Here is a 55761-nt window from a genome sequence, read left to right on the forward strand (position 1 = left end):
ACTCTCTGACGTGAAATGTCGAAATGCCCGCCCAGGGCCTAAACTCCGGAAACTCTCCGATGGAGGCGGTCTCCAGCTATGGGTACAGCCTACCGGCTCGCGCCTGTGGCGCCTTGCCTATCGCTTCGATGGCAAACAGAAGCTCCTGGCTCTCGGAAGCTATCCGCTTCTCTCCCTGGCGGAGGCTCGACAGGCACGAGATGAGGCGAAGCGGCTGCTAATGAAGGGTATAGACCCCGTACGTGAGAAGCAGGAGAAGAATGCTGACACGCGCGATAGCTTCCGCGTCATCGCAGACGAATTCATCGCTAAGCTCAAGAAAGAGGGGCGCGCGGAAAGGACCATCACTAAGAACAAGTGGCTGCTCTCTTTCGCCTATCCGACGTTGGGCGACCGGTCGATCAAGGAAATTGATGCGCCATCCGTTCTCGATGTGTTGCGGGAAGTGGAAGTTCGTGGCCGACACGAATCGGCCCGTCGGCTTCGATCAACAATCGGGAGTGTATTTCGCTACGCGATTGCCACCGCTCGCGCCAATGCTGATCCAACCTTGGCGCTCAGGGACGCTCTTGTTAGGCCAACGGTAACACCGCGAGCTGCAGTTACCGACCCGAAAGAGTTCGGTGCTCTTTTGCGCGCGATTGATTCGTACGATGGGCAGCCAGGCACCCAAATTGCGTTGAATTTGATGGCGCTCTTGTTTCCCCGCCCCGGAGAGTTGCGCGCCGCTGACTGGTCGGAATTCGACTTCGACAAAGCAGTCTGGACGATCCCAGCCGCTCGAGCAAAAATGCGGCGACCGCATAGTGTTCCTTTGTCGATCCAGGCGCTCAACCTCCTCAAGCGGCTCCGCGAGGTTTCTGGACACGGTTTGCTTCTGTTTCCCAGTGTCCGCGCGATCACACGCCCGATTTCCGACAACACCCTCAATGCCGCCCTGCGCCGTCTTGGCTATCGCAAAAACGAGGCCACTGCGCATGGTTTTCGGGCGACAGCGTCGAGCTTGCTCAATGAGAGCGGCAAGTGGCATCCCGATGCTATCGAACGTCAACTTGCGCACGTCGAGGGCAACAATATCAGGCGGGCTTATGCCCGCGGCGAACATTGGGACGAACGCGTGAAGATGATGCAATGGTGGGCCGACCATTTGGATACCCTGAAGCTGTCCCGTGTTGACTTACATGAGACTGATAGGATTTTTATCGCGGCTAACAACCAACGCCGTACCGCCGCGTTCCCGCGACGATTACAGCATCGCTGAATGCGTCGTCGCCTCACCAGCTTGTATGAACGGATTGCAGTTGAGGGTGTAGTTGCGTGAAGTACTATGTCTACGAGAACCCGAGGCTCGGTCGCGGGCGTGTCCACAGGGCAGACTGTGGTTTTTGCCAAAACAAGGAAGCCACCTTGCCGGCGAGTCCCAGCAGAAATGGCACATGGCACGGTCCGTTCAATCGCTGCGATGCTTTCGCGAAAATCAAAGTGCTTGGCGTTACCGACATCAAGGCTTGCTCGGCATGCGACCCTTGATCTGACCTAGCTTTGTTTCGAGCGCCAGCTACGGTTTCTTCGGTTCTTGAGCAGGGAATTTTGCGTCAGAAGCAGCCCTGATATTCGGCGGCGTAAAGGGTCGAATGGAGCCCTCCCAGACGTTCGTCGATCCACAAACCTTGAACGGACGACCGAGCACTGCCTTGAAACACTTCTTCCGCCTGCGTTCTGGGTTCTCATGTGACTCGTGCGACGGCTTTTGATAGGTGCCGCCCGTCGAAACATTCTCTGTCATTTGGGCAACGACAAGACCTGGCAGATCGGAATTGATGCCAATGATCAGGCTGGCGGCGATGATGGAGCCCGCTATCACCTGATAGGGCGAAGCCGCCGCCTGGAGTTCAGGCGGATTGTAGATGCCGCTGGTGTCGCGCTGATTGACCAAGTCGAGCTTGCGCTGCTGGTTGTTCCGGTCGCGCTCCGGGTCGAGAACCAAACATTTGGCGTCCGCAGCGGGCTGTCCGGTTGCCGGAGCGGACGGGCTCGCAGCGGTCGTGGTCGTGCTGCTGTTGGCTAGCTGGAGAAAGACGTCAGCTTCACGCGCTTCAATCGCCTGCTGGGCACGGCGCTGCTGTTCGGCTTCCTCTGCCTGATCCTCATTGTTCGGACCCGGCGCCAAAACCCCAATTGCCGCTGGCGTTCCAGGATCGGCCGGCCGAGATCGCCAGACGCTTCCTCGATGCAGTGAGCGATGGCGGGTGGCGGTCACAACTCCTTCGCGTGCTCTTTTGGCGCCAAATCAAGCGCTTGGCTCAGAGGCACCGCCTTGGAGAATAGGAAGCCCTGAGCGGTTCTGCAGCCAAGCTTGTGCAGAGTTTGCCGATCTGCCTCTGTTTCGACGCCCTCGGCCATGACCTCGATCCGGAGCGTCCTACCAAGATCGATGACCGTTTTGACAAGCAGCCGGTCCTCTCGGGACTTGGCTAAGCCGCGAATGAAGCCCTGGTCTATTTTCACCTTGCGTATCCGACTGTCCTTGAGCGATGCCAAGGTGGAAAAGCCGGTGCCGAAGTCATCGAGCGCGATGGAAATGCCGGCATGTGAAAGCCGTCCGAGCTTTTCATCCACTCTGTCCGGGTCCACCGGGGATTCCTCGGTAATCTCGATTTCGAACATCGTTGCAGGGAGGCCTTTTGCCGCCAGACCCTCCAGAATCATGTCATCGATGTCACCGGCTTCCAGTTCGCGCGGTGAAACATTCATCGCCACACGAACATCACGACGGTCAGCTTTCACCAAGCCGTCGATAAGCGCGCGCAACAGTCGGCGAATACCGTTTGGGTCAGCAGCTGAAGCATTCCGGTTTGGCGTGCGGCTGTCATGATTTCGGGTGGAGAGATGGCACCATGAATCGGATGGAACCACCTTAGCAAGGCTTCAAAACCGACCACGGCCTCAGTGTCGAGTTTCACGATGGGCTGGAACCAAGGTGCCAAGCTTCTCGTCTTTATCGCTGAATGAAGGTCGCGTTCGATGGACTGGCGGCGTTGCAGTTCCCTGTCGAGTTCGGCATCGAACAGGCAAAATTCGTTCCTGCCACGACGCTTGGCTGTATAAAGGGCGATATCTGCCCGCAACAACATTTCCGTCAGCCCCGGCCTCTCAGCCAAGTATATTCCTATCGATGCCCCGACCCGGACGGACGCGACCTCAGGATAGGGGCGGGCAACTTTGGCTATGAATATTGGAGGCGAGATCACAGGCAGAAACCGAATCCCCCAGTGAGGGAAAAAATAGCACGAATTCATCGCCGCCGATGCGGGCGAGCGTTGAGCCTTCCGGTGCTTCCTCCTCTATCCGGCGGGAGATCCTGACAAGCGGCTCATCGCCGGTCCTGTGACCGTAGGTATCGTTGACGGATTTGAACCCGTCTAGATCAATCAGCATTGCAACGAAGGGGCCGTCTGCAGTCTCGAACCGACCGATAGCCGTGTTCGAGGCCACGCCTGTTGAGAAGGCCCGTCAGGTGGTCCTCCCTGGAATTGGCTCCACTTCGGCCGCGAAGAGCAGAACGGCGAAAGCAAGAACGTACCCTTCAAAGTTACCTTTCGCCAGCAAGCACCCCGCTGTGATGAGGAGCGGGGGTGTGATGAAGTTGGTCGCTGCCGCGGCATATGAACTGCCGTATGTAACAGCACCAGCTGAGATGCCTGCCAGAATAATCAGATGCAGCGGTGCGTGAGGTGTCGTGTATCCAAGCGTAAGGACGGCAAGAAAGGACCAGGCTAACCCTGCGAGAAGAGCAAGGATGCCAAACCAGCGAAGCCGCGGCGAAATCCCTGTCAGATCGTCCTGGCGTCCCGTTTCCTTTAGCTGATAACGGGCGAGGGCAAGGCGGGCGACATTTATCGCATTGATGACCAAGAACCAGATTGCGGCGGCAAAGCCGACGCCAGAAAGGGCCTGCACAGTCAAAATTAGGCCTGATAGGACAGTGCTTATCGGCATTGACACGAAGAGACCGGCCCTCACGTCAGTAAGCTGATCCTGAAGGATCCTGGCCTCCAGCGTGTCATCTTTCTTCCATCTGATGGCGGCATCGTGCTTCTGGCCGCCGCCGAGCAGCGTTTGCGACTGGCGAGCGGCTTGCGGCTGCGATCCACGTTTCGCCTCACCGCGGCGGGTGAGGCACGCCATGGCCGACATCCTGCGCGTCCGCATGTTTGCGACCGTCTGCGGCTACGAGGATGCCAACGATCTAGACGGGCTTCGCACCGACCCGGCCATCGGCGCCGTCGTCTGCACAGCGGCTTGAATCAGCTTTCCGGCTTGTCGTCCCGGTCGATGAGGATCCGCTCAGCGGCCCCGTCAAGATCCTCATATTGACCACTCCTCAACGCCCACAGAAAGCCGGACAGCCCAAGCGCGCCCAGGAGCACTGCCACCGGTATGAGGTAGACGAGCGTCGTCATGACGGCTGCACTGATGCGCGAATGCCGGAGCGCGTTGCCGAAGGAGCCCTCGTCACCTCGGTGGGTGCAAAGCCTTGCAGGCGCAGCGCATTTCCAATGACAAGCAGTGACGAAGCGGACATGGCGATCGCCGCGATCAGTGGAGTGACGTGCCCCAGAATGGCGATCGGCACGGCGACGGCGTTGTAGACGATCGCGATGGCGATGTTCTGCCGGATAAGACTTCCCGCCTTGCGCGAGACATCCAGCGCGAGAGGCACTGCCAGAAGGCTTTCGCGCAGGAAGACGAAGTCGGCCGCGTTGCGGCCAATGTCGGCGGCGGTGGCCGGAGCGATCGAGACATGCGCTGCGCTCAGCGCAGGCGTGTCGTTGAGCCCATCGCCAACCATCAGAACCTTGTGTCCGGCTTTCGCCAGCGCTTCGATGCATTCAACTTTGCCGGACGGCAGCAGGGCCGGAACAAAGCGGTCGATGTTTAGCATTTCCGCGACTTCGCCACAGGCGCCTGCTGTATCGCCCGACAGCATTTCCACCGACACCCCGGCTGCTTTCAATTCCAGCATGGCTGCCTTGGCGTCGGCACGCAGCGCATCCTCGAAATCGAAGGTCGCGACAATGATCCCGTCTCTGGTCAGAACCGTCCCGCCATAGCCATGTTTGCCTTCGCCACCGGTCCGGGCCTTCCATCCAGCCCATCCGCGTCGGCCCATCCGCCAGATACTTCCGGCGACAGTGGCTTCGATTCCAAACCCCGGATGCTCGGTGACGGCATCGAATTTGTGCTGCCCGCCAGGAGCGGCAAAACCGGCTATGGTCTTTGAAAACGGGTGACGGGAGTGCGCGGCCATGTCGGCTGCGATTGCCAGCATGGCCGCATCGATCGACGACGCATTGACCAGCCGGGGCTGTCCGAGCGTGAGCGTTCCGGTCTTGTCGAACACCGCTGTATCAATCGTCGCCAGGCGCTCCATGGCCGAACCGTCCTTGACCATGATGCCGTTCTCGAACAGGCGCCGCGCGGCGACCACCTGAACGATCGGCACGGCGAGGCCGAGCGCGCACGGGCATGTGATGATGAGAACGGCAATGGCGATGGTTATCGCCCTATGCCAGTCGCCGGTTGCCGCCATCCAGCCAAGGAACGTCGCGAAGGCGGTCAGATGAACCACCGGAGCATAGAGCGCCGAAACGCGGTCGGCGATCCGGCGATAATGGGCGCGACCACCCTCTGCGGCCTCCATCAGCCGAACCATTTCCGCCAGGAACGAATCCTTCGCGGCGGCTGTCGCCTCGATCGTCAGCGAGCCGGTAAGATTGAGGACACCGGCCTGCACGGGTCCGCCTGGCGCCACGTTTCGGGGCGTGCTCTCGCCGGAAACCAACGAGCAGTCCAGATCCGAGGTCCCCTGAATGATCTTGCCGTCGACGGGGATCCTTTCGCCGGCTGCGATCAGCAGCAGCATGCCTGGTTCGATCTCGCCAACCGGCAGGTAGTCGCGTGCACCATCGCTGCGCAGCACCATGGCGCCACGCGCCGCCAGCTGCGACAGGCCTTTCACGGCGGTCCGGGCACGCTCCCGCATGACATGATCCAGCGTGCGGCCGATCAAGAGGAAGAACAGCAGCGATACCGACGCGTCGAAATAGGCGTGATCGCCATGATTGATCGTCTCGTAGAGGCTCATGGCGTAGGCAAGCGACACCCCGACCGCGATCGGCACATCCATGTTCATGCGGCCGTGGCGCAACGCATTCCAGGCCGAGCGGAAGAAGATGCCGCCGGCGAAGGCGAGTGCAGGGATGGCGATAAGCGCCGAGACCCAGTGGAACAGGTCGCGGGTAGCGCCTTCGGCACCGGACCAGACAGAGACCGAAAGCAGCATGATGTTGCCCGCCGCGAACCCGGCAACCGCGACGGCGCGGATCAACTCCGAAAGCGTCCTGTCCTTTTCTTCAGCCTCGGGGGCGAAGAGATGCGCCTGGTAGCCGAGCCGTCCAAGCGCGGCGACGAACGGTGGAACCTCGTCGCCGCGCCAGCGGACCGAGACCCGTTTCGTCGACAGGTTGACGCGGGCGCTCTCGACGCGATCGAGCTTTCCCAACGCCGTCTCGATCGTCTGGATACAAGCTGCGCAATGAACGCTCGGCACCGAAAGATCGGTCTGCCGAAGATCATCGCCAAGCGATCGGCTGGCCAATTTGATTTCCTGGCTGGACGGTAGGACCGATGTGGTGCTGCCCATATCCAGCGCCATTTCAGCGCCCGGTGCACAACAGCTCATTGCAGCGCTCCATGGGAAATCATGACCCGCCGGACTTCCCGATAGGGCTCTGCAAGGCCGGCATCGGCGTCGACTTCGATGATCCAGACGCCCTCTTTTGGCGTGTGCTGTCCCACAAACTCCTGATCCGCAGAAGGCGCCAGGACGATGGATTTGTCTTCCGCCTCATAGGCGGGATGACGAAACAGCACCTTGACGCCATGCAAGGGAACCGGCTTGCCGGCGGGGTCTGTAAGTCTGTAGCGAACTTCGCCCGATGCGATCGTCAGTTTGCCGGTCCAGCCGAGCGCCGCCTGCGCGCGACCCTCCCCGGCCTTCTTGTTGAATTGCTGGCTCGCCACATAGGTGTTTTCGACGACAAGGCCGGTCCAGCTTGTGTTGGCGAGGGTCGCCATGGTCAGATTGACCGCGATGACCACGCCGAAAAAGGCAAGGATGATGGCCAACATGTGCCTGCCGGTGAATTCGCGGGATTTTTGCGTTCTGGCGCTCATCTGGCAGTCTCCAGTGCATTGAAGGTGGCGGTGTATTCGTCCGACTCGAATCTCGCCTTGTCCTCGACACGGAACGTGAAGGTTTGCGCTGTGCCGTGGATTTGATCCGCCGGCTGGCGCACGAAGACCTTCAGGATCTTCAGGCGGTCGGGTTCGACCGGAATGGCGAAAGAACGGCCTGCCGGGATATCGTCGCCGACCACGCTCATATCACCCCCTCGCAAGCCTTGAATCGTGACGATTATCGTCCTTGGCTGGGGGATCATGTTGAGCAGCTTGACGGTGTAGCCGTTGCGGATCGAACCGTCTGACAGCGTGACGAATTGCGGATTGCGGTCATGCAGCACGTTGACTTCGAGCCGGTCGCGCGTCAGCAGCGAATAAAGCAGGCCCAGGCCGATCAGCGACCACAAGCCCATGTAGACATAAGTGCGTGGCCGAAAGATCTTGCGAATATGGAAATGCGCCACCTTGTCGGAGAACAGCCCGTCAGCGGTCCTTACCAGCGACGGATTGACTGAACTGGAGCCGCCTGCGGTCGCCAGCATCATGTTGGCGTTGTAGTCGGAGAGCGTCGCGTAGGAGATCAGCCCGCGCTCCCTGCCGAGCTTGTCCATGACGCCGTCGCAGGCGTCGATGCAAAGCGCGCAGGTGATGCATTCGAGCTGCTGGCCGTCGCGAATGTCGATCCCCATCGGGCAGACCGCGACGCAGGCATTGCAGTCGACGCAGTCGCCGACGGACTGCCCTGCGGCTTGCACCTTCTTGGCGTGACGCGAGCGCGGTTCGCCGCGCCAGTCATTGTAGGTGACGGTGAGCGAACTTTCGTCGAGCATGGCCGCCTGGATGCGCGGCCATGGGCACATATAGGTGCAGACCTGCTCGCGCATCAGCCCGCCGAATGTGTAGGTGGTCGCCGTCAGCACGGCGATGGTGATGTAGGCGACGGGTGCCGCGGTGCCGGTGAAGAGTTCGCCAACCAGCGTCGGCGCATCGGCGAAATAGAAGATCCAGGCGCCGCCGGTCGCCGCACCGATGACCAGCCAGATGGCGTGTTTCGATACGCGCTGCACGAGCTTGCGCGCGGTCCAGGGGCCGGCATCGAGCTTCATCCGCGCGTTGCGGTCGCCCTCGATAGCCCGCTCGACGACCAGGAACAGATCGACCCATACGGTCTGCGGGCACGTATAGCCGCACCAGGCACGACCAACAGTCGACGTGATCAGGAAAAGACCGACGCCGGCCATGACCAGAAGGCCGGCCACATAGTAGAATTCCTGCGGCCAGATCTCGATGAAGAAGAAGTAGAAGCGCCGATTGGCGAGATCGAGCAGCACGGCCTGATCCGGGGCAAACGGGCCACGGTCCCATCGCAACCAGGGTGTCAGGTAGTAGATACCGAGCGTGATCGCCATCACCAGCCATTTGAACTGGCGAAAGCTGCCCGAGGCGCGCTTCGGGAAGATCTTCTTGCGCGGGGCATAAAGCGGCTGGCGGGTTTTGGCGGAGTTGACCGCTACGGCTTCGATCTGCGTTTTATCCAGCACGTGCATCTCCACTCGCGCGCAGCCGATGACATTGCGTGCAACCGGACTCGTCTGCTTTGGCTGACGTCCGGAGTGCTAGGTTGAGCAAGCTTTCCGAATGGCGGGCAGCGCCATTGGTGCAGGTCAATCCCAGCCTGCCGGGAATGTGTCGAGGCCCGGCGCGCGCCGGGCCTCGTCGCTTGGCGGGGAGGGGCCGAGAATAGGCTTCCGTTCCTATTCTCCGCCGCCAAGCGAATGGACATAGACCGCGAGCTCCTTGACCTTGGTTTCGCCAAGACGACCGATCCAGGCCGGCATGACGCCGTGCTTGGGTGCGCGGACCTGCGCGGCGATAGCTGTCTCGCCCGGTCCATAGAGCCAGATCGCGTCGGTCAGGTCGGGTGCGCCGAACTCCTTATTGCCTTTTGCGTTGTCGCCATGACAGGCCACGCAATTTTCGGCAAAGACCTTCGCGCCAGGCTCGATCAGACTGGCGTCCTGGACCTTGCCGGAGAGGCTGGCGATGTAGGCACTGACCTGAGCGATCTCGTCAGCGGTAATGATGTCACCAAAGGCCGGCATTTCCGACAGTCGCGTGTCCGGGTCAGACGCAAAACGGATGCCGTGCGTGATCGTCTGCTGGATCTGCTCGGCCTTGCCGCCCCAGAGCCAGTCGTCGTCGTTGAGGTTGGGAAAGCCCTTGGACCCTTGCGCGCCCGAGCCGTGGCACTGCACGCAATTGACCCTGAATGCCGCACCGCCGGCAGCGATGGCGAACTCGCGCAATGCATCGTCAGCAGCAATCTCGGAGATGGTTTTCGATTCCACCGCCGCGACATATTTGGCCTTGGCGGCTTCAGCGGCGGCCAGTGCTTTCTTGACGTCGTTGCGGCTCGAATAGTCGAGCACACCCTTGGACGCGGAGGTCAGCATCGGCCATGCCGGATAGGCGATGGTATAGCCGATCGCCCAGATAATGGTGATATAGAAGGTGATGACCCACCAGCGCGGGAGCGGGTTATTGAGCTCCCGGATGCCATCCCATTCGTGGCCGGTCGTTGAGATGCCCGACACTTCGTCGATGTGCTCGCCGCTCATGATCAATCGTCCTTGAGGGGAATCCGGGCGGCTTCGTCGGCTTGCCTGCGGCTGCCGGGACGAAGTGCAAAGGCAATGCATCCGATGAAGAACAGCGCCATCGCGAGCAGGCCCCAGCTGTCGGCGAATTTCCGCATCAGATTGTAGTCCATGGCCATTCTCCTCAGCGGTAGCCGGCGGCTTCGTCATAGTTTTTGAAATCGACCAGCGTGCCGAGCATCTGCAGATAGGCGACCAGGGCATCCATTTCGGTGACCTGCTGCGGGTTGCCGTCGAAGTCACCGATCTTGGCTTTGGGGTAGCGGCTTTCCAGGCCGGACGTGTCGGCATTGGGATCAGCCTGCGCCATCAGGTCGGCATTGGCCTGAGCGATCATGTCATCGGAGTAAGGGACGCCTACGCGCCTGTTAGCGATCAGATGCGTCGAGAAGTCCTTCACCTCGATCGACGTGTCCTTCAGGAACGCATAGCTCGGCATGATCGATTCCGGCACCACCGAGCGCGGATCGGCTAGATGCTGCACATGCCATGTGTTCGAGTAGCGGTCGCCGACCCGGGCGAGGTCAGGTCCTGTGCGCTTCGAACCCCATTGGAAAGGGTGATCGTACATCGACTCGGCCGCCAGGCTGTAGTGACCGTAGCGCTCGACCTCGTCGCGGAACGGCCTGATCATCTGGCTGTGGCAGAGGTAGCAGCCCTCGCGCACATAGATATTGCGCCCGGCGAGCTCCAGCGGCGAGTAAGGTCGCATGCCTTCGACCTTCTCGATCGTGTTGTCGAGATAGAAGAGCGGTGCGATCTCGACGATGCCGCCGACCGTCACCACCAGCAGGGAACCAACGAGAAGAAGCGTGGCGTTCTTCTCGATGACCGCGTGTTTGTCCATCAAGCCCATTTTCTGGCTCCTGATCGCGCACGCCGGAGGGCGGGGACGGAGCCCGGCATCGGATCCTCCTCGCGCTGGTATCCGAGGATGGTCATGGCAATGTTCCAGGCCATGATCAGGGTGCCGGACAGGTACATGGCGCCGCCGATGGCGCGCATGACATAATAGGGGTGCATGGCGGCGACGGTTTCGGCGAAGGAGTAGACCAGGAAGCCCTGCTCGTCGTACTCGCGCCACATCAGGCCCTGCATGATGCCGGAGACCCACATTGCCGCGGCGTAGACGACGATCCCGAGGGTCGCCAGCCAGAAGTGCCAGGTGACCAGCCGCAGCGAATAGAGACGTTCACGGTTCCACAGCTTCGGCACCATGAAATAGATCGCGCCGAACGAGATCATGCCTACCCAGCCGAGCGCGCCGGAATGGACATGGCCGATGGTCCAATCCGTGTAGTGCGACAGCGAATTGACCGCCTTGATCGACATCATCGGGCCTTCGAAGGTCGACATGCCGTAGAAGGCGATGGCCATCACCATCATGCGGATGATCGGATCGGTGCGCAGCTTGTCCCAGGCACCGGACAACGTCATCAGACCGTTGATCATACCGCCCCATGACGGCATCCAGAGCATGATCGAAAACGCCATGCCGAGCGTCTGCGCCCAGTCGGGCAAGGCAGTGTAATGCAGGTGATGCGGCCCGGCCCAGATGTAGAGGAAGATCAGCGCCCAGAAATGGATGATCGAAAGGCGGTAGGAATAGACCGGCCGGTTCGCCTGCTTGGGTACGAAATAATACATCATGCCGAGGAAGCCGGCGGTGAGGAAGAAGCCGACGGCGTTGTGGCCGTACCACCATTGCGTCAGGGCGTCCTGGACGCCGGAGAAGGCGGAGTAACTTTTCGAGCCCAGGAAGGAGGCAGGCATCGACAGGTTGTTGATCAGATGCAGCATCGCGATGGTCACGATGAAGGAGAGGTAAAACCAGTTGGCGACGTAGATATGCGGCTCCTTGCGCTTCAGGATCGTGCCAAGGAACAGGATGAGATAGGCGACCCAGACGATGGTCAGCCAGATGTCCACGTACCACTCAGGTTCGGCGTACTCGCGGCTCTCGGTGATGCCGAGCAGGTAACCGGTCGCGGCCATGACGATGAAGAGCTGGTAGCCCCAGAACACGAACCAGGCGAGATCGCCGCCGAACAGCCGGGCGCGGCAGGTGCGCTGCACGACGTACATGGACGTGCAAAGCAGAGCATTGCCGCCGAAAGCAAAGACGACGCCGGATGTGTGCAGCGGCCTCAGTCGGCCGAAGTTGAACCAGGGCTGGATGTTGAGATCCGGGTAGGCAAGTTGCAGCGCAATGACCACGCCGACCAGCATGCCGACGACACCCCAGAACATGGTGGCGATGGCGCCATACCGGATTGGACCATCCATGTAAGCGGATGGGTCGATCGGAGCGGCCACTTCGAAACTCGTGTTGCGGATGAGGATAGCGACAAAACCGAGCAGCACAAAAAACAGCACCCACATATGCTGCCGGAAAGGCTCATCCACCCCAAAGCCGGCGGCCACCAGCGCCACAAACGCGAAAAGGCCCAAAGCGACGATTTCTGTGCCGAATTTCATGACATTTCCCGACCTCGGATTCCGATGCGCGGACGCCAAATCCGCGGAGCATTAATTCCTCAGCCGCGGCCTGCTCGCCCTGATCCATGTCAGGGCCACACGATTTTGCTTCGGGCAGATCGAGCTCGGTGCAATCAGAAGGTGGCGATTGAACTTGGAAACGCAGCACGGGCCGCCCCGCTAATGGACAAGTCCGGCGTCCGCCGGGCCTGGCCGAGCGGAGGCGGTCCGGGCGATGTAATTAAGCGCCCATTGGGAAAAACTGCGGCTCTGCGACGCGCTGGAAAGTATTGCCGATGCCTTGCCGAGCGTCGATCGCTTCAAATGCCGTGGCACAGCCAGCGCGGTCGTTCGCTGCTTCGTGACATCCATCGGTTCGACGAGACGGTCATTTTCCCCGTGGATGAGGCGTACTTGACCTCAGCCGAGGCCAATCTTGCCTCCACCAGCCGGTTGCGCGCCGAGCATGTCGAGGATAAATGCTTCGCCGACGAGGTGGCCGAAACGCTCCTGGCGATCGGTCATGGTGATCCGATAGAGACTGCGGAAGCTTTCGGGTTCATGCTACGCGGCTTCTTCGAAGGCGTGCGGCGACACATCGCGTTCGAACGCGAGCATGTCCTGCCGCGGATCGGAATAAGCGACGTAGGCCCGGCGCTTAGGTCTCATTCCAAGGGCGGTTACCGCGCGCCTCGGCCGCCGCAGCGCTGCTCCAGCCGGCTCATGCTGTCCACGGTCACATGGCGGTTGTTCTCGATCCGGATCACGCCGTCAGCCCGCAATCGCGTCAGCTGGCGGCTCACGGTCTCGTTCGTAAGTCCGAGGAAATCAGAGATGTCGGCACGCGTCAGCGGCAGATCGAAGCACGCCGACCTGGCCGCCGGGTCAACATTGGGGTCGATATTCCGGGCGATCATGAGGAGAAAGCTCGCCACCTTTTCCGATGCGGTCTTGCGCCCCAGCGTCACCATCCATTCGCGTGCTTCGTCGAGTTCGTTCAGCGTCTGCTTGAGCAGGCGATGCTCGAGTTCCGGCGATTCCTTCATCATCCGTTCAACGGCCGCCTTCGGAAACGAACATAGCGAGACAGCTGTTGCCGCTTCCGCGTTGATCGCGCTTTTCACCTTGAAGGGCCGTCCCAGAAAATCCGGTGCGAACTGGAGACCGACGATCTGCTGGCGGCCGTCCGAAAGGCTCTTCGTGAGCTTCACCACGCCTGAAAGCACGTTTGCATAGCTGTCGACGGCCTCGGCGTCGCCGATCAGCTCGACCCCTGGCTCGATTCTGTGTCGCGACGAAGTCTTGGCGAGCCCCACCAACTCGTCTGGATCGAGCGCACCGCAGACGCCACGATGCCGTGCCTCGCAAGACAGGCAAAGGACGGGAATGCCGGAACTGTGAATGTCCTGCCGTACTGTCATTTCGTTCGCTTTACCGGTCCCAAGTGCCAGCAGGATAGCAATCGACGGCAGAGAAATCCTTGCGGCAGTTTGTCCGTGCTGAAGGTTGACCGAAATCAGGGCTTTGGCTCTTCGATGCGTCCAGAGTTCCGGCGAGGAAAACACGGTGGACCACGACATGCGACCGGAATTAGCTGCCAGACTTGGCGAGAACGTCCCGCGCTATACCAGTTATCCGACCGCGCCGCATTTCCATGCGGGCGTCGATGCTGCCGTTTACCGTGGCTGGTTGGAGGCGCTCGAAAGTGGTGACGAGATATCGCTCTATCTGCACATCCCCTATTGCGACAGACTCTGCTGGTTCTGTGCGTGCCATACCAAGCAGACGCGCCACTACGAGCCAGTGTCTGCTTATCTCCGCACGCTGCGCACGGAAATCGCGACGATTGCCAGCCTTGTCAGCGGCAAGGGTCGTGTTCGGGCGGTCCATTTCGGTGGCGGTTCGCCGACGATGCTGAAGCCCGAGGACATGGTGGCACTGGGCACGGTCTTGCGGGACAGCTTCGATTTTCTTCCGGACGCGAAAATCAGCGTCGAAATCGAACCCAACGACATGGATGAAGCACGCCTGGATGCACTCGCCGAAATCGGCATGACGCGGGCGAGACTCGGCGTGCAGGATTTCGATTCGAAAGTGCAAAAGGCGATCAACCGCGAGCAAAGCTTTTTGCAGACCAAAGCAGTCGTCGACGGAGTTCGTTCGCGCGGCGTTGAATCGATCAATCTCGATCTGCTCTACGGCCTGCCGCACCAAACCAGGGAGAGCGTCTGGTCCACAATAGCGCAGGCGCTGACCCTGGAACCGGACAGGATGGCTCTGTTCGGCTACGCTCACGTGCCCTTGTTCAAGAAAAATCAAACGATGATCGACGAGGCATGGTTGCCCGGTCCCGCGGAGCGGTTTGCTCAATCGCAACTCGCCGCGCGCGCGATCGTGGACAAGGGATATGAGGCAATCGGCCTCGACCATTTCGCAAAACCGGGCGATGCGCTGGCGCTCGCGTCCCGCGCCGGAACCTTGCGCCGGAACTTCCAGGGCTACACCGAGGATCGCTCCGAAACCTTGATTGGCCTTGGCCCATCTTCGATCAGCCAATTTCGCCAGGGCTATGCCCAGAACATGCCTTCGACCGCCGAGTATGGTCGCATGGTTGCGGATGGCGGACTGGCCGCTGTCCGCGGCATCGTGCTCTCCGACGACGATCGCGTCCGAGGCTGGATCATCGAGCGGCTGATGTGCGATTTCGCCTTCTCGGCGATCGATCTGGTGGAGCGCTTCGGCTCAGCCGGCCAGAGGCTCCTTCTTCAGTCGAGTTCCATGGCCCTAAACGATCCCCTTCGATTGCTCGAACTTGATGGCGAAAGTTTCCTGGTGCCGGCTGAACGTCGCCCCTTCGTCCGAAGCATCGCGGCCAAGTTCGACAAATATTTCGAAAGCGGAACGGCAAGGCACTCGGTGGCAATCTGAGCACCACAGACGAGCGGTCACCGTTTTCAGTCGATCGCGAACCGATTGAGATACGTTTTTGACCGTTCATGGGCGACCGTCGCATCACGGACCAGATACGAAGGTCTCTGGCCATAGGCGACGATATCGTCCGGTCGTGCCTTCCGGCGTCCCCACCTCGTCCCTAAGGCAGATTCCTACTTTCGCGTACGGAAAAGTTAAACACGCTTGCCAAACGAACGGCGATGCGCGCCATTGACCAACTCTATGCTTCGGTTAACCTGACCCTGGCTGGCGTCGCGATTTCTCCGACATGCTGGCGGCCGGCAAACTTTCCTTTCTGGCTTTGGCAAACGCTCGGTCGCCTTCCAGAAACCCGGCCAGCATGAAGGGGATGAGCTCAGCTACCGACTCAGAATCGCCGTAGGTCTGACGGTAAAGCGCCGCATAGTCCTTGAGTGCTTGGCTCAGGTCGGCGCTGACGGTGATGGTGATCTTCGAAGGTGTCCGGTCCGGAAGCTTTCCAAGTTTCAGGTTGGCCATGACTACTCCTGTTCAATCGGATACGGCCGCAGCACGAGATCCTTGTGTACGACGACGCGCAGCGGCCAACCGGGGCGGACGGTGATCGTGGGCTGAATATTGAGGTTCTTTTCGGTGATGCGCTGTCCGGCCCGACTGACGTTCTGCTGGGCGGATTCACGGATTGCCTTGACCAGATCGCTTTCGTTTTCCCCGAGGCTCAATTCCGTACCGACGCCTAGCAATGTGGCTAAGGCAACTCCCTTGATCAGCTGCCAGGTGTGGAAATCCACCTTGTCCTCAAGGCCAGCATAGCCGGCGGTGTCTGTCGCGGGCAGATTGTCGATTTCGATTGACGAGCCGTCGGGCAGCAGAATGCGTTGCCAGACCAGCAGCGCGCGCCTTTGTCCAAAGGCGACAACGCTGTCATAGGTGCCGATCAGACGTGAACCTTGCGGGATGAGCAAAGTGTTGCCAGTGACTGTGTCATGCACGGTCTCGGTGACCTGTGCGACGACGAGGCCGGGCAAGTCGGAATTGATGCCGGTGATGAGGCTCGCTGCAATCACGCTGCCGGCCATCAGCTGATACGGCGAAGCCGGCGTCTGCAGCGCATGCGGATTGTAGGTCCCGCTTGTGTTCCGCTCGCTGACAAAATCGAGCTTGCGTTGTTGATTGTTCTGGTCGCCCTCGGCCGGCGCAACTGAGGCTGAGGCCCGTGCTGCCTCGGATTGCGGAAGCGGTGCCTCAGACGGCTGCTGCACACTGTGCCCACTGCCGGCGACATCCGACTGCCGGAGTCGATTTTCGATCTGGAAAAACACTTTCGATTCGCGTGCCTCGATCGCCTGCTGGGCAAGGCGCTGCTCCTCGTCCGAAATCTCATACCCTGGCGCGATGCCGAGCTGGCGCTGACGTTCAAGGATCGGCCGGCCGAGATCACCTGGCAATGGTGGGCCGAGCACCGGCGCCTTCGGTTTGATCCCGGAGTAGTCTTTGGGGAGCGTTTCAAGTCCCTCGGCGGTTGGCTTGCGCCCGGTGTTGTAAAGCTCTTCCGCCTGCTCCTTGAAGCGCAGAGCCGGTCCCTGGAGCGCGATCATGGTGACGCCGAGCACGGCGCCCGATCCGAGTGCAGCGATCGTGATGATCACGCCGCGCTTGAACCGCACCGCACGACGGGGGAGGCCCGTAACTGCAGCTGCTCGGGATCGAGTTTCGGCGGAGCATTGGAGCGGGAAGTATCGGTCATGAACCTTTCCCCCCTCACCTGCCGGAACGCGCAAAAAGTGGGATCCGCCGCGGCAGTTGCCGGCCGTCATTCCTCGTAATGCGCACCACTTGCTGCTGCTTGGTGCCGAGCCGCAGTTCGGCCGCGGCAAAGAGGCGATCGACGATGTAATAGTTGCCGCGCATGCGGTAATTGACGAGCTGGCTGTCCCCGTCAGCACCGACGACGAAGAGCGGCGGTGCCTCGCCCTGATCGATGCGGCGCGGGAATTCGATATAGACCTTACTGCCGTCGTCGAAGGTGCGCGTCGGCCTCCATGGCGGTGTGTCGCCGGCAATCGAATAGCGGAAGCGAATATTCTCGAGCGCCACGTTCGACGCTACTGGCATGGCTGCCTCGGCCTGAGCGTTGCGCTGGCGAAGCGCGATGATCTGGTCCTCGCTGTAGGTCCAGGAAATCGCCGCCATAGCGGTCTTTTCCGTGCTTTGAAGCTGCAGGTGGTAGGTCCGCCGGTCAGTGCTGATGACCAGATTTGTGCCAAGCCCCGGTGCGAAGGGCTTCACCAGCACATGGGTTCGCTGGTTGTCGCCGGAACCACTGACGGTGTCGCCAATCACCCAACGCACTGTGTCGCCAGCCGACACGGATGAGAGTTTCTCGCCTGGCTGCAGGGCGATGTCGACGACGCGCTCGGGTGCTGCGTAAAGCTGGTAAAGCGCGCCTTCCGTGTAGGGATAGACCTGTACCGCGTTGATATAGCCATACTTGGTGGGTTGCTGTGTCGCCGCCTTGTTGGCATCCGCGACACGTTCTTCAGGGGAGCGTTTGTCCTCGACGGTTTTGCCCGGAGCGGGCTGTAGCTGGCCGGGTAGCGGCAAGGGCTTTGGAACTTCGACGATCCTGACCGGCTTTTCCGGCGCCTTCTCAATTGCCGCTGGTTTGAACTCAGCAGCGTCATAGGAAATCTCAGGTGGCGGCACCGGCTTCGATGCACAGGCGGAGAGGACGGCGGCCGACGTCGACATGATCAGCACGGCACGGAACGATGGCGTTCTATTTGTCATTGGCGGGCTCCTTCGGGGAAACGGATGTCGGCGCGGCACTGTCGAGCTCGCGCGACCAGTCGATGGCGTTGACGAAAACGCCGAGCGGGTTGTTGCGAAGCTGATCGGTATTGCTCGGCGGGCGGATCACGATGGTGAGGATCGCGGTCCAGCGCGTCGTGCTGGCCAGGCTGCCGCGCTCAAAGACCTGCTCGGTCCATTTGACCTGGAACGAGCTGTCAGAAGCCTTGACCACGCTGGTCACCTGCACCGACACGCTACGCGTGCCGATCTGACCAAAGGGGTCGTTCGACTTGGCGTATTCGTTGAGAAAGAGCGCTGCTCGATCTGTGGCAAAATCATAGGCTACCAGCCAGTTCTGCCGCACCAGCACCGGATCGGTGGAGACGGAACGAACATTCTGGATGAAACGACCGAGGTGCCATGCGATCTGGGCATCTGAGGGCTCATAGTCCCGGATTGCCGGCGCAACGGCGCGCGCCTCGCCGAAGCGATCGACCTCAACGACGTAAGGCACGACGCGGCTCTGCATCGACTGCCATACAAGTCCGCCGGAGAGTCCAGTTGCCAAAGCCAGACAGCCGAGGGCCATGAGCCGCCAGTTGCGGGCCTGTACTCGAGATGAGCCGATCCGCTCGTCCCAGAGCTGGGCGGCCTTCTGATACGGCGTAACCGGTTCGGGTGTTTTGCCGTAACGTTGAACGGGTCGCTTGAAGAGCATCTAGTCGTCCTTGTCATTGAGAGAGGGATTGGCGCTGCCTCCAGGCCTGTCGCCATCACGGACTGCTTGCATGGCGGCGTGTCGATGCGCGCGAGCGGTCTGTTCGGAACGCAAGCGCCTCGCCCATGTCGGCGCGGCATTAGCGGCCGTACTGGCTGGACCTCCGACCATTGACGCGGTCGGCGTACCGCCAGTCGCGATCCAAGCGGCTTCCCGACCGGCATCGGCGCTGCGTCCGAATGCTCCGGTGGCAGATCGCGCTGCCCGCATCGCGGCGCCGCCGGCGGCACCCGCCACACCCTGCATTCCAGCTGCCACACCGGACAGGCCAGAGTCGGGCGAAGTTGCACGCCCAATCTGCCATGCCGAGGAAGCAGCCGATCTCATGGCTGTGCCGGCCCGGATTGCCGCTAGACCGCCGCCAGTTGCCATGCGCGCACCGGCAAACGCAGCGCCTCCGGCAACGAGTGCTGAACCGGCGGCCGCCGTGGTGGTTCCGAGGGCAGCGCCCGCGCCAAGCTGCGGCGCGCCGGAAACAAGCCCTGAGGCGATCCCAGGCCCAAAGATGCCGAGCCCAAGCAGCGCCAATGCTCCTAGCACCTGAGACATGGCGGCAGCCAAGTCCGGCTCCTTGCCTTGCAGCGCGGACGCGAACTCGCCGAAGAGCGTGGAGCCGATGCCAACAATGACGGCGAGCACCATCACCTTTATGCCCGATGAGATCACGTTGCCGAGCACACGCTCAGCGAGAAACGCCGACCGGTTCCAGAGCGCGAAAGGGACCAGAGTGAAGCCCGCCAGTGTGGTGAGCTTGAACTCTAGGATGGTGATGAAGAGCTGGATCGAGAGAATGAAGAAGGCGATGATGACCAGGAACCAGGCCATGAGCAGGACGAAGATGGTGAGCGCATTGCCGAAGATTTCCGGGAAGCCAAGAAGCTGGCTTGCCTGATCGAGCAGCGGCCAAGCGCCCTCGAAACCGGTCGCGGCAATGCGGCCAGGATGCAGGAGATTGTCGGCGGACAGATTGCCGGAGGAGGCGTTGATGCCGAGACCGGCAAAGGACCGATAGATGATGTCTGCGAGGTTCTTGAAATTGTTCAGAATGAAGGCGAACACGCCGACATAGAGCACCTTGCGGATGAGCCGGCCGAAAATGTTGGGCTCGCCTCCAAGCGCCCAGGCGAGACCCGCAAGTGTGATGTCGATGCCGATCAGGGTGGTAGTGAGGAAGGCGACGTCGCTCGAGAGCAGACCGAACCCGCTGTCGATATAGCGGATGAAGGTCTCCATGAAGCGATCGATGACCCCAAGGTCGTTCATGCCGCCGCCTTTCTCGTCGTAGAGAACTGGTGATCAGTTGCCGGGATAGGCTGTACCGGTGCCCAGGAAGCGCTTCGTCGTCTGGCGGGCGGCTTCCTCGGACTGCGCCTTTCGGGCGGCATCTTCAGCCTCAGCCCGAAACTGCGTCGCGAGCAGCGTCTGAATCTGCATCTGCTGCTTGGTCGAAAGCGCGATCAGCTGATTGGTGGCCTGGCTTGCTTCAAGCGCGCCAGCCGCGCCCTGGCTGCGGTTGACGAGATCAGCAAGCAGGTCGCCGTCGCCACGGACATTCCCGACGATCTGGGATTGCACACCCATGGTCTGGCGGAACCCCTGCATGGCGCTCTGCCAACGTTCGCGCGCGGCGCTCGCTAGGTCGCTGACCTTGATCGTGGCGTCGTAGCTTTCCGGATATTGCTGGCGCCACTGGTCCTGAAGCTGGTTCAGATCGAAGCTTAGGCCACTTGCCTGATCCATCAGACCATCGATTCGTTGGAGCGAACCGGTGAGCTGGCCCACCGAAGAGAAATCCAGGCTCTGAAGGTTGCGCGCCATGTTCTGTAGCATGGTGGCCTGGTTCTGCAGCGACTGGATCTGGTTGTTGATCTGTTCCAATGCGCGCGCCGCCGAGAGCACGTTCTGCGTATAGTTCGATGGATCGAAGACGATCAGGGCATAGGCTGGCTGAACATAGTCGGCCATCGGCTTGGCGATCAGAGAGACGGTGACCAAGCTCGTGAAAAGGCGGCGTCCCATCATGATGATTGCTCCTTGTCTGGTTGAGGGAATTGCAGAAGAAGCTCGGCGGCCCAATTAAGGCCGCGCGCGCTCAGGAAGCGGGAGGCAAAGCTGCCCTGCCCGTCCTCGGACAGGACGTTGCCGATCAGGGTCTGCGTGGATGGATCGGAGGCACCACAAAACGCGAGCGTGATGGGGCCGAGCCCGAGCTCGAACAGACGGTTTCCACGGCGCGATTGCAGATAGTAGTGCCGTTTCGGCGTGGCGCGGGCGACCAATTCGATCTGCCGCTCGTTCAAACCGAAGCTCTCGTAGGCTGCTCTCGACTGCGGTTCCACGGCACGATCATTGGGAAGGAAGATGCGCTGTGGGCAGCTCTCGATGATTGCGGGCGCGATTGTAGAGCCCGCGATATCGGCAAGCGACTGCGTGGCGAAGATCACCGACACATTCTTCTTGCGCAGCACTTTCAGCCATTCGCGGATGCGGGCGGCAAACAGCGGATTGTCGAGATAGACCCACGCCTCGTCGAGCATGAGCAGTGTCGGCCGTCCGTCGAACCGCTCCTCGAGGCGATGGAACAAATAGGTGAGCACAGGCAGGAGAGCGCCCTGGCTGTGCGTCAGTTCTTCGGTCTCGAAACACTGCACATCCGACAAGGCCAGCCGATCATCATCGGCGTCGAGCAACCGGCCGAACGGGCCCTCGAGCGTGTACGGCATCAATGCGGACTTCAGCGCATTGGACTGAAGCAGGACCGAAAGGCCGGTCAGCGTGCGTTCCTGCGCCGGCGCGGTGGAAAGGCTGCTCAGTGCCGACCAGATTGCCTCCTTTACCTCAGGGGTGACGGTGACGTTCTCATGGGCAATGAGGCCTGCGATCCATTCGGCCGCCCAACTGCGGGTAGCCTGGTCGTTGATGTTGCGCAGCGGCTGGAAGGAAAGCGCCCCGTCCGCGCCGAGCGCGTGGTGCTCTCCACCCATGGCGAGTGTCGCCACGCGGGCTGAATTGCCCTTGTCGAAGACATAGACCTGCGCGCCGGCGTAGCGTCGGAACTGAAGAGCGATCAGCGCAAGCAGCACCGACTTGCCGGCGCCGGTCGGTCCAACGATCAGCATGTGGCCGACATCTTCGACATGGGTGGAAAGCCGAAACGGTGTCGACCCGCTGGTCTCGACGAAGAGAAGCGGAGGTGCCACTCGCCGGGTGACCTTGGCGAGATGCTCGTTCTCCGACGGACCGGCCCACGCCGACGACAGCGGCATCAGATGGGCAAGGTTCAGTGTATGAATGAGCGGCTGGCGAACATTGGCATAGACATGGCCGGGCAACGAGCCGAGCCATGCCTCGACCGCGTTGACGCTTTCGCGGATCGTGGTGAAGCCGAGCCCGTTGACGATGCCCTCGACCGCGCGAAGTTTCTCGGCGGCGGCTTGGCGGTCCTCGTCCCACACCGTCACGGTCGTGGTGAGATAGCCGAAGCCGACATGATCGCCGCCTAACGCCTGAAGTGCTTCGTCGGCATCGAGTGCCTTGTTGTCGGCATCGCTATCAACGAGCGGAACGGGTTCGTTGGTCACAACCTCGCGCAGGATAGCGGCGATCGATTTGCGCTTGGCAAACCATTGCCGGCGTAACCGCGTCAGCGTTTTGGTGGCGTCCGTCTTGTCGAGCGGAATGAAGCGCGCCATCCAGCGATAGGCAAAATCCCGGTGGTTGAGTGCGTCGAGAATTCCCGGCCGCGTGACGTTCGGGAATCCGAGGATAGTGAGCGTACGAAGATGCTGCTCACCCAGCATCGGCTCCAAGCCACCGGTAAGCGGCGCATCTATCAGGATGCCGTCCAGATACATGGGCGTTTCTGGTACGGTGACGGGATGGCGGCGGGTGGAGATTGTGCCGTGCAGGTAAGCCAGCGTCTCGGCATCGTCGAGCATGCGCACTTCGGGCATAAAACCCGACAGAAGATCGAGGACGCGGTCGGTCTCGTCACGGAACCTCGCTAGCTCCTGGCGCCAGTCTCGTTCGCCTTCGGAATGATGAGAGTCGACGAGCGCGCTTTCCGCCCGCGCCTGGCTGTCCGGCGGCGACATGAACAGCAAGGTCAGGTGATAGCGGCTCTCGAAGTGCTCGACCTTGCCCTCGAAGGCCGCACGCCGTTCTTCATCGACCAGCCATGACGCCGCGTCGGGAAAGCGCGAATTCGGATAGCCCAGCGCTTCGACGCGCTCGGCTTCGAAGAACAATGCCCAGCCGGAGCCAAGCCTTCTCAGCGCATTGTTTGCCCGCGCGCAGATGCCGACAAGTTCGGCTTCCGTCGCGCTTTCCAGATCGGGGCCGCGGAACTGTAAAGTCCGTTGAAAGCTGCCGTCCTTGTTGAGCACGATGCCCGGAGCGACCAGTGCGGCCCAGGGCAGATGATCGGCAAGCCGATCAGCTTTGCCGCGATATTCCGAAAGGTTCAGCATGCGAGCCACCCCTTCAGGCGAAGATGACGGACAAGCACGCCGGCGAAGTCCGGATCGCGGCGAGCGGCAAAGACCGCGAGCGTGTGGCCGGCGGTCCAGAGCGCCAGCCCGGCAATCCACTGCTGCAGGCCAAGGCCTATTGCCGCGGCCACCGTGCCATTGAGGATCGCCACCGCTCGCGGTGCGCCGCCTAACAGGATCGGCTCGGTCAATGCCCGGTTAACGGGAACCTCGAAGCCCTCGATATGCTGCTCTCCGGCGATCATCAGACGAGCGCCCCGCCGCCGAAGGAGAAGAAGGAGAGGAAGAAGCTCGACGCCGCGAAGGCGATCGACAGGCCGAAAACGATCTGGATCAGCCGGCGGAAACCGCCTGCAGTGTCGCCGAAGGCGAGCGTCAGGCCGGTGGTGATGATGATGATCACCGCGACGATCTTGGCAACCGGTCCCTGCACCGATTCCAGGATCTGCTGCAGCGGTTGTTCCCACGGCATGCCGGAGCCGGCCGCGTGAGCCTGGGCTGTAAGAAGAAACGCGAGCGCGGTGGACGAAAGAAAGCGAAGCTTCTTGCGCATGAGGTGACCTTTCAGAGCTGCTGGAGTTGCGGAAGCGTGAGCGGGGCGACGGCGTAATCGCCGTTGTGGTCGAGACCGGTGACCTCGGCCATCGCGTCGATGCGGCGCGAGGATCCGCGCCCGGCGATGAAGACGATCAGATCGATGGCATCGGCTATGAGACGGCGGGGAACGGTGACGACGGCTTCCTGGGAGAGTTGCTCGATCCGGTAGAGGGCGGAGCGCGCCGAATTGGCGTGAACCGTGGCGATGCCGCCGGGGTGGCCCGTGTTCCATGCCTTAAGCATGTCGAGCGCTTCCGCGCCCCTCACCTCGCCGACAATGATCCGGTCGGGCCGGAGCCGGAGCGTCGAGCGTACGAGATCGGCAAGTGTGACCGAACCCCGCCTTGTCCTCAGGGCGACGCAGTCCTTTGCCGCGCATTGCAGTTCGCGCGTGTCCTCGATCAGGATCACCCGCTCATCGCATTCGGCGACTTCTGCGAGCAATGCATTGGCAAGCGTCGTCTTGCCCGACGACGTGCCGCCGGCGACCAGGATATTGCGCCGCTCACGCACCGCCTTCCTCAGCGCGTCGGCCTGCAGCGGCGACATGATGCGGTCGGCGACATAGTTGGCCAGCGTGTAGAGTTTTGCGGCCGGCTTGCGGATTGCAAAGCATGGCGCCAGCACGACCGGCGGCAACAGCCCCTCGAAGCGTTCGCCCGATGGCAATTCGGCACTGACGATCGGGTTGTCGGCATGCGCCTCGGCGCGCACGTGGGAGGCGACGAGGCGGATGATGCGTTCCGCCTCGGAAGGGTGCATGTGCACACCGGTATCGACTCGGCCTTCTCCCAACCGGTCGAGCCGCAGCGCACCATCGGGATTGACCATCACTTCGATAACGGCTGGATCGGCAAGGGCCTCGGTGATCGCCGGCCCCATCGCGGTGCGCAGCATGGTACAGCGGCGATGGTCGGCTTCCGGATGAGAACTCATCCTTCTCCTCCCACGACATTCTCCTTGCCGAGCGACCGTTTCCCGGAGGCGATCTGGCGGCCGACCTGCTCGACGAATTTGTCGAAACGCTCCTGGGCAATGGCCTGCGTTGCTTTGTCCGGAACCGGCGTGTGGGCATGAAGCGTGATCGAGAAGCGGATGAAGAGCGCCAGGCTCTCCAGGATCATCTCGGCATCGCGCCCAACGTGAGCGAGGTCGCGGGAAAGACGGTCGAGCCTCACGCCGTAGCGGCGGTCGAGCTCATTCTCGCCACGCCGCTCGATGAAGGCCTCGACCGCCTTCGCCACGACCGCGGATTTGGTGGTCGATGGATCACGGCTGAGGTTTTCCAGTTTCTCGCTCAGCCCAAGCTCGAGCAGAAACTGATGACGAATGCGGTGGGGCTTCATGCGGCTTGTTCTCGACAGGCCGGCGTTGCGCCGGCGGCGGGAACAAGCATCGGCCAGACGCCCGAAATCGCTTATGGCCGTTATCTACGCTGAGATGCGCTCTGCCATTGAGCAGCCTTCAGAAGCCGGGGACGATGCCCTTGTCGTCGCCCCTGCCCTCGTTGATGCCATAGGCGCGTGCCGCGGTGGAAATCCGATCCATCACGCGCTTGTCAGCGACCGTCTCGCTATCATCGTCAGCGGGGTTGAATAGATCTTCCTGATCGGGCTTCTGGGTGACGGCGGTCTGTTCTTCGGGCAAACCGGGATGGCGCTGCTGTTGGACGCCACCCTCGGCTTCGATTGTCGCGCCGGCGCTTTCATCGTCGGCGGCAAGACGGCGGTCGACGCTGCGCACCTGCCCAGTCCAATCGTCTTGGCGCGGCGCAGGGCAGTCCCCGTAGGCGCCGTCGCGCAGCACTGGCGAAGGCAGCACTCGCTCGGTGAAATTCTGATCCTGGTAGTAGCGCAGCTTCTTAGCGCGGATCGGCGGCAACCCCGAAACCAGTACGAGTTCGTCTGTCGGTGGCAGTTGCATCACCTCGCCCGGAGTCAGGAGCGGGCGAGCGGTCTCCTGGCGGCTCACCATGACATGCGAAAGCCATGGCGCGAGCCGATGACCGGCGTAGTTGCGCATGGACCTCAGTTCCGTCGCCGTACCGAGGGCGTCTGAAATGCGTTTGGCCGTACGCTCGTCATTGGAGGAGAAGGCAATCCGCACATGGCAGTTGTCGAGTATGGCGTTGTTCTCGCCATAGGCTTTCGAGGTCTGATTCAGGGATTGCGCGATCAGATAGGCGCGGATGCCGTAACCAGCCATAAAGGCGAGTGCGGTCTCGAAGAAATCAAGGCGCCCGAGTGCCGGGAATTCGTCCAGCATCATGAGAAGCTGATGCTTTCGGCTCTTCTTTGGATCACCCTCCAGGCGCTCCGTCAGCCGCCGGCCGATCTGGTTCAGGATTAGTCGCACCAAAGGCTTGGTGCGCGAGATGTCGGATGGCGGCACGACCAGATAGAGCGATATGGGTCGCTCGGCATCCATGAGGTCAGCGATGCGCCAGTCGCAGCCCGATGTTGCAGCCGCTACCGTCGGATCTCGATAGAGCCCGAGAAACGACATGGCTGTCGAAAGAACGCCCGAACGCTCATTCTCCGACTTGTTCAGCACCTCACGTGCCGCCGAGGCCACGACGGGATGAACGTCAGGCATATCTGCCGTGCCGAGGTGGTTGGTCGTCATCATCCGCCGCAGTGTCGCGGCAAACGTGCGCTGCGGGTCCGACAGGAAGGTGGCGACGCGGGCCAGCGTCTTTTCCTGCTCGGCGTAGAGCACGTGCAGAATGGCGCCGACCAGGAGCGAGTGACTGGTCTTCTCCCAATGGTTCCGCCGCTCCAGCGCACCTTCAGGATCGACGAGGATGTCGGCAATGTTCTGGACGTCGCGGACCTCGTTCGGGCCCTTGCGCACTTCCAGCAGCGGGTTGTAGCGCGCCGACCTTGGATCGGTCGGATTGAAAAGAAGGCAGTAAGAGAACTTCGATCGCCAACCAGAGGTCAGTTGCCAGTTCTCGCCCTTGATGTCGTGAATGATAGCTGAGCCGGTCCAGGAAAGAAGAGTTGGGATAACCAGTCCGACGCCTTTGCCCGAACGTGTCGGCGCAAAGGCCATGACGTGCTCCGGCCCGTCATGACGCAGATAGCGATCCATCATCTTGCCGACGAAAACGCCAGCCGGCCGAAACAGCCCCGCCTTCTCAATTTCCTGTTTCGTGGCCCATCGTGAGGAGCCATAGGTGGTGACCAGACCGCGCTGTCGCGCGCGCCAGAGCGAACCGGCGATCGCCGCGGCACAGCCCATGAATCCTGTAGTGCCAGCAAGCATGCCGGCCTTGTCGAACACCTCAGGCGCGTAGGCGTCGAAATGGAACCACCATTCGAACAGTTTCCACGGCTTGTAGATCGGCCAGTCGGCCGCGATGAACCAGGGCGCGCCGAGCGGCGCCTGATGGCCAAGCATGTGGGCGCACCATTGTGTCGCAGCCCACACGCCAAGGAGGACGATCGCAAACACAACGGCGATCTGCCCAATTAGCAGCTTCGTGGGTGTCACTGGCTCGCTCCACTGTTCTGGACAGGTGGATCAAGCATGGCGCTGCACGGCGGAAACCGGAATGCGCCCTACGTACGATGGGGTGCGATGAACGCCCTGCTATTTAAATGGTCGTCCGTCCGGCAGTTCCGGACTGCATTTTATGCGACTTTGACCTGTAGCAGCTAAGTTAAAATGTCCGGATCTGGCAAAGTAGGAATGTCGCTTCTGCCTTGCCAATCTCCCCGCGTTCGAGAGCGCGGGAGATTGAAGATTGGGACTGGTTCTGATGAGCGAACGCGAGCTGCGGCGTATCGAGGTTCTGTCGAAGATCGTTGAGCGGCGAATGACAAGCATTGCAGCGGCAAGCCTGCTCGACGTTTCAGTTCGTCAGGTCCAGCGTCTGTTGAAGACGTTCGAGGCGGATGGCGCTGCGGCTCTCCGGCACAAGGCGCGTGGCCGACGTTCCAACAATCGCATTGTCGATGGTGTTCGCGACTTCGTGCTGGAGCTGATCCGCGAACACTACATCGACTTCGGTCCAACGCTTGCCCACGAGAAGCTGATCGAACGACATCAGCTCGCGGTCAGCAAGGAGACGCTCCGCAAGTGGATGACGGAGGCTGGAATCTGGACGTCGCGCCGTGAACGCAAGCAGCGGCTACATCAGCCGCGCGGGCGACGAGACTGCTTGGGCGAGATGGTGCAGATCGACGGCTCGCATCACTGGTGGTTCGAGACCCGTGGGCCCAAATGCGCCCTGCTCGTCTTCATCGACGATGCGACCGGCAAGCTGCTGCATCTGCGCTTTGCCGGCTCCGAGAACACGTTCGACTACTTTCACGCGGCAAAGGCGTATCTGCGGGAATGGGGCAAGCCGCTTGCGTTTTACAGCGACAAGCATGGCGTCTTCCGAACGACCCATGGTTCCGAGAAGGATAGAAGCAGCGGCCTGACACAGTTCGGCCGAGCTCTTTATGAACTCAACATCGATATCATTTGTGCCAACACCCCACAGGCCAAGGGTCGCGTCGAGCGCGCCAACCAAACGCTGCAGGACCGGCTTGTGAAGGAACTGCGCCTGCGCGACATCAGCACGATCGAAGCGGCCAATGCCTATGCGCCCGAGTTCATGGCGGACTTCAACGCACGCTTCGGCAAGGAACCGCGCAATCCGAAGGATATGCACCGCCCCCTCGCCGATCATGAGAATCTGGACGGCGCCATGTGCCGCAAGGAGGTTCGCACGCTGTCTCAGGCTTTGACGCTGCGCTACGACAAGGTGCTGTTCATTCTCGATCCGACCGATACCGCGAAGCGGCTTGCCCGCAAAAAGGTCGTCGTCTGCGACTATCCCGACGGTCGCCTCGAGGTCATGCACGACGGCATCGCCCTACCCTACAGAACCTTCGACAAGCTGCGTTCGGTTCATAGATCAGAGATTGTCGAGAACAAGCGACTTGATGCTGCCCTGGACCTGGTCGCCCAGATGCAGGCTGGGCGGGAGCTTCATCGCAGCCAGCGCGGGCCGCGGCGCACCGGACAGACGAACCACATGTTCGGCATCCCCGACGGCAGCCAGAGCAATGGCTATGTGAAGCGTGGCCGCAAGCCCGGACGGAAGGCGGACTTCACAAAGGACCCCGCGATCATCGCGCGGCGTGAACAGGCGCTCGCTAGAGGTCTCGCGGCCAAGGTCGAGAGCCAGGCCGTCAAAATCGATCTGACACTCACAGAGAGCGATAGGAATCGTATTGCGGATGTCCTCGCAGTGCTGGACGAGTTTCCAACCAACCGGAAGACTCAACCGACAACGGAAGCCGGCCTTTAGCTCGAAGAGGGCCACGCTGGTCTCAAAGGGCCGACGGAGATCTACTGGATCGCCCCCGATCGGGCAGCGCAACCCCGACCAGCTGTCGCCCGATCGGGCGCTGGCGTCGCAGCCGGCAGCCCCGTCTTGCGACATTTCTACTTTGCTAGCCAAGCGACATTCGAACTTGGTTGCAACATTGAAGCACAAATAGCGAACATCCAGCTCTGGTTTGTAGGTCTGGTGAGCGGAACCGCAGCCCCCATTTGCTGCGCAGGGACCTGCGTTTGGCTGGAAATCTGCGGCCCAAAGTTGCGGAGCATGATTACTTTCGGTTTGCGCTAGGAGAGACTCAGCCATGGATCGATCGGATTCGCAACATAGCGGTCGATTCGTGTGAGCGTTTCCCTATGATCGCTCGAATAGGCTTGATATCGAGCGATATTCACGCTACATACCGGGCAGGGTACGGAGCCGACAAAGGAGCGTTCCGATGAGTGAATTCGCCAAAACACTCCAGGGTTTTGTGGAGCAAATGCCAGACAGCCGCCAAAAGCTAGAGTTTCTGGAAGCCTTACAGGTGTGCCCGGTTATCAATCTAGAGGTCGTCCCCGAAGAGCGTGCAAATAAGAACATGAACTACCTTCGGAAACGTGCGCTTGAGTCTGGGCAGGCTTATGTGATTGCAAGGGCTGGGCGCGTCGACAATTTGCCTCAGGCAGCGTTCGTCCTATCGTCGGATACCATACTCTCGCTAATTGACTCAGTTCGCGGTGGAACAGAACGCAAAACTGCACGGCGAAGGCCCGCGAGTGCATTGCTCGCACAGCTAAAGCCGCTCGATGCAAGCGTTGTGAAGATGCGTCTTGAGCCTCGGTCTCAAGAGGAGACTGTTGGCGGACGCGGACGTGTATTTTAGTCGTCGCTCATGTCGCGCTATTTGATGAGCTCCCAGTGCGTCTTTGACGTGATCAAGAGGCGTAACCTCAATGCTGAACTTTGGTTAGAAGCCGCAGACTCGCGCGGCATCTATGCAGACGATATCTGCATCAGTGCAGTGACGCCTATGACCATCAGATGGCAACTTGAACAAGCGCTCACGGCGGCACGGGCAAAGCCCGAAGCCGCCGTGCATCCCGTGCCGGCGATCAGAGACTTCATCGACCAGGCAAACAGGCTTTTCGAAGATTTCGCGCGCGATGACCGGATCATTGCGATGGACCATCGGATCGCCGCACGCTGGGGCGATCTGCTTGATATGAGGATCACATATCGAGACCCCGACGGACGGCAATTCGAAGTGCCTAGCGCGACAAAGGTTGAGATCGCAACAGCGTTGGTTGGGAGGGGAGATTTCCCATTTGTTTACGTGGACTACCATCAGGATGGGCACGCAGACATCCCGGGGCTTACCGTAGAAAACCCTGAAGACTTCGTTCGCAAGTGAAATGGCGCAGTCCGCTCCCAATAGGTTTCAGATCTTGGCACTGAGCGGTGGAGGCTATCGAGGGCTCTTCGGCGCCGAATTTCTTGCCGCATGCGAGTCAAAGTTCAACGTTCGGTGCAACAACCGCTTTGACATCATTTCTGGAACCTCTATTGGCGCGCTCCTTGCTGCGGGCCTTTCGGCATCCGTTCCAGCGACGACATTAGCGGCGACAATCAAAGATTACGGACCGTTGATCTTCGCTCGCGGCATCACCACCAGCGTCAAACAGCTCGTGGTCGCGGCACCCTATAGCCCGGCTCCAATCCTTGAAGCCATTCGCAAGACGCTCGGTAAGCCCGTTGCCGCAACTCTGCTCAGCGACTACGACGCGCCACTCATTATAACGGCCGTCAACTACTCAACAGGCGAAACGAGCGTCTTTCGTTCCAAAGGCATTGCGGGCAAAGCGGCCAGCGCCGTGAGCATCGAAGATGCGATACTCGCAAGCGCTGCGGCACCAACCTTTTTCCCGACGAAGAAAATTGGGCCAAGCGAGTACATCGATGGTGGGCTTGTAGCGAACGCGCCAGACATGATCGCCCTCCTCGACGCGGTGAACTTCTCTCACGCGCGGATGGAGGAGATCTACCAGCTTTCGATCGGCACCGCGTCCCGTCGGCAAGGTTCCGCCGTGCATGAGAAATCCCGAGCCCCCGGATCTTTTTCATGGATAGCGCGCCGTGGGCTTATCCAAACGATCATGGCAGCCCAAGAACATTTGGTGCTGTCTCAGATGAGCAGCCTCCTTCGAAATCGATTTCTACGCATTGACGAAGAACCTGCGCAGAACCAGGTCGAAGCCATCAAATCATTGGATCTTGCATCTCCGGAAGCAACACAAACGCTTCAGCTGTTGGCGGGCAAAGCGTGGGAAGTACACAAGGCTGCGCGGCCGCTGAGGGATTTCTTCGTCCGTTAGGAGATCTCGTCGAGAAGACGTATGCGAGCGTTTCGCTCCCAGGTCTCGTAGGGCGTCGTCGGGCTCCAGAACATGTACCAAGCGTCCTGAAGCAGGCCTGAGATTTTTGGCGGATTCTGGACGTTGAAACCGACAATTCCGCACTCTCGAAACGCGGCGACGGCAGCGGATGCTAGGCCCGACAAAGCTTCGGGTGGATAGCAGAGGTCGAAGAGCGCCGTTTTCTCTGAATTCCGGTCGTTTGTGAGTTCTTGCCAAGCCCGGCCAACCGCCTCGGCATCCCGCTCACAATCAGTTTGCCGCAAAACCGCAAGGATCACGGACATCCGTGCATCGTCAGCAGGATGCGACGCGGGACGGGTGGCGGGAACGTGGAAAATGCCCTCACTTCTTCGAAAGCAGAGATGATAGTTGGTCCATCCAAACGCTGGTCCCGCGCAAAATGCGCCGAAGGCGTCACAGAGAAACTCTTCACACCAAGTTTCAATCCAGCATCTGCGCCAAAGGGCATAACGAAACGTCATGTCAGGTCCGCCACGTCGCCTTTCTCCGCGGACCGAGGCCCTGTCCAACGCGACACCCCGCTCGTTCATAACCTTTCGAAAGGCCCTAGACAGTGGATCAAGCCTAGGATTTGTAACGCCTTGGGGAGCGACCAAAGGATGACAGAGCTCATGATAGAGGTCCGGTAGGTGCAGAAAGTAGCGACCTTCGAGCAAAGGCACCCTCAAGAGATTGAATGATGGAGAAATCTCAAAATAGTCCTGCGATGTGTGGCTCACTGTTGGCGTGACGAGTGGGTAGTGAATTTCCCGACAGATGGCCGTCAGCAGTCGATTCAGATCTGCATCATCAGAGGATGTGTTCTTCAAAGCGAAAACGCCAAGGCGTTCGACATCGAAAATGCGCTTGGCCATTGCCTGATATGTGCGCGATATCGCGTCTATGTTCGGTGGCGAAGCCTCAAGACTTTTGAGCGCCTGAGCCAGAAGGATAAGCGCGTCATTCAGCTCGCCCACGCACTTGCTCTGAAGTGCTCTGAGTTCGAGCCCTCCTCCAGAGTGCGAAATCTCGATGAGGTCCCGCGCGCGCTTAATGGCGTGACCGATAGCCCCCCGCAAATACGCGGCGGCGATCACCAAGAGCCGGTCCGCGTAGAGAGAGCGGCCCGCTCATGGCTCACACGTTTAGCAATATCGGCGAGCGCGTGCAGCGCATCGTTCGGAATTGGGCGGCTTGCAACGACAATCGTCGCGAGGTGCCCGAGATCCGAGCGGGAGTTCCCTTGAGCGTCTCGAAGCAGACTATCGAGCAGCAGACCCTCATGACTGGCATTGCCACCCCTTGCCGTTGCAGCCGCCCGAAGCATTTCGGCCAGTTTTTCTGTTTTCTCAGCAACAACCGCGTCGCCTGACATCAGGATTTCATCGATCAGAAGATGAAAGGATGCAGCAAGGGATTCTGCACCACTGATCAGCGACAAAGTACTCATGCCGTTTCCAATTCAACGTTATCGCCTTCGTAGAGCATGTCATCCTCATCGTGTTCTGCGCCTTCATCTTTGAGGAAGGTGTCGCAAAGCTTCAGCGATATCGGCAAGCGGGAGCAGCTCTCCGGCCGAGTCCAAGTTAGGCAGGAAAGACGAAAAATATCATGCAGCGCGTGTTCCATCGAAAGCGTTCCCGCCGCACGAGTGACGTGCAATGGTCGAGCCGTCCCGCCGGGTAGAAGCGGCCAACCTGTTGTGCAGACGTAGCCTTCGTTTTCGGAAAGGGCCATCCATTCTCCCATGTCGGGATTGAGGATGTTTGGCATCTGACCATGCGCGTTCTGAACCTTGAAAAATCGCAGCGGCGCAGGGGAAGTCTTGCCGAGTTCGAAGACGTTCAGTTCAAAATCTTCAGCGATATGACCTTCATCGGCGAGTGTCTGACAGCCCGCTCGCAGACCAGCGATTTCGCTAGGGAAGACACGCCCGTCACGATGCACAACGATCTTCTTGGTCAACGTGGACAGATACTGCGCCTCGCTGCGCAGCATTTCGGTAAGCAGGTTTTCAACGATACCAGCCGACAGCTTCTCGTGCTTGTTGGATGTTTTTAGCCTGTGGCGAATAATGCGGCCCCCATCGGCTATGAGAACAATGCCCGCCGTCTGATGCTTGACGTCGATACCGATCACCACGTCCGCCTCGAGCCCTTTCTCGAGAACGAAGGGCCACTTCCCGTTCGGAATCAAAACTTTATTGAGCGCCGCACCTGTCAGATACCCCGAGAACCGACCCCCAAGGTCTGATTTGCGAACGTACTTTGCGTCCGTCCCGCTACCCACCCGGTGATAAGCCATGTCCGGCGTCGTTACGTGAAACACGGCAGCATTTATGCCATGGTCGCTCCGAAGCTTGTTCATCAGCAGCGCGGGGAGCTTATCCTGCATCCGCGCCTGTCCATTGTTGGCATGGAGCATGATAGCGCAGTCACCGGGCTCCAGTTCACCTGTCTGCGCGAGCTTAAGGATTGCTTTGGCCTGGTTGGCGGAGTTAACCGGCGCACTGAGATCGTTGTATGGCACAACCTTGGGTCGGTAACCTCCGGTTGGATGCAGTCTACCCACTTCGTCCTGGAAGTCCTTCACGAAGGTCGGTCCCCACGCGTTCATCACACTCTGAGGAATCACGAGTGCCTGCGGTTCGAGGGGGAGGCTTCGTAGAAGCCGGCACCTTTCTGTTCCAGAAGCCTGCGGCGGCTCTTTGCGTAGTCACGTACATCGACCCGGCTGCCATTGCGCTGGGTACCGTAGAGTCTGCGCCCGCCGCCAAAAAGAACGTCAGGCAAGTCGAAGGGACGCGTCGTAAGCTCTGCTGCGTTATCAGCAACTGTGATACGAGCATTGCCGAGTACGACATTGTCAAGAAAGCGTCTCTTAAATTGAAATGCCTTGGCCCGACGTGCACCCGGTGGCTGGATGGTCTGCCGCTGAAGGTGTGCTCCTCGCCTCGAATGCGTGTCGAGAATAGGAAAGCAGAGTTCCGCGGGAGCGGCTTTCACCTGCGCAGTTTCGGACCCGCGATAGTGCACGACTGCGCCATCGCCCTTGAGATTTATCAGGCTTTTGGGGATCGGTCGTTGGGCGTTCTTATGGAGATATTCTTTAAGGGAAATAGGCTTTCCGTCCTCAAAGGTGATGGGATCGCTGACCGATAGTCCAGCACCACTGATTCTGTATTTCGAACCATTGGTCACCCATGCGATAAAGGCAGGATGAGCCTTTCATGCGACGGATGGTGTTTTGGTCGGCATCGGCGCCGATGGATCGCGCAGAGATCAGTTTTGTCTTCGCTTCGAGTAGGACGCCGAAACCACCGCGCGGGTAAGGGACGACCCGCACGGAGACACCCTCGAAGATGTCTACACCGTCCCGAGAAGATGCGGGATCACGGTGATAGAAGGCGTCACCCGCCCTGGGTCGCCACAACTCATTGCTTCTGTAGAGTGGAGTTTGAACGATAAAATTCAGGAACCGAAGCCGGATCGGGTCAAGCTCATCGCCATCCACCGAGCAATCGACTTCGAGCGTTTCGCCAACCGCTTTCAGCGACGCGACCCATCGAACAAGGTTGTGATGTAACGCGATGTTGTTAGCTACCTCCTCGGGCACGGCCAGATTCATGACATCGCCACGTTGCAGGAGGGCAAACGGCCGCTGGTATTGCCGCGTGAGCGTCCGCTGCAAACGCGTCACGCCAGCGAAGTAGGGAGATCCGGAAACATCGGTCCCCAAGATTTCAAAGAGCCTGTAGCGAGCGGTGACGGTCTCAAGCCCGCCGAGCCGGTAGAGGTTCGTTTCAAGCATGGCGGGCAGTTTCCCAACAGATCATTCGGAATGCGCACGTGGTACAGGTTTCTGGATTCGTCGCGACATCGAATTCGTCGATGTCGAAGTCTTCATATTTTCTGCCGCCAAGCGCCTCAGACATGGCGAAGGCGGTGTTCATCATGAAAAGCTCAGCGTCCTCGAGATCAGCCTCAGTTAAGATATGTTCTCGTACATCTCCAAGAAGGAGTTGGACCTCCTTCAGGACGATCTCGTGTGGGGGTGCCTGCCACGGATCCGGAAAGCCTCGGTTGGGATTCTCCATGCGACTGAGCGCAATGGCATAGCTTGCAAGCTGATCCCTGGCGTCGTTTGCGCCATCCGCATGCACCTTCCAATCAATGATTTGGATGGGTGCGCTTCCGGTATAAACAATCAGATCGGGGAAGGCGCTACCGTCAAGATTGCCAAGGATGTTGAAGTGAAGTCGAGGCTGCGCATGGAAACTCCAGCCAGCGACCACGTTGGCTCGGAACTCATCAAAGTGATAGAGATTTGTGAGCGCCGTAACGATGTCGTCCCAGGCTGCGTCGTAATCATCCACGGTGATTTCACGACCATAAGCGTGTTCAAACAGTAGAAGAAACGCATCACCATGATGCGACTTGACCAATGTGAGGTCTTCTTCTCGGTGTGTTTCCGCGAACTGACGTTGCTTGTCGAACAACTGTTTTCCATGTTCTTTGGCTTGGCGCAAAGTCAACCGCTCGTCGAAGTCCAAGTCCGGGACGATGCGTTCGGAGATAACCGTGTCCACGATCTGGCCCCTCCAAGCCGAAAGAGTCGAAAGGCTCTTCAAGCGCCGTGCGCGCAACCGAGCTTCATCTTTCACACGCCCAGTCGGCGCCATTACGTTAGCGTAGAACCACTTGCGCTGGCACTGACGGAAAACTCGAGCCGATGAGTATGACCACCTCATGAGCGGCCTCGTTCGCGCTTTCGAATCAAACTGAGGAAGTCGAAGAGCGCCTCTTCTTCGTCCGGCGAAATGTTACCGAGTCGGGCGGCCAAGTCCAGTGACCGCGCAGACGGATCGTCCACAGCGTGGCCGGGTACCGGGTACCCGGCCAAGGCCATGAGGCGCTCGTATGCAACACCGTACCGAAGCGCTAGGGTATGAAGCACCGTCGGTGAAGGTGTTCTGATCTTTCCCGTCTCCAACTGGCTGAGATAGGCGTTTGACACATTGGTTTCCGCCTCGACGGTGCGGAGGCTGAGCCCAAGAACCTTCCTAGCCTTCGCTAGATAAGCGCCAAGATCGTTCTTATCCTTTTCCATGATCGCTAATTATCGCAAGCATGCTAAGTTTGTCAAGCACCCATTCGACACGTTGAGTTCGACCTGCGCAGATAATTACTCCGGCTCCATCGATGGACGACTCTGCGCTGGCGAAGCGCTCAGCCCAGCGCCAATTGCTTTGGCGTGTCTCGGTCAGCCATTTACTCTTTGAGTAAGAATACGAAGAGACCGGGGGATGGCCGGAAAACATGGCTTTGGACTCTTTGTATTTCCTCTATTAGCAGCGAGGATAGACGAAGGTTGCACGGCGAGTCGGATATCGGGCTCCAGATGGTGGACTACCGCAAGGAGGCTGGGGGGTGACGACAAGAAAGGAATTGCTTCAGCGGGTGGTGGAGCAAATTGGGGATTATCGCCCGGGCGAGATTCCGCCGATGAGCGAGGCCCACGTCGATAAGTGGGTTCGACAATTTCCCGAAGGGACACAAGAGCCGATCCTTGGTGAACTCGGACATGTGTTTAACAAGACATATTTCACCCGCAAGAAGGTAGTAAGTTTTCTTTCGGCGGTTGCCGGCAACAAGACGCTTACCGGCGACGATCCCAAACAATTCTGGAAATCCACTAAGATTTTACAGATCCAGACGGCGGGAAATAGCCAGAAGGATATGTTGTCGATATTTGACAACGCACTGCAGAACACTTGTGGCTTAAGGATTGCCGACTGCGGCAGCGACGCGCCAGATACCTTCCTCTACATCGATGATGTTTTGTTTTCTGGTGGGCGGATCAAGCACGATATCGTCAAATGGATCAGGGAGGCTGCCCCGCAGAAAGCGAAGCTCGCCATAGCGACGATTGCCTATCACTCGCTTGGCCAATGGCGAACAGGCAAAGACATCGCCGACGCGGCCAAGGAAGCGGGTAAAACCATCAACGTGACATGGTGGCGCGTATTCCAGGTCGAGGATCGGAAGGCCTATATGACCAACACCGACGTCCTGCGGCCTACAGTCATCCCCGCCGATCCCGCAACGCTAGCTTACGTGCAAGGCTTAAATCTGGAACCGGTTCTTCGAACGCCCGGGCAGGTCGGAGGTTTGGGGTTTTTCTCTTCTGAGAACGGTCGGGCGCTTCTCGAACAGCAATTTCTAGTGTCCGGCGTTGGAGTGCGCGCCATGTCGCCCTACCTGAACGTCTATATGCGCCCTTTGGGAAATAGCATGATGGGAACGACGGGATTCGGGTCAATGATAGTTACCTATCGCAATTGCCCTAACAACGCCCCTCTGGTGTTATGGGCGGGCAATCCATGGTATCCCTTGTTCCCGAGGAAGACGAACTAGCTCATGGCCCAAGCCGAATTTCGAAGCTATCAACGCGATCAAGTCGTCAGCTTCCGCAAGACGACTGAGGATTTCGGCGGCTTGTCGAACATGGCGCCGGGATTTCCGATCACAATGCTGGGTGAGCTAATACGGACATCCGAAGCCCTCTATCAAGCGTGTCGCTTCCCACATATGCCCGACGTCCAGCGGATGGTCATCGACGAAACCAGTCCGATGACAGCCAAGATGAAATCCAAGCCATATCGTAAGGATTCCCGGCCGGATTGGGAGGATGTTCGCGTTTCGGTGATGCGCTGGTGCCTTCGGGTGAAGCTGGCGCAGAACTGGGAGACCTTCTCAGCGCTTCTGCTGGCAACTGGCGACCGGCCTATAGTTGAGGACTCGCGCAAAGACGACTACTGGGGCGCAAAGGCAGCGGAAGACGATTATCTAGCGGGCCGCAATGTCTTGGGCAGACTTTTGATGGAGCTACGCGAGGTCGTGCGCAGTGATCCAGATCGGGTCGCTGAGGTGCTACCGCTAGACATCCCGCATTTCGTGCTCCTAGGCCGGCAAATTCCGACCTTAAAGCGTAAGCTAAGCATGGTGCCCAGTCGACCGGATCGATCAGATAGGCTCAAGGTGACTCAACCTGCGGCTGAAAAATCAGGCAAAAAGACGAAGCAGGGCGTGTTGCTTTAATAACCGGACATATGTCGCTGGCAATTTCGCACAAGGGATCACGTCCGTCCGGAAAGCTCGCGCGACACGACGATCAACCTTGGGCAGGAAATGTGCGATAGACGGTAGCTCCCCGTTGTTCGACACGAAGCTGGAAGTCGTTTCTCACCGAACGTGAACCACGGCGGTTGTTAGCTGCGCGAGTCCGGGCAAGCTCAAAGCCCGCGGCGTCCAGCCACCGAATATACCCGTCGTAGAGGACCGGTATGACCTCGTAAGTCCGCCGCCGCCCATCAGTCCCGGTCAACTCGGCGACATCGGTTTGCTGAGCTGCTCCGGCGGTATCGGCGCGAGGGAGACTTGCTTGCCAACTCAGGAAGAGTTGAGGGTCTATAAGATCTTCGGGCTCTATGTCCACGTACTCCTCATTCAGCCAGTCCTCGAATTCCTGGCGACGCGCGGCTGCAGTCTCGCGCGTCTGAGCGAGGTTCTGGGAAAGAGCAAAGGCCACAAAAGGATCGTGGGTGCCCCACCTAAGCAGTTCGCGTGCCCAGAAACCGAACCAGGGAAGACCGGTCGTGGCCTTCCAGTCCGCCAGGGAAGGCACTGCGTAAGGATCGGCGGCACCGGCCGACCATGCCTGAGCGACCACCGCCCCAATGGCAACGCCAAGCCTGAATTCGAGATTGTCGGCGACAAAGCGTTGCCACGCGCGCAGATCGTCGGGTTCGGGCTTACGCGCGTCTGGTTCGTTCATCCACCAGCTCAGCACCTCAGCCCAGCGACGCAGAAGGTCGCGGTCCGTTTCCGTCTGCCTGACACGAAATCCGAAACCTTGGTCGCCCGAGAGAAGCCCTCCGATCTCTTCGAAAATGTCGATGCGGGCCTCGGCATCGTCCCCACCGTAATTCGTGGCGTTTTCGATGACCGCTCGGATACGCGGGGCAATCGCTTCAAACCGCCGTCCGATGTAGGGCGTAAACCCGTACTGGTAGAGGCGCCGTCTTTCCTGAGCGTCAGGATAAATAGTCTCCACGATCGCCCGCCCCCTAGCGATGAATGCTTGTCTCAACCAAGCTTCCTGAATGGCCGCCACCGATGTGAACGTACGCTGCCATAGATCGACGAGGTGCGCTTCTGCTTCGGCACCTGATACCGCGGCTTCCTCAGCACGAGCCAGTTCTTCGATCGCGGTCAGGAGAACGCCATCCAGCTCGTCAAGTGAGTCTGCCAATCGCGACTCGGCATCCGTTGCGCCCTCACCTGCCTCGTCACTGATTGCCGCAGGAAGAGCCTCTTCTAACCAGGCGACAAACGCGCCGGGATTGACGCCGAGCACCCGAAAGGCACGTTCGCGAATGGCTGACAGAAGCAATGCAAGTGGACTCTCGACGTTGCCGGCGTCGCTTTCTTCGATGAGCAGTGACACGCGCAGACGCTCGTAGTCCCGCTGCAACTCCCGAAACTGGGTTCGCTGGGTCGGTATTGTGCCCGCCGCAGTCGACGAAACCTGCGTTGGCAAGGCGACGATTGTCATGCCTTCGATACCCTTCGAAGCGCCAGGCCTCCCCGCGCGTCCGGCGAGATTACGGAACTCGGCCGTCGAGAGTGGTGAAACCACCTGGGTTTGCGTTGCGTGATCCCATGAACGGCGTTTGAGCGATGTGAGGAAAATCAGATCAAACGGCAGGTTGACACCTTCGGTAAGCGTCGCCGTCGCGACCGTGATCGGGCAGATCCGGCGATCTATCATCTCGGTCATCAGCCTGCGCAAGCGCTGCGGCATCTGGCCGTGGCTGGTTGCGATACCGTAGTCGAGAAGAAAGAGCTCGAAAGAATCGGCGCCGCAATAGTCCAGGCATGCGGCGCGAGCCTCGTCGAACCGAATGCGATCCGTGCCGACGGGCTGTTCAAACGCGGGGATGTTCGCCCAACTGTCGAGTTCAAGCGCCTCCTTGAACCATCGCATTGTCTGTTCCGGTTCCTGCGCTATCGAGATCAGGATGCGCTGACCTTCCTCGACAAGATGGAGAACCGTCCAAAGCACGCTAAGGCTGTTGAAGCGATTGAGGCTGTTGCGCATTGCTGCAGGAAGTTGGGGCATCGGCTGCATCCGCAGCGGCAGGTAGACGGGCTGATCCTGACCCCGGATGTAGAGAGGTCGGCCGTTCATGATGTCGAGCAAAATGCGTCCGGTCGAGTTCGGCGCAGTCTCTAGGACGCCGATCACCTGCCGTGTGCTGCGGTATCTGACCCCCACCGGTTCGGCATTTGGTCTTCCCTCGACCCACCGCGCAACGGGCATCGCCGCACCTCCCGCGACGGCCGTCAAAGCGATCCGCACGCCATTCGGGCGCTGCACCATGACGCGAGAGACGAGGCTCTCGAGCCTGAGCGATCGGTTGCTATGCTCCGCAAAACTGACCCGTGTGTTTTCCCCGCCTTCCGGGACGACCTGATGGGCTTCGTCCAAGATGAGCAATCGCAGCCGAGCAGTGAGTATCGGACCAAGGTAGCGCATGAGCGCCTCGGCTTTTTCGACCGTAGCAATCAAGACCGTCGGCCGGTCACCGGTAAGCCAGTAATCGGTGATACCCCAGTCTGCACCACCATAGAGGCCTGTGATCGTCATGTCGTTGCCGAGCTCGGATCTCAGCTTGGCTTCGACCTCGCCGGCGAGCGCCCGCGACGGCACCAGATAGATGGCCAGCGGGGCCAGCTCATTGTCGGGATGGAGAAGCAACTCCTTTACAAGTGCCATGTTCGCCACCAGCGTTTTGCCGGAACCGGTTGGTGTACACAACGCAAACGAGGAGTCCCGCAAAAGCCGTTCAAGGCCTTGCAGCTGTGATGTCCAGAGGATTCCGCGACCCCGTCGAAATTGGTCGCGCGCGTAGGCCTCGAGCCGAGCTCTGCGATCTGGGTCCATCGCAGCAAGCTCAAGGAGCGGACGATAGATACTCGCTGCCCGATAACCCTGCGCGACAAGCTGCATGAGGGAAATGAGTAGCGAAGCATCGTCGCTGAACGTGCGGATTGCCATCTCATCCAGGGCGATGAGTTTCGCCAACGCCACCTCGAGCCGTTCATCGCGACCACGACGCAGGCTGTCGGCGATGAGGCCAAGGCTGCGGACAAGCTCGACTGTGAAGTACCAGACGACGCGATTGTCGTCGCCTAACAACTCGTCTTCCTCGGGGTTCGGCATCCCCATCCGAAACGCGGCGTCTCGCCTAGTCAGTTCAGGGTTGGCTGCCCAGAATGCCGCAGCCCGTCGGATGACGTCGTCGAAGTCCGCCCTGAGGAACGCCGCATAGAGCGCGACACCGTCGTTTTCTGTCTCGACCTGTCCGAGCAGACCTGAGGCCATGGCCGGCAATCCACCGAGTTGGTAGGCTGCGGCTGCGAGGAGCTCGATCGGCACGATACCACGGACCGGATCACTCGCACGCGTGAGCCATTCAAGAATTTCCCCCGCCCTTCGGTAACAATCGATTGCGCGCCTCGAGGTTGTCCCTTCGATCTGCCGAAAGATTTGCCCGGCATGAAGAAGTCGTCGTGCATCGGCGAGTTGCAGAGCCGTCTCCTGTTCTCCCCATTGGATCGTGGGAACGTCCCAGGTCGTTTGAAGACACCGGACGAAGGATCGGGCCTGTTGGCGAGATAGCTCGTTCTCGATGGCGATCTGACGACGTACAGCGTCAGCAATCTCCAGACGATCTGCGTCGAGCTCCGGCACTATCGCGCCTCCTGCCAAAGGGTCGAGTAAAGCCTGTCAATCAAGTCAGCGCCATCTGTCAGAATGAGCTCGACAACCTGAAGGTCGTGAGGCGAAGTGTATTCTTCGGGAGTCGTCTCCCACCCGATCAGCACATCGTTTGCCTCGCGGTTGCGCGCACCATTCCCAGCGATGAGGATAAGATTGGTGCGTGACAATGGCACAGCGTCGAGTAGCACTGCCTGGTCAATCGACAGGATCGTTGCCTGGAACCCATCCGGATCACGCAGCTCCAGGAGACGTTGGAGCTGGCGCAGTCCATGGGGAATGGGCGTATCTCGATTGACTTCGAACCAGACCCCGCGACCTGACCGAATTCGCTCGTCGGTTTCCTCGTCCTCTTCCCATGGACCATGCATCAGCGTGGCAACCGCGGATTCTGTCAGTCGTCCGCGCCATTTCGCTTCGCCAGCGATGAACCGAACGACCTCGCCCTCCTCGTTCAGGGACAGCCCTATGAAGTCGGACCCAAACCGTCCGAAGATCTCCCGCTCCCGTCCCGGATCGCGCGCGAGACTCCAAAGATAGGCCTCAACGTCTGCATGATAGCGGAACAAGAAAATGGGAATGCGCCATTGGTGTCCCCCAACGAAATTCCGCTGGAACGCTTCTGTGATCATCCCGGCCATGACTTCGCCGAATAGACCGCGTCTCGCGGTCGGGGGAGGCAACTTGGATAGCACGTATGTGCGCCCGGAGCGCCGGCGTCGGGATGGAGGTCGATCGCAATCTGGCGATGGAAATATTCCCGCGCGTCGAGATGGGCGGATTCGAAATAAGGCCGCATTGCCGCTACCAGGTCGTCGTCTGTCGCAGCCCGTTGCTCGAGCAACAGATGGCCGTAGGTACCGCGGACCGTACCATTATCAGAAAGCCATCTCCTGATCGCCTCCATCGGCGGTCTACATGTGTGCATTTCTTCCCCACCCAGGCAGCAGCTACTCGTTACTCCGTCTCGAACGTTCCGTGCCTAGACTGGAAACAAGGTGCGCACACGCGCAAACGGATTTCGGTATTCCGAAGCATATCTCGCCTTTGCGGCAATAATCTCCGGTACCGAAAGCCGGCGTTGTAAGGCATCGAATATGTCCATGCCGTCGGCAAGGATGATGCGGCGCGCCGTAAAGGCCTCGAGCGCGCCGTCGGTAAACCCCTCGAAACTCACGAACAGGCCTCTGGTCCCTTCGAGCCGCTCACTCAGTTTTCCCTGAAAGGCGTGCAGCTTCTCCGCGTCAGTCTTCGTACGGTGCCACTTCGCCTCGAGCAGATATGTGGTGCCGCCGTGTTGGAACGAACCGTCGATCTGCTCCCCGGTGAGACGGAACCCTCCCCTTGCATCCATGCGCCAGACGTTGAACAAAGCGGTGAGGAGCCGCTCGAAATGATAGCCTCGAGCCTGGGGGGCATCCGACATGGCGTGCAGCCCCAGGAGGTCGCGTTCAAGACGATCAAGCTCGGCGTGGTCGGAGTCGTTGCGGTCGGACGATGGATGCGGCCAGGGTGAGGCACCTTCGAGGTCGAAGGATGGTAATGGCGCTCCGCCCAGCCGCTCGACAATGGCGCTGAGGCGCGCGCGCGCTTTGGTGACGGTATCCGGGGCACCGCGACCGATGCGTGCGGTTTCGCGATACTCCCAAAGCGAAGTAAGCGCCCTCACGATCGCGCGCGACTGACCGACGGTGAGGAAGACACGCAGGCGCTTCCCCTTGCTGCCAGAACCTTGAGCATAGGCGTCGTCATAGATGTCGACGCCGACCTCGCGGCGGAAGAAATCGTCGAACGTCGCATTGGTGAAATCGAGGACATAGCCGGAGCCCATTCCGAACAGCTCGTCCACCACCTTCAATTCAACGGGCCTGAGCTGATCCATTTCGTTCACTCCGAGCTTGCTTCGTCCAATAGTGCTTCCTCACCATAGCCGACAGCACTTTCGCTCTCACCATCGGCCAATGCGGCCGGAATGTCGCCTGCCAACAGCTTTTCTTTCGACAACAGCCCGGCGTCTTCCAGGGCCTCAAAATCCGGCAGGTCGCGCAGCGTGTCGAGACCGAACTCCAACAGGAATTCTTTTGTCGTGACATAGGTATAGGGCGCGCCGGGCGTCGGGCTGCGCGGACCGGACGCAATCAGTTTCGCGCCGCGCAGATGACCGATGAGATCGCGGCTGATCTCCTTGCCGAAGAAGGAAGAAAGCGCGGCGCGGGTGATCGGCTGGAAGTACGCCACACACATCAGCACCAACACTTCAGATTGTGTCAGATCCACGGTTCGCTCGTTGCCGCCGACCGCGGCACGGATGGCGTCGGCATAGGCAGGCCGGGTCAGATGCTTCCAGCCGCCGGCGACGGCGACCAGATCATAGGGACGGCCGCGCAGTTCTTCGCGGATATCGTCGATCAAAAGATCGATGCTGCAACTCTTGCCGACGATCCGAGCGAGCCTTTCACGGCCAACGGGCTCACTGGCAGCGAAAATGGTTGCCTCAACCCGATGCATCCACTCACGCCACCTTGCCTCCGGCGGCAGATGATCCAGCTCCCGATCAAACAGGCGGTCAGGTGCTAGACGGTCGCCTGACCGGCTCTCCCCTCGCCTGCGCGCAGCCTCCGCCATGATCCTCACAGCCCGTAGATGCGAAAGGTCGGACGACCGGACAGTTCACGCACAGCGTCGAGTTCGACCAGCCGGTCGAACAAGCGGCGCAATCCGCGGTCGCTCATGCCGGCAATCTTTTCGGATGCGACGATTGCGTCGTCGGACAGCAGCTTTTCGACAACAGCATCCGCCGCTTTGGCCCTAAGTTTCGGCGCAACCGCAAGCAGCCGGTCGGCGCGGCGCTCGAGTTCAGCGGAAAGATCAATCGCGCGCAGCGCAGCGCGTGCCTGCGCGGCAAGCAGACTTTTGGCACGCTCAGGATTTGTCTCGATGCTTGTCGCCACAGAGCTGGCTGCCAATCGAAGCGGGCGGGCACTTGTGCCCAAGGCCGCACCGGCGCCCAGCAGCGGCACCGCGTGTGCCCAACCCAGCCGTTGCGCCAGCAGGACGTCGGCGAGCCATGCGCCGACGGCGCGCGGGAAGCCGTGGCGTTCGGCGGCCATGAATGTTCCGGTCAGCGTTGCGACCATGCCAGCGCCGGCCGCGAGTTGCCGGAGATCGTCCGTCAGATCGCTGACCGCCTCATCATCCGGGGCGTAGCCGAACTCTTCCAACACCGCAGCGAGGTTTTTCTCCGTCAGCAATTCGTCCCCTGGCCGGGCTGCCAGCCGGCGCCAGGCGAGCAGCAAAAGCCCGGCGGGACCGACGGACAATAAATCGCCCGGTCGTGTGAGCAGCACGGCGTCGCACAGCGCCGCTTCATCCTCGACGCGACCAGCCTGCTTTGCCGTGACAGCGGCGGCCGAAAGCGCCAGCCGCTGCCGCCAGGCACCGGCCCACCGTTTCTGCCGGCGGACCACCGCGTCAAGCGCGCCGATGGCGGCGCCTGCTGAAATGGCAATGTCCTCAAGGTTTTGTGCTGCAAGGCTTTGCGCATCCGGGATGGCGCGGCGCAGCCAAGCCGGCACCGTTGCCGTCGGCGCGATCGACGGGGCGCCGGCAAGCGTGGCGTAGTGGCGCGGAGAGGATTTGGGACGCAGAATCATCGAAGCACGATGAATCATGACGGCGCTTTGCGCAAGCCGCAATGGACAAAACCGCCGCGCGTGTCGGTGACATAAAACGATCGATAATGTTGCATTATCAGTTGTTTAACTCTGCTCCTTCCACTTGAAATAAGTTAGCCGGCTAACGTCGATCTTCGGGACACCCGGACGACGGTTCGGTGCAGCCACTCACGTCCCCCGTCTTCTCGTCGCGACTATCGCGGTACGGAGCTGGTCACGGCGACCTGCTCCGAGACACCTTTCGAAGAGGCCGAGCCCGGATCACCAACTCTAAATCCCGCGTGATTGCCTATTCTATGAACCCTCCGTCAAGATTGCAGCGGCCAGAAGCTGCCCCAGCCAAATCATCACAGCGCCCACTCAATCGAACCTGAAATCATACCGGTCGGCGGACTTGCGCGGGGTGGGTCAATTTTGCGCGCGGCCAGTGGAGCAGCGCATGAAAGAGCAACATGAATAGGCGTGGCGCCAATATTTTCGCATTGCTCTAATCGATATAGTTGTGAAGAGCGATTTCAGCCCGTTTACTTGCCGTTCAAGTCACGCATAAAAGAAGGTAGCACCGATTCGGTAGCTTATCCCCTGTCTTTCGCGTACTCGCGGCCCGTGGCGCCGGTGGACGATTGAAGATCGCCGGTCTCACTAGCAGGTGGGCACAAGGGCCTGGGGCCGGTTGGCAAGCCACAGGAGTAGGACGATGTCGAAGGATTCTGGTAAGGGCGATAATCACGGGGGCGGGCCAGGCAAGATCGAGATTACAGTGGTGGTGAACGGCCAGCCCACGCAGGTCGAAGCCAATCCCAACCAGCCGCTGCACGTCGTTCGTACCAAAGCCCTTGAAAACACGCAGAACGTCGCCCAACCGGCCGAGAATTGGGAATTCAAAGATGAGGCTGGCAACTTGCTCGACGTCGACAAGAAAGTTGGCGATTTCGGTTTTGCGAATCCCGTGACCTTGTACCTCAGCCTGAAGGCAGGCGTCGCAGGTGCCTGAACCCCAAACTGTCGATCCTGTGGTCTCCCGAGCGAAATTCGATCGGGAGATCGGCTGGTTCCTTGGACAAGCGGGTGTTTATCGGGCGCAGGGATGCTTCCTGATCGAGGCAGTCTTCCCAAGCGCCTTCTTCATCTTTGCGCCGCCGAAGTTAAAGCCACAGGTAATCGGTGCAGCTGTCGAGATCGACTTTTCCAATTACGATCTCCGACCTCCGTCGGTGGTCTTCGTCGACCCATTTAGGCGCCAGCCGATTGCCCGCAAGGATCTACAGCTTAAGATGCTGAGACGGTCGTCGCTACCCGGACCCCCAACGGAGATTGTACCGGTCTTGCCGCAGAACACCGTGCAACTGACGGACTTCATCCAGGCCAATAGTATGGAACACGCGCCCTTCCTGTGCATGGCAGGCGTGCGGGAATACCACGACAATCCAGCCCATTCAGGTGATTCATGGCTTCTCCACCGGGGTTCTGGAGAAGGCTGTTTGGCCTTCATCCTGTACCAAATAATCAAATACGGACTCACTCCAGTAGAGCAGCTTCAGCTCCAAATTTCAGTGGTGGGGCTGGCAGCACCCCTGCCAGCCATCCCGGAATGACCGCTCTGGAGGCCGTCAGAACAGTTGACCTCCCCCGAGACTGTGTGTCCGCTGTACAGGCGCATCTGCGCTCGGTTGGACAGCAGGGCTATGAAGGCATGGCGCTCTGGGTCGGCGTTCAGCAAGAACAGCACTTTGCCGTAACAGAAACTGTTATCCCGGCGCAACGTCACATCCGGACGAGCGACGGCGTATGCGTGATGGTTCCTGCCGAAGAATTGCACCGGCTCAATGTTTGGCTCTACAGACGTGGCCTGACGCTCCTGGCGCAGATCCATAGCCATCCGGGCCGGGCCTACCATTCGACGACCGATGACGCCTACGCGATAGCAACCACGGTGGGGTGCCTGTCGCTGGTGGTGCCGAATTTCGCGCGCGAGCCTTTCGATCTTGCTCGCGTCGCTGTCTATCGACTTGACGCGAAGGCGAACTGGAATGAGGTCGCGTCCGCAGCCCTGATGCGAATGATCACGATAACGAGCTGACGATGACCCTTGCTAATTTCATCGACCGCGCTGCTACGGCAGCATCTCAGGTCCTGACCGACTTTCATCTGGGTGACTTCAAGGCAGCTCTCGAAAAGCAGGTCGTGGCCATCGCTTTCGACAATCAGGCGGCCTCGTGCGCCGAAGGCCAGGCGACGCTGGATCTTGCGGTGAGGTTGCTCGCCAGACTCTATCCGGTTCTGGCAATACTCCCCTTGGACAGCGCAGCGAGTTCTCAAGCCCAAGCGCTAGAGCGCCTGGCAAAGTCGATCAATCCAAGAATCGGCATCCGGCGTTCCGGCAAGTTCGCGACGGTCGGCATCGTTGCAGGGGCGACGCGCCCATCACTTCGGTGCCCAACCTTGTTCATTGGATCGGACGGCTGGGCAGCAAAGCTCTCGCATACGGACCCTGTGGGCTCTGGCTCGAGTTTGCTGCCGTATGGAGCTGGCGCCGCCAGTTGCTTCGCTGCCGCCAACGTCTTTCGAACGATCTTCGCCGCCCAGCTGACCGGCGCCAAGTTGGACGAAAACATCGACCTCTCCTTATACAGCTATAACAAGACCAAAGCAGGCGACGCAGGCCCGGCCGAGTTTAGTGTCGACTTTGGTGAAATGCACTTCGTTGGGCTGGGCGCGATAGGCCATGGCTCGCTTTGGACCCTGGCGAAGCAACACGGCCTTTCGGGTCGGCTGCATGTAGTCGATCACGAAACGATCGAGCTCTCAAACCTGCAGCGCTACGTATTGGCTGGCCAGGCAGAGGTCGGCATGTCCAAGGCGGTCCTTGCAACCACCGCCCTTCGATCGACCGCACTCGAGGTCGAGGCGCATCCGCTGAAGTGGGCAGAATATGTTGCGCGCCGCGGCGACTGGGTCTTCGACCGAGTGGGTGTGGCGCTTGACACCGCCGCCGACCGTCTGGCGGTCCAAGGTGCTCTGCCCCGATGGATCGCGAATGCCTGGACTCAGGAGCACGACCTCGGCATCTCGCGGCACGGGTTCGATGACGGCCAAGCTTGCCTTTGTTGCATGTACATGCCGTCCGGCAAATCCAAGGACGAGCACCAGCTGATTGCCGAGGAACTCGGACTACCGGATGCACACGAGCAGGTGAAAACGCTGCTGCAGACCAATGCCGGAGTTCCTGACGACTTTGTAGCTCGAGTGGCTACAGCGATGGCGGTCCCCTTTGAGCCGCTCGCCCCGTTTGTTGGCCAGCCCCTGCGCTCCTTTTATCAGCAGGCTATCTGCGGCGGTTTGGTGTTCCAGCTCAGTGATGGAAGTCGCCGCGTTCGAACCGTGGTTCCAATGGCCTTTCAGTCAGCGCTTGCCGGGATTATGCTTGCCGCGGAGCTGGTCAAACATAGTGCGGGTTTTCCCCTGAGCCCGACGACGAGCACTCGGGTGAATCTTCTGCGCCCCCTCAGCTCCCACTTGCACGATCCGAAGGCCAAAGATTCCAGCGGCCGCTGCATCTGTAGCGACGGCGATTTCATTGCCGCTTACAGGCGCAAATACGGCAAGAGTGTTGAACAGCTAAGCGGTGTCTCCGCCGCCTAAGCAGACGCGGATATCTCCGATCCCAGGGCCGCGGCTTGTGCTCGTGATGAGGGCGCCACTATGACACGCTTGGCCCGCTCCTCTGCCGACCTATCGTCCATGAAATCCCCTCCCCGCTCACGATCCCGGATACCTCCTTGCCGATGTGCCGCTCGAGCACCGGCCGCCATGGCACCAGTGTGAACTCGCGCGACTTTTCAACGACGGCATATTTTCCGCTGGCAAGCTCGACGGAGCGACTGAGCCTACCCTCTACTCGTTCTCCAGGTCGGGCTTCGACATAAGACAGTCCAAGCCCCTCCGACAGCTGCCCGGCAACACGGTTCAGTTCGCGCTGGCGCAACATCGAAAGCTTGTTGGCGCGGTAAACGATCTGATCCTGCTCTTCATGCGCGAGGCCTTGCGCCATCAGCCACTGCCGCCGACGGGCTTGCGCCTCCTGGACTTCACGCCCGAACCCAGAGTCGCGGAACGCCGCCGGTCTCTCCGCAACCAGCTCCCGGTCGATCCAGGTGGCGCCTTCAAAGCGGACCTGTCGCTCCAGCGGCATTGACGAGAGCTTGTCAACGACGACAGGCTCGGCCCTGGCCCGCTGGCGTTCATATTCCGATGTGCGCTTGAGATGGTCAGGCGCGACGAGCCAGGTGCCGTTCGGCTCGCGCTCGACGCCACCGGTCGCGCGGCGGATGGCTTCCAGCCGGCGAACATGGGTTTCGGCAAAACTTTCGGTGGCAGATGGGTCGTGCTTCAGATGAATGTCGATGCTGTAGCGACCGCCATGCGCGGCGGCGATGTCGGCAACGATGCGATCGACCTGTCTGGGCTCGGTGCTCCTCGGCGCGACACGCACGATGCAGCCGTCGGGCACCGGTTCTACCGCCTCGCCTCTGCCGATGTCGATCCAATGGCTCTTCCCGTCCACGCCGTCGACGATCAGGTACTGCCGGTCATTGATCTCGTCAGCGAGCCCACGTGCGACGACGCGGCCAATGACAGGCTGGGCGAGCTGTCCTGATCGATCGTGGATCACCCAGTCGGCGGCACTGCGGGCGAGACCCTTGCCGGTCAGCTCGCGATGCATGGTCTTGATGATGTCACCGCGTTCGCCGACACGACGCAGTGTGGCTTCGAGGTCATGGTCGAGGCGCCATCGGCTTGCGCCGACCTCCGCGGCCAGACCCATGCGCTCGAGCTTGCGCAGGCGGCCCTGGTGCAGCGTTTGGCGAAAGGCGTCGCGACCGTCCGGCGAGACAAGTCCGTCATCATCGCGCATGCTGAGCAGCCGCCGGTCGATGCTGGTGAAGCGCTCCTGCTCCATTTCCCGGCGCAGACGCTGTTCAATCTCGCGGTCGGTGCGTGGACCGAGATCGAGGCTGACCAGCTCGGCGGCACGCTCGCGGATGCCACTCGAAATATACTCGCGCGCGATGATGAGATTCTCGCCGCGATCGTCCTTGCCTCGCACAATGATATGCGTGTGTGGATGGCCGGTGTTGAAATGGTCGACCGCGACCCAGTCGAGCTTGGTGCCGAGGTCTTCTTGCATCTGCGCCATCAGGCGTCGAGTCAGCGGCTTAAGGTCGTTATACTCGATGCCGTCCTCGGGTGCGACGATGAAGCGGAACTGATGGCGATCGCCGTCCGCGCGATCGGTGAACGCCTTGCCGTCGACGTGGTCGCTGTCGGCGCCGTAGAGCTCGCCAGCTTGACCTTCGCGTGTGACGCCGTCGCGCTGCAAATAGCGCAGATGCGCTCGCGCCCCGACCGCGCCCTTGCCGGCGAGCTTGACGATCCTGGCCTTGACGACGACTCGACGCTGGCGAAAGGCGGCATATCGGTCGCGGGATCTGAGCAGCACGGCGGCCGCCCCGCCGCGCCCTGCCCGGCTCCCCGTGAAGCGACCGCCGCGCTGGGTCCGGCCGCCGGCCCTGTTGATCGCCGCACGGAGCTGGCCGGCATAGCGTTTGCCGGACTTGGAGCCGCGGGCGCCTATTTTCCCGAGCTTCGGTCGGAACTCGTCGTCCTGCATGCCTGGCCTCCGGCCGTAGCAGAGTCAAAATCGGTCACTCGCAGGGACCTAGCCTCCTGGAGCCCCTGGTAGCCTCTTGGGAAAACGATGTGCAGACAAACACTTGCCCGCCTCGTGGAGGCGGTGCCTCTATCTTGCCTTACGCGCCTCCCCTCCAGGACGCGCCTGACCCGCACATTGCAGCGATCCGGCTTCGTTAACCGCGCGCCATCTTTTCCGAGCGGCACGAAGAGATCGTCGTTGCTTTCGCCGGCGCGAACACCATCATGAAGGAAGAAGAGCGAGCGTCCGGAGTGCGCGTTTCTTCCCTTTGGAGTCGCGGATTCGCCCCTGAATTCGTTCATGTCGGCGGCCGAAATCCCCGTCGCCTTGAGCTGTTCCAGATAGGCGATGGTCTCCTTCGGCAGCGGCTTGCCACGCTTCAAATGGTCTTCGTAACGCTCGGGTCCTGCGTTGTAGGCGGCAAACAGGCCTGGGAATCCGAAGCGGTCATACATGGCGCGCAGATAGGCGGTCCCGGCCAGAATATTGTCGCGCGGATCGTGCGGATCAGGTCCCAGACTGTATTCGGCACGCATGTTCTCATAGGTGCCAGGCATCACCTGCATGAGGCCCATCGCCCCCGCGCGTGAGGTGATGGGGTGCCCATCGAGCATGGTCTTGCCGCTGCTTTCGGCATCCACGACGGCGTGAATCCAGGCTTGGGGAATGCGGAAGCGTCTGCTTGCTTCCGCTGTGAACGCCTGCCATCGTCCAAGCTGCGGATCACGGGAGATGACGAGCGGCTCAGCGCCGGTCGAGGCGGAACAGGCGCATGGCGCAATAGCGATCATGCCGAGCATCAGGAGGGTCAATCGGTCCATAGCGGCACGAGCCTCCCGATGATATTTGCGGCCGGCACCGGCCCGAAGTAGCGGCTGTCGAAGGAGCGATTTGCCTCGCTGCCAAGCAGGAACACCTCGTCATCAGAGAGATTTCGGCACCCGCTCCACCATGGCAGTGGGCGGCTCTGGCTGTCGGTTGTCAGCCGGCGCGCGACGATCTCACCGGCGATGATGATGGCGTCATTGAAGGCACAGACATGCTCGCCAGGGAGCGCGGCAAGGCCCTTCACCAGCGGCACATTGCGAGGCAGGTAGCCGCGTTCGGCGGCGAGATCGGCGACCGATTTTGGCAGGCGGACGAGCACGAGGTCGCCACGCGCGGGTGATCCAGCCGCGACACGATAAAGGCCGACCGGCGCGCTGGCCGAGGCGTTCCAGACCAGCCAAGGGGTTGGTCTGACGAAGGCGGCGAAGCAGATCAGGCCGAGGCCAATCGTGGCAACCGCGATCGTTTTGCGCGCTCGAAGGCGCCGCAGACGGCTGCCGATCAAACGGATGGAAGGGCGCCGGCTCATGGGCGCCCCCCTCGCCGGCGGAACCGGAAGTGACCTCGCCATCCTCGGGAGCAGAGTCCTGCGGCTGTCCCTTCGACCAGTCGTCGAGCTCGTCGATGTGGTAGCGGACATAGCGGCCGTGCTTGCGGAATTTCGGGCCGCCGCCTTTGAGCCGCATCTTCTCCAGCGTGCGCTGGGACAGGCCGATATAGAAGGCGGCTTGCGCGGTATTGAGAAACGGGCTGCCCTTCTTGGCGCAGGCCGCGCGTTCGTTTTCGTCGTCCATGATGATCCTCGTTTCGCTCTCGGAAAGGCGCAGGCGAGGATCGGCCAGCAAGGTCGTCGTGGGGACGGGCGAAGAGTCGGGGGAGAGTTTTCGCCGCCCCTTCGGGCGGACCTGCTTGGAAATGGAGGAACCCCGCGCCGGTTGCGGCGCGAGGCCCGAGGTCAACAGTTCAGTCGACGGGGTTCCAGATGATGGCGTAGGTGTCGTCATCGTCCTGGCCGGCGGCGCGGCCGAGATTGGCGTAGAGCTTGCGCGGACCGAACTCGGGGGCTGCGATCGACAGGCTCACATAGCCCTTGCCGGAGGTCTCGCCGGTGCGAATCCAGCCCGCACCCACTTCGACCCCTTGAGTCAGCACCCGGAAGTCGGGATGGTTTTCCGCGCTCTTGGCCTGATTGGGCACGATGTCGATGTCGGCGCGGACGCTGAGCGTCTTGAGCTGGCCCTTGTAGCCGCCGTTTTCCTGCTTCGTGACATAACCGATCGCGGTCATTTGAAAGTCTCCTTTTGCTGTCGCCGGGGACCATTCCCCTGCGATGGCGGACCGTGATGGGCGCGTCCGAGCGCCCGAACCCGACAGGGCCGCAGCGGCAGCGGAGGACCCGAGCGGGCAGCTTTTTTGAAGCGAAGCGGCGCGAGGAAGCCGCCGCAGGCGGCGGGGAAAAAGCTGGCCGCGAGGGTTTCGGGCGGTCGGACCCGTCCATAGGTCGACAAGCCAGCCGCGGGGAAATGGTCCTTGACGAGAGCATGGAGACAGGCCGCGCGATCGGGCGAGCACGACAAGCAGGCGGCAATGCAGGTGCCGGGTCCGCCGACGCACTGAGACCTGCCCAAGCGACAGATATGTCCATGTGCTGGGCGCCTCGGTAACCATCCCCGGCCGTGATGCACGGCTGCCGCATAGCCTCGGTCGGGGCGGGATTTCTCGCGCGGTGCACGTCTGAAACACGAAAAAAAATGCGGCCGATGCCGCCCGAGAACGGGGCCAGGAGGCAGCACTCGAAAGAGCCGCCGTCGGGCTTGATTTCTTCTCGACGAATGAAGCTACGACCTTGCAGCCGGAAGGCTTGCGGCGATCGTGTCGTCAGCTGTGCGCTGCGGTTCGGGCCGCACTGCCAAAGGCCGGAACCGATAATGGCGTGTGCCACCATCAGGAGCAGCGCCATGGCGGGATGGTCGAGCATGGCGGCGCGCACGGCGGCATGGACGTGCCGCGTCTGGCGGCAATCGCTTGTTCTATCTGCTTTTGCCAGAACAGGTGGCATCAGCGAAATAGCTGTCTTCGCCGAACAAGTCGGAGATGATCACCTGATGCCCGAGCCGACGCAATGCGTGTTGTTCTAGGCTGGCCGCGAGGTTAGTGGCTTTTAACAGGACTGCGATCAACGTCCGCTACCCGCTGACGATGCTGGCTAGAACGGACTGGGTTGCCGATCAAACACTCTCGGATTTTGGTGTGAGTATGAACTCGAAAACGGGCACAGGCTGGCCAGGCATCGGCTCCGGCAAAACAACCGGGGAAGTTGTGGCCGCATCGGCATATTCTGCAAGCGCGGCAGGTGGCATGCCGAGCGCGGCCTCAAAGAGCCCGTTTTGCCCCCTCACTATTTGACGAAAAAGCCCTGCAGCTCTTGCCGCATGGCGCGCGGCAGCGACCCGCTTTCCCTCGCGGATTTTCACCCCTGACGCCGCCAACAGGATCAATCCCTTGAAGAACACGCGATGCTGAGTGCTTTGTTTCGCAGCGTGCCAAAGAGGCTCCCAAGCCTCATGAGATTCCCAGTAATAACCGTGGTTGAAAAGGTCGATTCCCCATCGAAATACATCCGAGCCTAGCGCTTCCTCAACGGCGACGGTCACCGGCTCGTTTTGGTAACTATGGCCCAAGGGATCGCGCACCGGATGCGGATGTCTGCCAGGCAGGTACGCATAGGTTGGGAAACGTTTTTCGGGCAGCAAGCGAGGACGTGACATAGACCCAGCAAACATGAAACACCGCTGATGGCAATTCATGTCACACAAGAACTGATGGCATAATGATACTCCCCGACACCCGCTTGTTTAGACCGGAGACATCGCCAAGGCAGCAGGCTGCGGCCTAGAAAACCAATCTGTACGAGGGCAGTCAAAGCCGGGAAACAAACCGAGCGCAGAAATGGTGAGGCCGCGCCCAACTGTACGAATAGTGCTGCTGCATCCTCCAT

54 protein-coding genes and 4 pseudogenes (1 of these 58 cut by a window edge) are annotated in these 55761 nt (G+C 60.4%); 15 read left to right on the top strand and 43 right to left on the bottom strand.

All coding sequences use genetic code 11. The annotated features are described in order from the left end of the window. Window positions 1-1261: the 3' portion of a tyrosine-type recombinase/integrase gene (locus AC56QP_RS10905; RefSeq protein ID WP_489859711.1), read on the top strand. It extends 5 nt beyond the left edge of the window; only the last 1261 of its 1266 coding nucleotides appear in the window; the start codon falls outside the window, past its left edge; the stop codon is at window positions 1259-1261. A gap of 297 nt (window positions 1262-1558) precedes the next feature. On the opposite strand, the gene AC56QP_RS10910 is transcribed toward AC56QP_RS10905, so the two are convergent. Genes AC56QP_RS10910 through AC56QP_RS10925 form a run of 4 tightly spaced genes read right to left on the bottom strand, consistent with a single transcriptional unit; the run spans window position 1559 to window position 3438 of the window. After that, the gene (locus AC56QP_RS10910; RefSeq protein WP_489859710.1) at window positions 1559-2260 is read right to left on the bottom strand and encodes a TraB/TrbI/VirB10 family type IV secretion system protein; all 702 of its coding nucleotides are present in this window, start codon (window positions 2258-2260) and stop codon (window positions 1559-1561) included. Then, window positions 2257-2811, bottom strand: a complete 555-nt coding sequence (locus AC56QP_RS10915) for an EAL domain-containing protein (RefSeq protein ID WP_489859709.1) — start codon at window positions 2809-2811, stop codon at window positions 2257-2259. Before AC56QP_RS10915 ends, AC56QP_RS10910 begins: the two co-directional genes overlap by 4 nt. Then, window positions 2784-3161 carry an EAL domain-containing protein gene (locus tag AC56QP_RS10920; RefSeq protein WP_489859708.1) on the bottom strand — a complete coding sequence of 126 codons (378 nt, stop codon included), beginning with the start codon at window positions 3159-3161 and terminating at the stop codon, window positions 2784-2786. The genes AC56QP_RS10915 and AC56QP_RS10920 overlap by 28 nt, the downstream gene beginning before the upstream one ends. 40 nt (window positions 3162-3201) lie before the next feature. Further along, complete coding sequence (locus AC56QP_RS10925) at window positions 3202-3438, bottom strand: diguanylate cyclase domain-containing protein (RefSeq protein WP_489859707.1); 237 nt, start codon at window positions 3436-3438, stop codon at window positions 3202-3204. Between the two features lie 633 nt (window positions 3439-4071). Between AC56QP_RS10925 and AC56QP_RS10930 the strand changes: the two are divergent. Further along, a pseudogene (locus AC56QP_RS10930) lies at window positions 4072-4276 on the top strand (transposase); the annotation flags it as partial. 31 nt (window positions 4277-4307) lie between these two features. Here AC56QP_RS10930 and ccoS read toward each other — a convergent pair. From ccoS to ccoN, 8 genes are all read right to left on the bottom strand, one after another. Continuing rightward, window positions 4308-4463 carry a cbb3-type cytochrome oxidase assembly protein CcoS gene (gene ccoS / locus AC56QP_RS10935; RefSeq protein WP_489859706.1) on the bottom strand — a complete coding sequence of 52 codons (156 nt, stop codon included), beginning with the start codon at window positions 4461-4463 and terminating at the stop codon, window positions 4308-4310. Beyond that, a complete protein-coding gene (locus tag AC56QP_RS10940) occupies window positions 4460-6745 on the bottom strand; it encodes a cation-translocating P-type ATPase (protein WP_489859705.1) in 2286 nt (761 codons plus the stop codon). Before AC56QP_RS10940 ends, ccoS begins: the two co-directional genes overlap by 4 nt. Further along, entirely contained in the window at window positions 6742-7239 is a 498-nt protein-coding gene (locus AC56QP_RS10945) for a FixH family protein (RefSeq protein ID WP_489859704.1), read from the bottom strand. Before AC56QP_RS10945 ends, AC56QP_RS10940 begins: the two co-directional genes overlap by 4 nt. Beyond that, window positions 7236-8792, bottom strand: coding sequence for a cytochrome c oxidase accessory protein CcoG (gene ccoG, locus AC56QP_RS10950; protein WP_489859703.1), 1557 nt, complete (start codon window positions 8790-8792; stop codon window positions 7236-7238). The genes AC56QP_RS10945 and ccoG overlap by 4 nt, the downstream gene beginning before the upstream one ends. Before the next feature lie 207 nt (window positions 8793-8999). Beyond that, a complete protein-coding gene (gene ccoP, locus AC56QP_RS10955) occupies window positions 9000-9863 on the bottom strand; it encodes a cytochrome-c oxidase, cbb3-type subunit III (protein ID WP_489859702.1) in 864 nt (287 codons plus the stop codon). 2 nt (window positions 9864-9865) lie between these two features. Next, window positions 9866-10015, bottom strand: coding sequence for a cbb3-type cytochrome c oxidase subunit 3 (locus AC56QP_RS10960; RefSeq protein WP_111546799.1), 150 nt, complete (start codon window positions 10013-10015; stop codon window positions 9866-9868). An 11-nt stretch (window positions 10016-10026) separates the two neighbouring features. Then, entirely contained in the window at window positions 10027-10758 is a 732-nt protein-coding gene (gene ccoO / locus AC56QP_RS10965; RefSeq protein ID WP_489859701.1) for a cytochrome-c oxidase, cbb3-type subunit II, read from the bottom strand. Further along, window positions 10749-12380: a cytochrome-c oxidase, cbb3-type subunit I gene (gene ccoN / locus AC56QP_RS10970; protein WP_489859700.1), complete on the bottom strand. Its 1632-nt coding sequence runs from the start codon at window positions 12378-12380 to the stop codon at window positions 10749-10751. Before ccoN ends, ccoO begins: the two co-directional genes overlap by 10 nt. Window positions 12381-12704: 324 nt before the next feature. Between ccoN and AC56QP_RS10975 the strand changes: the two are divergent. After that, a pseudogene (locus tag AC56QP_RS10975) lies at window positions 12705-12953 on the top strand (hypothetical protein); the annotation flags it as partial. Window positions 12954-13060: 107 nt separating this feature from the next. Here AC56QP_RS10975 and AC56QP_RS10980 read toward each other — a convergent pair. Then, entirely contained in the window at window positions 13061-13801 is a 741-nt protein-coding gene (locus tag AC56QP_RS10980) for a Crp/Fnr family transcriptional regulator (RefSeq protein WP_489863631.1), read from the bottom strand. 157 nt (window positions 13802-13958) lie between these two features. On the opposite strand from AC56QP_RS10980, the gene hemN reads away from it, so the two are divergent. After that, window positions 13959-15308 (top strand): oxygen-independent coproporphyrinogen III oxidase, encoded by a 1350-nt coding sequence (gene hemN, locus AC56QP_RS10985; RefSeq protein ID WP_489863630.1) that lies wholly within the window; start codon window positions 13959-13961, stop codon window positions 15306-15308. Window positions 15309-15563: 255 nt separating this feature from the next. Here the strand turns inward: hemN and AC56QP_RS10990 are convergent, their stop codons facing one another. The 12 genes from AC56QP_RS10990 to AC56QP_RS11045 all read right to left on the bottom strand — a co-directional run bounded on the left by AC56QP_RS10990 (window position 15564) and on the right by AC56QP_RS11045 (window position 27464). Next, complete coding sequence (locus AC56QP_RS10990; RefSeq protein ID WP_489859699.1) at window positions 15564-15830, bottom strand: DUF2274 domain-containing protein; 267 nt, start codon at window positions 15828-15830, stop codon at window positions 15564-15566. A gap of 2 nt (window positions 15831-15832) precedes the next feature. Continuing rightward, on the bottom strand, window positions 15833-16960 hold the full coding sequence (locus tag AC56QP_RS10995) for a TraB/TrbI/VirB10 family type IV secretion system protein (protein ID WP_497109039.1): 1128 nt from the start codon (window positions 16958-16960) through the stop codon (window positions 15833-15835). Window positions 16961-17072: 112 nt separating this feature from the next. After that, window positions 17073-18101 carry a P-type conjugative transfer protein TrbG gene (trbG, locus tag AC56QP_RS11000; protein WP_489859697.1) on the bottom strand — a complete coding sequence of 343 codons (1029 nt, stop codon included), beginning with the start codon at window positions 18099-18101 and terminating at the stop codon, window positions 17073-17075. After that, complete coding sequence (trbF, locus tag AC56QP_RS11005; protein ID WP_489859696.1) at window positions 18091-18822, bottom strand: conjugal transfer protein TrbF; 732 nt, start codon at window positions 18820-18822, stop codon at window positions 18091-18093. Before trbF ends, trbG begins: the two co-directional genes overlap by 11 nt. After that, window positions 18823-20145, bottom strand: a complete 1323-nt coding sequence (trbL, locus tag AC56QP_RS11010; RefSeq protein ID WP_489859695.1) for a P-type conjugative transfer protein TrbL — start codon at window positions 20143-20145, stop codon at window positions 18823-18825. Between the two features lie 33 nt (window positions 20146-20178). After that, complete coding sequence (gene trbJ, locus AC56QP_RS11015) at window positions 20179-20904, bottom strand: P-type conjugative transfer protein TrbJ (RefSeq protein ID WP_489859694.1); 726 nt, start codon at window positions 20902-20904, stop codon at window positions 20179-20181. Continuing rightward, window positions 20901-23351 (bottom strand): conjugal transfer protein TrbE, encoded by a 2451-nt coding sequence (trbE, locus tag AC56QP_RS11020; RefSeq protein WP_489859693.1) that lies wholly within the window; start codon window positions 23349-23351, stop codon window positions 20901-20903. The genes trbJ and trbE overlap by 4 nt, the downstream gene beginning before the upstream one ends. Then, on the bottom strand, window positions 23345-23617 hold the full coding sequence (locus AC56QP_RS11025; RefSeq protein ID WP_489859692.1) for a VirB3 family type IV secretion system protein: 273 nt from the start codon (window positions 23615-23617) through the stop codon (window positions 23345-23347). Before AC56QP_RS11025 ends, trbE begins: the two co-directional genes overlap by 7 nt. Further along, entirely contained in the window at window positions 23617-23925 is a 309-nt protein-coding gene (locus AC56QP_RS11030) for a TrbC/VirB2 family type IV secretion system protein (RefSeq protein WP_111546811.1), read from the bottom strand. Before AC56QP_RS11030 ends, AC56QP_RS11025 begins: the two co-directional genes overlap by 1 nt. An 11-nt stretch (window positions 23926-23936) precedes the next feature. Then, window positions 23937-24905, bottom strand: coding sequence for a P-type conjugative transfer ATPase TrbB (gene trbB, locus AC56QP_RS11035; protein WP_489859691.1), 969 nt, complete (start codon window positions 24903-24905; stop codon window positions 23937-23939). Beyond that, window positions 24902-25315, bottom strand: a complete 414-nt coding sequence (locus AC56QP_RS11040; protein WP_489859690.1) for a CopG family transcriptional regulator — start codon at window positions 25313-25315, stop codon at window positions 24902-24904. Before AC56QP_RS11040 ends, trbB begins: the two co-directional genes overlap by 4 nt. Before the next feature lie 118 nt (window positions 25316-25433). Further along, a complete protein-coding gene (locus tag AC56QP_RS11045; protein WP_489859689.1) occupies window positions 25434-27464 on the bottom strand; it encodes a conjugal transfer protein TraG in 2031 nt (676 codons plus the stop codon). Between the two features lie 268 nt (window positions 27465-27732). On the opposite strand from AC56QP_RS11045, the pseudogene AC56QP_RS11050 reads away from it, so the two are divergent. The 4 genes and pseudogenes from AC56QP_RS11050 to AC56QP_RS11065 all read left to right on the top strand — a co-directional run. Beyond that, window positions 27733-29139: pseudogene (locus tag AC56QP_RS11050) on the top strand (ISNCY family transposase); the annotation flags it as partial. A gap of 607 nt (window positions 29140-29746) precedes the next feature. Beyond that, on the top strand, window positions 29747-30172 hold the full coding sequence (locus AC56QP_RS11055; protein WP_489859688.1) for a hypothetical protein: 426 nt from the start codon (window positions 29747-29749) through the stop codon (window positions 30170-30172). A gap of 9 nt (window positions 30173-30181) precedes the next feature. Then, on the top strand, window positions 30182-30700 hold the full coding sequence (locus AC56QP_RS11060; RefSeq protein ID WP_489859687.1) for a PIN domain-containing protein: 519 nt from the start codon (window positions 30182-30184) through the stop codon (window positions 30698-30700). Window positions 30701-30734: 34 nt separating this feature from the next. Then, the gene (locus tag AC56QP_RS11065; RefSeq protein WP_489859686.1) at window positions 30735-31661 is read left to right on the top strand and encodes a CBASS cGAMP-activated phospholipase; all 927 of its coding nucleotides are present in this window, start codon (window positions 30735-30737) and stop codon (window positions 31659-31661) included. Here AC56QP_RS11065 and AC56QP_RS11070 read toward each other — a convergent pair. Genes AC56QP_RS11070 through AC56QP_RS11100 form a run of 7 tightly spaced genes read right to left on the bottom strand, consistent with a single transcriptional unit; the run spans window position 31658 to window position 36812 of the window. Further along, window positions 31658-32803 carry a hypothetical protein gene (locus AC56QP_RS11070; RefSeq protein WP_489859685.1) on the bottom strand — a complete coding sequence of 382 codons (1146 nt, stop codon included), beginning with the start codon at window positions 32801-32803 and terminating at the stop codon, window positions 31658-31660. The two genes, AC56QP_RS11065 and AC56QP_RS11070, sit on opposite strands and share 4 nt — an antisense overlap. Further along, the gene (locus AC56QP_RS11075) at window positions 32797-33153 is read right to left on the bottom strand and encodes a hypothetical protein (protein ID WP_489859684.1); all 357 of its coding nucleotides are present in this window, start codon (window positions 33151-33153) and stop codon (window positions 32797-32799) included. Before AC56QP_RS11075 ends, AC56QP_RS11070 begins: the two co-directional genes overlap by 7 nt. Next, on the bottom strand, window positions 33150-34295 hold the full coding sequence (locus tag AC56QP_RS11080) for a hypothetical protein (RefSeq protein ID WP_497100559.1): 1146 nt from the start codon (window positions 34293-34295) through the stop codon (window positions 33150-33152). The genes AC56QP_RS11075 and AC56QP_RS11080 overlap by 4 nt, the downstream gene beginning before the upstream one ends. A gap of 38 nt (window positions 34296-34333) precedes the next feature. After that, complete coding sequence (locus AC56QP_RS11085) at window positions 34334-34903, bottom strand: hypothetical protein (protein WP_497109040.1); 570 nt, start codon at window positions 34901-34903, stop codon at window positions 34334-34336. Continuing rightward, a complete protein-coding gene (locus tag AC56QP_RS11090; RefSeq protein WP_497109041.1) occupies window positions 34836-35513 on the bottom strand; it encodes a hypothetical protein in 678 nt (225 codons plus the stop codon). Before AC56QP_RS11090 ends, AC56QP_RS11085 begins: the two co-directional genes overlap by 68 nt. Continuing rightward, window positions 35506-36453 carry a PD-(D/E)XK nuclease family protein gene (locus AC56QP_RS11095; protein ID WP_489859682.1) on the bottom strand — a complete coding sequence of 316 codons (948 nt, stop codon included), beginning with the start codon at window positions 36451-36453 and terminating at the stop codon, window positions 35506-35508. The genes AC56QP_RS11090 and AC56QP_RS11095 overlap by 8 nt, the downstream gene beginning before the upstream one ends. Further along, window positions 36450-36812: a helix-turn-helix domain-containing protein gene (locus AC56QP_RS11100; protein WP_489859681.1), complete on the bottom strand. Its 363-nt coding sequence runs from the start codon at window positions 36810-36812 to the stop codon at window positions 36450-36452. Before AC56QP_RS11100 ends, AC56QP_RS11095 begins: the two co-directional genes overlap by 4 nt. 320 nt (window positions 36813-37132) lie before the next feature. Between AC56QP_RS11100 and AC56QP_RS11105 the strand changes: the two genes are divergently transcribed. Together AC56QP_RS11105 and AC56QP_RS11110 are read left to right on the top strand one after the other, a co-directional pair. Further along, window positions 37133-38119, top strand: a complete 987-nt coding sequence (locus AC56QP_RS11105; RefSeq protein ID WP_497100557.1) for a phosphoribosyltransferase-like anti-phage protein — start codon at window positions 37133-37135, stop codon at window positions 38117-38119. Between the two features lie 3 nt (window positions 38120-38122). After that, window positions 38123-38803: an NADAR family anti-phage protein gene (locus AC56QP_RS11110; protein ID WP_489859679.1), complete on the top strand. Its 681-nt coding sequence runs from the start codon at window positions 38123-38125 to the stop codon at window positions 38801-38803. Window positions 38804-38876: 73 nt separating this feature from the next. Here AC56QP_RS11110 and AC56QP_RS11115 read toward each other — a convergent pair whose 3' ends face one another. The 5 genes from AC56QP_RS11115 to AC56QP_RS11135 form a co-directional block, all read right to left on the bottom strand. Then, window positions 38877-42521, bottom strand: a complete 3645-nt coding sequence (locus tag AC56QP_RS11115; protein ID WP_489859678.1) for a DEAD/DEAH box helicase — start codon at window positions 42519-42521, stop codon at window positions 38877-38879. Next, window positions 42521-43189 (bottom strand): hypothetical protein, encoded by a 669-nt coding sequence (locus tag AC56QP_RS11120; RefSeq protein WP_497109042.1) that lies wholly within the window; start codon window positions 43187-43189, stop codon window positions 42521-42523. The genes AC56QP_RS11115 and AC56QP_RS11120 overlap by 1 nt, the downstream gene beginning before the upstream one ends. Before the next feature lie 341 nt (window positions 43190-43530). Then, complete coding sequence (locus AC56QP_RS11125) at window positions 43531-44430, bottom strand: restriction endonuclease (protein ID WP_497104005.1); 900 nt, start codon at window positions 44428-44430, stop codon at window positions 43531-43533. 5 nt (window positions 44431-44435) lie between these two features. Next, window positions 44436-45173 carry an SMC-Scp complex subunit ScpB gene (gene scpB, locus AC56QP_RS11130; RefSeq protein ID WP_489859676.1) on the bottom strand — a complete coding sequence of 246 codons (738 nt, stop codon included), beginning with the start codon at window positions 45171-45173 and terminating at the stop codon, window positions 44436-44438. A gap of 5 nt (window positions 45174-45178) precedes the next feature. Continuing rightward, window positions 45179-46201, bottom strand: a complete 1023-nt coding sequence (locus tag AC56QP_RS11135) for a DUF1403 family protein (protein WP_489859675.1) — start codon at window positions 46199-46201, stop codon at window positions 45179-45181. A 718-nt stretch (window positions 46202-46919) separates the two neighbouring features. On the opposite strand from AC56QP_RS11135, the gene AC56QP_RS11140 reads away from it, so the two are divergent. Genes AC56QP_RS11140 through AC56QP_RS11155 form a run of 4 tightly spaced genes read left to right on the top strand, consistent with a single transcriptional unit; the run spans window position 46920 to window position 49864 of the window. Further along, window positions 46920-47216, top strand: coding sequence for a DUF2604 domain-containing protein (locus AC56QP_RS11140; RefSeq protein ID WP_135919096.1), 297 nt, complete (start codon window positions 46920-46922; stop codon window positions 47214-47216). Further along, complete coding sequence (locus AC56QP_RS11145) at window positions 47209-47817, top strand: putative metal-binding protein (RefSeq protein ID WP_489859674.1); 609 nt, start codon at window positions 47209-47211, stop codon at window positions 47815-47817. Before AC56QP_RS11140 ends, AC56QP_RS11145 begins: the two co-directional genes overlap by 8 nt. A 44-nt stretch (window positions 47818-47861) precedes the next feature. Continuing rightward, the gene (locus tag AC56QP_RS11150) at window positions 47862-48302 is read left to right on the top strand and encodes a Mov34/MPN/PAD-1 family protein (protein WP_489859673.1); all 441 of its coding nucleotides are present in this window, start codon (window positions 47862-47864) and stop codon (window positions 48300-48302) included. A 2-nt stretch (window positions 48303-48304) separates the two neighbouring features. Continuing rightward, complete coding sequence (locus tag AC56QP_RS11155) at window positions 48305-49864, top strand: E2 ligase fold family C protein (protein WP_489859672.1); 1560 nt, start codon at window positions 48305-48307, stop codon at window positions 49862-49864. A gap of 58 nt (window positions 49865-49922) precedes the next feature. Here AC56QP_RS11155 and rlxS read toward each other — a convergent pair whose 3' ends face one another. From rlxS to AC56QP_RS11180, 5 genes and pseudogenes are all read right to left on the bottom strand, one after another. Beyond that, complete coding sequence (rlxS, locus tag AC56QP_RS11160; RefSeq protein ID WP_489859671.1) at window positions 49923-51893, bottom strand: relaxase/mobilization nuclease RlxS; 1971 nt, start codon at window positions 51891-51893, stop codon at window positions 49923-49925. Beyond that, on the bottom strand, window positions 51854-52756 hold the full coding sequence (locus tag AC56QP_RS11165; protein WP_497109043.1) for a lytic transglycosylase domain-containing protein: 903 nt from the start codon (window positions 52754-52756) through the stop codon (window positions 51854-51856). Before AC56QP_RS11165 ends, rlxS begins: the two co-directional genes overlap by 40 nt. After that, window positions 52744-53292 carry a S26 family signal peptidase gene (locus AC56QP_RS11170; protein WP_489859669.1) on the bottom strand — a complete coding sequence of 183 codons (549 nt, stop codon included), beginning with the start codon at window positions 53290-53292 and terminating at the stop codon, window positions 52744-52746. The genes AC56QP_RS11165 and AC56QP_RS11170 overlap by 13 nt, the downstream gene beginning before the upstream one ends. A 136-nt stretch (window positions 53293-53428) precedes the next feature. After that, window positions 53429-53767: pseudogene (locus tag AC56QP_RS11175) on the bottom strand (hypothetical protein); the annotation flags it as partial. Then, window positions 53727-54050, bottom strand: coding sequence for a DUF736 domain-containing protein (locus AC56QP_RS11180; protein WP_111547709.1), 324 nt, complete (start codon window positions 54048-54050; stop codon window positions 53727-53729). The gene AC56QP_RS11180 and the pseudogene AC56QP_RS11175, both read right to left, overlap by 41 nt. 671 nt (window positions 54051-54721) lie before the next feature. Between AC56QP_RS11180 and AC56QP_RS11185 the strand changes: the two genes are divergently transcribed. After that, window positions 54722-54901 carry a hypothetical protein gene (locus AC56QP_RS11185; protein WP_489859667.1) on the top strand — a complete coding sequence of 60 codons (180 nt, stop codon included), beginning with the start codon at window positions 54722-54724 and terminating at the stop codon, window positions 54899-54901. Between the two features lie 90 nt (window positions 54902-54991). Here the strand turns inward: AC56QP_RS11185 and AC56QP_RS11190 are convergent, their stop codons facing one another. After that, window positions 54992-55516: a DUF309 domain-containing protein gene (locus AC56QP_RS11190; protein ID WP_497100556.1), complete on the bottom strand. Its 525-nt coding sequence runs from the start codon at window positions 55514-55516 to the stop codon at window positions 54992-54994. Window positions 55517-55761 lie beyond the last annotated feature (245 nt).

It is taken from the genome of Mesorhizobium sp. RCAM 05104, from assembly GCF_059683645.1.

What these genes read in the sequence shown, in the direction of transcription:
- AC56QP_RS10925 (WP_489859707.1), bottom strand. Translation starts at nt 3,438, where the DNA reads ATGCTGATTGATCTAGACGGGTTCAAATCCGTCAACGATACCTACGGT.
- ccoS (WP_489859706.1), bottom strand. Translation starts at nt 4,463, where the DNA reads ATGACGACGCTCGTCTACCTCATACCGGTGGCAGTGCTCCTGGGCGCG.
- AC56QP_RS10940 (WP_489859705.1), bottom strand. Translation starts at nt 6,745, where the DNA reads ATGAGCTGTTGTGCACCGGGCGCTGAAATGGCGCTGGATATGGGCAGC.
- AC56QP_RS10945 (WP_489859704.1), bottom strand. Translation starts at nt 7,239, where the DNA reads ATGAGCGCCAGAACGCAAAAATCCCGCGAATTCACCGGCAGGCACATG.
- ccoG (WP_489859703.1), bottom strand. Translation starts at nt 8,792, where the DNA reads ATGCACGTGCTGGATAAAACGCAGATCGAAGCCGTAGCGGTCAACTCC.
- ccoP (WP_489859702.1), bottom strand. Translation starts at nt 9,863, where the DNA reads ATGAGCGGCGAGCACATCGACGAAGTGTCGGGCATCTCAACGACCGGC.
- AC56QP_RS10960 (WP_111546799.1), bottom strand. Translation starts at nt 10,015, where the DNA reads ATGGACTACAATCTGATGCGGAAATTCGCCGACAGCTGGGGCCTGCTC.
- ccoO (WP_489859701.1), bottom strand. Translation starts at nt 10,758, where the DNA reads ATGGGCTTGATGGACAAACACGCGGTCATCGAGAAGAACGCCACGCTT.
- ccoN (WP_489859700.1), bottom strand. Translation starts at nt 12,380, where the DNA reads ATGAAATTCGGCACAGAAATCGTCGCTTTGGGCCTTTTCGCGTTTGTG.
- AC56QP_RS10980 (WP_489863631.1), bottom strand. Translation starts at nt 13,801, where the DNA reads ATGACAGTACGGCAGGACATTCACAGTTCCGGCATTCCCGTCCTTTGC.
- hemN (WP_489863630.1), top strand. Translation starts at nt 13,959, where the DNA reads ATGCGACCGGAATTAGCTGCCAGACTTGGCGAGAACGTCCCGCGCTAT.
- AC56QP_RS10990 (WP_489859699.1), bottom strand. Translation starts at nt 15,830, where the DNA reads ATGGCCAACCTGAAACTTGGAAAGCTTCCGGACCGGACACCTTCGAAG.
- trbG (WP_489859697.1), bottom strand. Translation starts at nt 18,101, where the DNA reads ATGACAAATAGAACGCCATCGTTCCGTGCCGTGCTGATCATGTCGACG.
- trbF (WP_489859696.1), bottom strand. Translation starts at nt 18,822, where the DNA reads ATGCTCTTCAAGCGACCCGTTCAACGTTACGGCAAAACACCCGAACCG.
- trbL (WP_489859695.1), bottom strand. Translation starts at nt 20,145, where the DNA reads ATGAACGACCTTGGGGTCATCGATCGCTTCATGGAGACCTTCATCCGC.
- trbJ (WP_489859694.1), bottom strand. Translation starts at nt 20,904, where the DNA reads ATGATGGGACGCCGCCTTTTCACGAGCTTGGTCACCGTCTCTCTGATC.
- trbE (WP_489859693.1), bottom strand. Translation starts at nt 23,351, where the DNA reads ATGCTGAACCTTTCGGAATATCGCGGCAAAGCTGATCGGCTTGCCGAT.
- AC56QP_RS11025 (WP_489859692.1), bottom strand. Translation starts at nt 23,617, where the DNA reads ATGATCGCCGGAGAGCAGCATATCGAGGGCTTCGAGGTTCCCGTTAAC.
- AC56QP_RS11030 (WP_111546811.1), bottom strand. Translation starts at nt 23,925, where the DNA reads ATGCGCAAGAAGCTTCGCTTTCTTTCGTCCACCGCGCTCGCGTTTCTT.
- trbB (WP_489859691.1), bottom strand. Translation starts at nt 24,905, where the DNA reads ATGAGTTCTCATCCGGAAGCCGACCATCGCCGCTGTACCATGCTGCGC.
- AC56QP_RS11040 (WP_489859690.1), bottom strand. Translation starts at nt 25,315, where the DNA reads ATGAAGCCCCACCGCATTCGTCATCAGTTTCTGCTCGAGCTTGGGCTG.
- AC56QP_RS11055 (WP_489859688.1), top strand. Translation starts at nt 29,747, where the DNA reads ATGAGTGAATTCGCCAAAACACTCCAGGGTTTTGTGGAGCAAATGCCA.
- AC56QP_RS11060 (WP_489859687.1), top strand. Translation starts at nt 30,182, where the DNA reads ATGTCGCGCTATTTGATGAGCTCCCAGTGCGTCTTTGACGTGATCAAG.
- AC56QP_RS11075 (WP_489859684.1), bottom strand. Translation starts at nt 33,153, where the DNA reads ATGAGTACTTTGTCGCTGATCAGTGGTGCAGAATCCCTTGCTGCATCC.
- AC56QP_RS11090 (WP_497109041.1), bottom strand. Translation starts at nt 35,513, where the DNA reads ATGCTTGAAACGAACCTCTACCGGCTCGGCGGGCTTGAGACCGTCACC.
- AC56QP_RS11095 (WP_489859682.1), bottom strand. Translation starts at nt 36,453, where the DNA reads ATGAGGTGGTCATACTCATCGGCTCGAGTTTTCCGTCAGTGCCAGCGC.
- AC56QP_RS11100 (WP_489859681.1), bottom strand. Translation starts at nt 36,812, where the DNA reads ATGGAAAAGGATAAGAACGATCTTGGCGCTTATCTAGCGAAGGCTAGG.
- AC56QP_RS11110 (WP_489859679.1), top strand. Translation starts at nt 38,123, where the DNA reads ATGGCCCAAGCCGAATTTCGAAGCTATCAACGCGATCAAGTCGTCAGC.
- AC56QP_RS11120 (WP_497109042.1), bottom strand. Translation starts at nt 43,189, where the DNA reads ATGGCCGGGATGATCACAGAAGCGTTCCAGCGGAATTTCGTTGGGGGA.
- AC56QP_RS11125 (WP_497104005.1), bottom strand. Translation starts at nt 44,430, where the DNA reads ATGGATCAGCTCAGGCCCGTTGAATTGAAGGTGGTGGACGAGCTGTTC.
- scpB (WP_489859676.1), bottom strand. Translation starts at nt 45,173, where the DNA reads ATGGCGGAGGCTGCGCGCAGGCGAGGGGAGAGCCGGTCAGGCGACCGT.
- AC56QP_RS11135 (WP_489859675.1), bottom strand. Translation starts at nt 46,201, where the DNA reads ATGATTCTGCGTCCCAAATCCTCTCCGCGCCACTACGCCACGCTTGCC.
- AC56QP_RS11140 (WP_135919096.1), top strand. Translation starts at nt 46,920, where the DNA reads ATGTCGAAGGATTCTGGTAAGGGCGATAATCACGGGGGCGGGCCAGGC.
- AC56QP_RS11155 (WP_489859672.1), top strand. Translation starts at nt 48,305, where the DNA reads ATGACCCTTGCTAATTTCATCGACCGCGCTGCTACGGCAGCATCTCAG.
- rlxS (WP_489859671.1), bottom strand. Translation starts at nt 51,893, where the DNA reads ATGCAGGACGACGAGTTCCGACCGAAGCTCGGGAAAATAGGCGCCCGC.
- AC56QP_RS11165 (WP_497109043.1), bottom strand. Translation starts at nt 52,756, where the DNA reads ATGGACCGATTGACCCTCCTGATGCTCGGCATGATCGCTATTGCGCCA.
- AC56QP_RS11170 (WP_489859669.1), bottom strand. Translation starts at nt 53,292, where the DNA reads ATGAGCCGGCGCCCTTCCATCCGTTTGATCGGCAGCCGTCTGCGGCGC.
- AC56QP_RS11180 (WP_111547709.1), bottom strand. Translation starts at nt 54,050, where the DNA reads ATGACCGCGATCGGTTATGTCACGAAGCAGGAAAACGGCGGCTACAAG.
- AC56QP_RS11185 (WP_489859667.1), top strand. Translation starts at nt 54,722, where the DNA reads ATGGCGGGATGGTCGAGCATGGCGGCGCGCACGGCGGCATGGACGTGC.